Origin of the sequence: Aureimonas sp. AU4 (assembly GCF_001463765.1) — a bacterium.
GTDB lineage: Bacteria > Pseudomonadota > Alphaproteobacteria > Rhizobiales > Rhizobiaceae > Aureimonas.
In genome coordinates this window covers 1-56,329 of record NZ_BBWK01000038.1, presented here as the reverse complement: position 1 = coordinate 56,329, position 56,329 = coordinate 1, and the positions used below count along the sequence as shown (strand labels likewise).

Here is a 56,329-nt window from a genome sequence, read left to right as displayed (position 1 = left end):
GCTTACCAACTCGATGATCGACCTCATCCCACCCTCGATCAAGGCGATGCAGGCGCCCTTCCACCGCGTCGTCACGGCCGAGGAGGCCGGCGCCTACAAGCCGCGCTGCCGAGCCTTCGAATACATGCTGGACACGCTCGGCGCGGTGCCGGAGGAGGTGATGCACTGCTCATCCTCGCACCGCTACGACCTGATGACGGCCTCGGACCTGCGCTTCGGCGCGCGCGTTCTCGTCGAGCGCGACCACGAGCCGGCGGCGAGCGGCTACGCCACGCACAAGGTGGACGGCATCGACGGCCTCGCCGAGCTTCTCGGCTTGGGCTGACCCGCGCGGGCGGGCGTCAGCTCTCGATGCGCTCGCCCGTGGCCGTGTCGAACAGGAGGATGCGCTCGCGCCGGAAGCGCAGCTGGATCCGATCGCCCGGCCGGGCGGCGACGCGGTCGCGGAAGACGCCCACCGCGTCCGCGCCGCCAAGACGGCAGAAGACCTGCGTCTCCGACCCGGTCGGCTCCACCACGGCGACCTCCGCCCCGGCATCCGCGGCGCCCTCCGTCAGCTCCATGTGCTCGGGACGGATGCCGTAGGTGACGCGCCGGCCCGGCTGGAGGCCGGCGGCACCCTCCGGAAGCGGCAGCCGCGTGCCGTCCGCCATGCGGAAGGCGGGTGCCCCGTCGCCGGAGGACACCTCGCCCTCGAAGAGATTCATGGCGGGCGAGCCGATGAAGCCGGCGACGAACAGGTTCGCCGGCCGGTCGTAGAGGTCGAGCGGGGCGCCGACCTGCTCGACCCGGCCCCCGTTCATGACGACGATCCGGTCGGCCATGGTCATGGCCTCGATCTGGTCGTGCGTGACGTAGACCATCGTGGTCTTGAGGCGCTGGTGCAGCGCCTTGATCTCGGTGCGCATCTGGACCCGCAGCTTGGCGTCGAGGTTCGACAGGGGCTCGTCGAACAGGAACACGGCCGGATCGCGCACGATGGCGCGGCCCATGGCGACGCGCTGGCGCTGGCCGCCCGAGAGTTCGCGCGGGTAGCGATGGAGGAGCTTGTCGAGGTCGAGGATCGCGGCGGCGCGCCGCACGGCCTCGTCCTTCTGCGCCTTCCCCGCGCCGGCGAGGCGCAGGGAGAAGGCCATGTTCTCGGCCACCGTCATGTGCGGATAGAGCGCGTAGTTCTGGAACACCATGGCGATGTCGCGCTCTTTCGGCGCGAGGTCGTTGACCACGCGCTCGCCGATGCGGATGTCGCCGTCGGTCACCTCCTCCAGCCCCGCGATCATGCGCAGCAGCGTCGACTTCCCGCAGCCGGACGGCCCGACCAGGATCACGAACTCGCCGTCGCGGATGTCGACGTTGACGTCGTGGAGGACGGGATGGTGGCCGTAGCTCTTGCCGACCTCCCGGAGCGCGATCGATGCCATGGCGGTCAACCCTTTACAGCACCGGCGGTGAGGCCGGCGACGATGTGCTTCTGGGCGGCGAAGAAGACGATCACGGTGGGGGCGATCGTCAGCGTGATGAAGGCGAGCACGAGCTGCCAGTCGGTCGAGAACTCGCCCTGGTAGATCATGATGCCGAGCGGCCAGGGGAACTTGTCCTGGCTGTTCAGCATGATGAGGGGCATGATGTAGTTGTTCCAGCTGTTCACGAAGCTCACGATCGCGACCGTCGCCAGGATCGGGCGCGAGAGCGGCAGCGTGACGAACCAGAAGAAGCGGATGTAGCCCGAGCCGTCCACGAAGGCGGCGTCGAAGAGCTCGCGCGGCACGTTGCGGAAGAAGTTGCGGAACAGAAGGATGCTCATGCCGAGGCCGAAGGCCACCTGCGGCAGCACGACGCCGAGATAGGTGTCGAGGAGGCCGAGGTCGCGGATGCGGATGAAGAGCGGCAGGATGGCGGTGGCGATCGGGAACATCAGCCCGACCAGGAAATAGTTCATCAGGAAGGCCGCGCCGAAGAAGCGGATATGGGCGAGCGCGAAGGCGGCCATGGCCGCGACCGAGACGGTGAGCACCACGGTGAGCGAGGCGATCAGGAACGAGTTGCCGAGCATGCGCCAGTAGCGGCCCGAGGACAGGATGTCCCAGTAGTTCGCCCATTGCCATTCGGCCGGCAGGCCGAACGGGTTGACGCGAAGGTCCCCCAAGCTCTTGAAGCCGCCGACCGCGGTGGTGAGCAGCGGCACCAGCACCACGGCCGCCATCAGGAACAGGCTGGCGTAGAGATAGAGACCGCTGACGAAGCCCGGCCGGCGCCGGCTCTCCTGGTAGGTCGGTTCGGAAAGCGCGGCGTCAGTCATGGCGCATGAAGATCCGTCGATAGCCGAAGGCGAGGGTGACGCAGATCACGAAGAGCACGACGCCCACCGCGCTGCCGAAGCCGACCTGCATGCGCGTGACGCCGTAGGTGTAGAGGAAGGTCACCATGGTCTGCGTCGAGTTGGACGGGCCGCCGCCGGTCAGCGGCATGATCATGTCGAAGAGCTGCAGCGAGCCGATCACCGAGAAGAAGACCGACAGGCGGATGGTCGGCGAGAGCAGCGGCAGCGTCACGAAGCGGAAGCGCTGCCACGGTGTCGCGCCGTCGAGGTCGGCCGCTTCGTAGAGCGACTTGTCGATCGACTGGAGCCCGGCGATGAAGAGCATCATGTGGAAGCCGAAATACTTCCACACGACCACCGCGAGGACGGCGTAGATCGCGTAGTCGCGGTCGGCGAGGACATATGGGGTAGCAAAGCCCAGGAGGCTCGCGACCGACGCGACGAGCCCGTAGTCGCCGTCGTAGATGAAGCGCCAGATGAGGCCGGCCGCCACGTCCGCCAGCACGTAAGGCAGGAAGAACACGAGGCGAAAGGCGGTCGCGCCGGGAATGCGATGCGACACGAGGGTCGCCAGCCACAGCGCCAGCGGCAGCTGGAGGGCGAGCGAGACGACGATGATGAGGACGTTGTTGGTGATCGCGGTGCGGAAGGCGCCGTTGCGCCAGAGCACGTCGAAGTTGCGGGTGCCCACGAAGTTCTCGGGGGAGCCGTAGCCGCTCCAGTTGAACAGCGAGTACCAGGCCGCCTCGCCCATCGGCAGGATCACGAAGAGCGTGAAGAGAAGCAGCGCCGGCGGCAGGAACAGGACCAGCACCGGCACGACGCCGCCGATGTTGCGGTAGCGCGCGCCCCTGGGACGCCGCTTGACGGGGCTCAACGGGTTGGCCGCACGCGGCAGCGCTCCGGTCACGTCGGTCATGGCGCCTCCTGGGGGGATCTGGGATCGAAGGCGGGGACGGTCATCAGCCCCTCCCCGCCGGACAGGCCGCTACTGCAGCTCGAAGGCGTCCTGGATCTCCTGCGCGGCCTGTTCGGGCTCCATCTGTCCCGATACGACCTCGACCGTCACGTCGTTGACGACGCGCCCGACCGAGGGGCCGAGGTCCTGGTCGAGGAAGAGCTGGTGGAAGGGCGAACGCTTCAGCTGCTCGGCGAAGCCCTTGACGATCGGGTCGGTCAGCGCGGCTTCGGCACCCGCGGCCGCCGGGATCAGCATGCCGTTCTCGGCCATGGTCCTCTCGGCCGTCTCGCTCGTGAACCAGCGGGCGAAGTCGAGGGCTTCCGGCTTGGCATTGCGCGAGACGGCCCAGCAGTTGACGCCGCCGAAGGTCGCCTCGGGCGCCCCGGCGCCCCCGTCCACGATCGGGAAGGCGAAGGTGCCGAGTTGGTCGCGCGGGATGCCCTTGCCGTCGGCGGCCGCCTTGGCCTGGCGGTTGGCGGAATCGTCGAAGGTCAGGAGCATCGCGGCGCGACCGTCGCCGAAGAGCGCCAGCGTGTCCTGCCAGCGCGTGCCGAGATAGCCTGCCTGGAAGGGCTCGGCCGCGCCGAGTTCCTTGAGTTTTGCGAAGGCCTCCACGAAGGGCGCGGCGGTGAAGCCGCCGTTCTCGCCGGCCTTGGCCGCCGCGAAGGCGGGCTCGCCGCCGAGGCGCAGCGCGAGATAGGACCAGTAGAAGTGGAGCGGCCACTTGTCGCCGCCCCCGCCCGCGATCGGCGTGATGCCGGCGGCCTTGAGCTTGCCGACCGCGCCCATGAAGTCGTCCCATGTGCGGATCGACGCGGCGTCGACGCCGGCCTTCTGGAACAGCGCCTTGTTGTAGAAGAAGCCGACCATCGACATCTTGAGCGGCACGCAGAGCGCCTGGTCGTCGATGGTGACGCCGTTCACCGCCGCCGGCAGATAGCTCTTGGCCCAGGCGCCCCCGTCGGCCTGCATGGGCGCGGTCAGGTCCTGCACCGCGCCGGCCTCGCGCTGCGCCTTCAGGACGCCGCCGGTCCAGCTGTAGAAGAGATCGGGCGCGTCGTTGCTCTGGAGAAGCGTCGGCAGCTTGGCCTTGAAGGCCTCGTTCTCGAGGAACTGCAGCTCTACCGTCACGCCGGGATGTTCGGCTTGGTACGTGTCGGCGAGCTGGCGCCAGATCGCCGCATAGGCGGGGTTGCTTTCCACGTGCATGAGACGGACCGTGGTCTGGGCCTCAGCGCTCGCGGCCAGGAGCAGCGTGGCTCCGGCCAGGCAGGTCGCGGTGAGACAGCGCGCCAAGCGCGTCCGGATGCCCTTCGTCATACCCATTCCTCCCGTCGCCGGCGCATCATTTTTTCGCCTCGCGGATTAAATAGGGCGCGTTGAGCTACGCATGTCAAGCCGGGTCGACACCGAGATGCGTTTACCTTCGCTGGATTGAGAGGAAACAAAGGCGTTGACAGGGCTGCCTCCCCACGCCTTATTTCCGCGATCCGAAATTAATCACGGTTCGGGCATGAAGACCGGCGATCCCGAACTGATGCGGGAGATCAACCGCTTTCGCATTCTCGACCTCGTGCGTCGGCACGGGATGATCTCGCGCGTCGAGATCGCGGCGCAAGCGGAATTGTCCTCCACCACGGTCTCGGCCATCACGGGCTCCCTGATCGAGGACGGCATCATCCAGCCGGTGGCGCTCGGCGGCATCCACGAGCCGGCGCGCGGGCGCCCCCGCGTCATGCTGCAGCTCAACCCCGATGCCGCGCGCGTGGTGGGCCTGGCGATCGGGCCGCAGGGCATCGTCGCGACCGCGACCAACTTCCGGGGCGACGTCATCGGAAGCCTGCAACTGCCGCTGCGCGTGCGGCGCCAGCCCGTGCCGGTCGTGGCGGACCTTGCCGAGGACGCGGTGCGCCGCGTCGTGGTGGAGGCCGGGCTGACGCTCAGTGAGATCAGCAGCGTCTGCGCCACCCTGCCCGGCATCGTCGAGACCAAGACCGGCCTCGTGCGGCGCACGCCCCTCTTCACGCAGGCCGACGTCCTGTTCGGAGAGGCGCTGTCGACGCGCCTCGGCGTGCCGGTCGCGGTCGAGAGCGATGCGGCGGCCCTCGCGCTCGCCGAGCATTGGTTCGGCAGCTGCCGCGACATCGACGACTTCGCCCTGATCCTCTTCGAGCAGGCGATCGGCCTCGGCATCCTCCACGACGGGCAGCTCTTTCGCGGCGCGCACGGCCTCAGCCACGATATCGGCGGCCTCGTCATCGGCACGGATCCGTGCGGGCGTCTCGTGCGCCTTCTCGACGTCGCATCCGAGGGAGCGGTCCTGGCCGAGCTCGAGCTCGACCCCTCCTCGCGCGACGCAGCCCGCGCGGGACTCGGGCTCCGGCATGTTCTCGACCGGATGCCGCCCGGCGAGGCGGGGGTCGTCGGCGCGGTGGAGCGGGCGGGCCGCGCGGTCGGCATCAGCGCCGCCGACATCGCGACGCTCTTCGCCCCGCCCCGCATCGTCCTGACCGGATCGCTCCTGCATCTGGGCGCAGCCCTCGAGCGGGAGGTCGCCCGCGCCTTCGCGGAGGCCGTCGCCGAGCCGCTGATGGGCGTCACCGAACTCGTCTTCCAGCCGCCCGGAGAGCCCGAGCGCCTCGGCCGGGGCGCCGCCGCCGTCGCGCTGCGCGACCTCTACGGCTCGCCCTTCAACACCACAGGACCCGCGCGCCCCGCAGCGCGCCCCTGACACACGCGAAACGATCTGGGGAGGATCATCCACCATGCGACCCGTCGGCATCGGCATCATCGGCTGCGGCAACATCAGCGCCGCCTATCTCAAGGCCGCGCGCGGCTTTCCCGTCCTCGCGATCCGGGCGCTGGCCGACCAGCGGCCGGAGGCGGCGCAGGCGCGAGGCGCCGAGTTCGGCATTCCCGCCAAAAGCGTCGAGGACCTCCTCGCCGATCCCGCCATCGAGATCGTCCTCAACCTCACCATCCCCGCCGCCCATGTCGAGGTGGGCCTGCGGATCCTCGAAGCCGGCAAGCACGCCTATGGCGAGAAGCCGCTCGGCATCGACTTCCGCGACGCCCGGCGCCTGACGGCGGAGGCCGAGCGCCGGGGCCTGCGGGTGGGGTCGGCGCCCGACACATTCCTCGGCGGCGCGCACCAGGCCGCCCGGCGCTTCGTGGACGAGGGCCATCTCGGCCAACCCGTGGGCGGCAGCGCGGTCTTCATGTGTCCCGGCCACGAGCGCTGGCACCCCGATCCCGACTTCTACTACAAGCGGGGCGGCGGGCCGATGCTGGATATGGGCCCTTACTACATCACCGACCTCGTGAACCTGCTGGGTCCCGTCTCGCGCGTCGTCGGCCTGTCGCCCGAGCCGCGCCGGCAGCGGCCGATCGGAAGCGAGCCGCGCCGCGGCCAGCTGATCGACGTCGAGGTTCCCACCCATGTCGCGGGCGCGCTGCAGTTCGCGAACGGCGCCGTCGTCACGATGGCGATGAGCTTCGACGTCGCCGGCCACAAGCATCTGCCGCTCGAAGTGTACGGGACCGAAGGCTCGCTCACCGTGCCCGATCCCAACCATTTCGGCGGCACGCCCCTCTTCCTGCGCAAGGGCGGGGAATGGGAGGAGGTCGCGGTCACCGAGCCCTTCGCGGACGGCAACTACCGCTCGATCGGCCTTGCCGACATGGCGAGCGCGATCCGCCAGGAGCGCCCGCACCGCGCGAGCGGCGCGCTGGCGCTCCACGTCCTCGAGGTCATGGAAGCCTTCGGGCGCTCCGCCGAGACGGGCGCCGCGATCGCGATCGAGACACGACCGGAGCGGCCGACGCCCTTGAGCGCCGACCCTTCGCTGACCGGCATTCTGGAGGAGGCAATCTGATGAAGCAGGCACTCATCGTCTGGGGCGGCTGGAGCGGGCACGAGCCCGAGCAGTGCGCCGCTGTCCTGAGCGACATGCTGCGCGAGGAGGGCTTCACGGTCTTCAGCGAGAACACGACCGAGGCCTTCGCCGATCCCTCGATCCACGACCTGTCGCTGATCGTCCCGCTGATCACCATGGCCAAGATCGAGAAGGAGGAGCTGACCAACCTGACCGCCGCCGTGCGGGGCGGGGTGGGTCTGGGCGGCTACCACGGGGGCATGGGCGACGCCTTCCGCGACCAGCCGGAATACCAGTTCATGGTGGGCGGCCAGTGGGTCGCCCATCCCGGCAACATCATCGACTATACGGTCGACGTGACGCGGCCCGACGACCCGGTGATGGAGGGGATCGCGAGCTTCCCCTACCGGTCCGAGCAGTACTACATGCATGTCGACCCCTCGAACGAGGTGCTGGCGACGACGCGATTCACGGGCGATCACGCCGAATGGATCGACGGCGTGGTGATGCCGGTGGTCTGGAAGCGGCGCTACGGACAGGGCCGCGTCTTCTACTCCTCGCTCGGCCACGTCGCCTCGGAGTTCGCCGTGCCGCAGATGCGCACCATCCTCCAGCGCGGGCTGGTCTGGGCGGCGCGCTGACCGCAGCCGGACGGGGCGGGCCCGACCTGTCCCCGTCCGGCTTCAGCCCCGCCATTCCCGGCGAAGTAGGGCGTATTGCATCGTGTTCTCGTAGATCGGCTGCCCTTGCGCATCGTCGACGAAGGACACGAACTCGCGGAACAGGCCCTCGCGCCGCATGCCCAGCCGCTCGCACAGGCGCTGCGAGGCGAGGTTGTGGTCCTCGACATAGGCGTAGAGGCGCCGCGCGCCGCGCTTTTCGAAAAGGTGCCGCACCAGGGCTCTGGCGGCTTCCGAGGCGTAGCCCGCGCCCGCATGGTCCGCGTTGAAGTTCCACCCGACGCTGAACGTATCGGGCGGCTCGGGCGTGGCGAAGAGGTCGCCGATCAGCTGGTCCGTGTCGCGCAGCGCGACGGCGATGGCCTCGTCCCCCGCCCCGCGCCGCGCCGCCTCCTCGCGCGCCGCGTCGAGGTCGGGCAGGCGCAGCGAGGCGAAGCAGGTCGATCTCGGCTCGCGGAGATAGGCGAGAAGCGCCGCGGCGTCCTCGGGCCGGAAGCGGCGCAGGATCAGGCGGTCCGTGTGGATGGGCTCCATGTCGTCTCGCTCTCGCATTGAGTCGGCCGGAGCCCTTGGAACAGGCTTGCGGCCCGTGAAAACGACGATCGCTTGATCGCCCCGCCCCCTACCACTTGCCCGAGACGCTGAACTCCAGACGCCCCTCGCGGCCCGCCGTGCCGGTGCGGCTGCGGTGCTCGATGCGGGCGGTCCAGTCCTTCGCGACGTCCACCAGAAGCGCGGGCGTGAAGCTGCGCGAGCGCTCCACGCCGCCCGCGCCCGGCAGGCGCCGGCGCTCGCCCTCCCAGCGGATCTGCGGCCGCACGCGCAGGCCGCCGAGATCCACCGTGCGCTCCAGACGCAGGCCCGAGACGAGGCGGCCATACGGGTCGCGGGGACCCTCGCGGGTGAATTCCGCGCGCCCGTAGGGATTGACCAGCCAGCCGGAAAAGCGGCGCTCGACGCCGAAGCGGGCCGTGGCGAAGGCGACCCCCTCACCGCCGCCCACCGGCGCCGCCGTGCCGGCGGTCAGATCGAGGAACGAGGAGGGAAGCAGCTGGAGCGAACCGTAGGCGGCGATGCCGGCGAGATCGGCCTCATGGTCGCCGAACCGCCGCTGGTCGAAGCTCGCGGCAACGCCCCCGATCCGGCTGCCCCGGCCGCTGCCGTCGAAGCCCGCCGTCAGCGACAGGTCGCTCTCTCCCACCCGGCCGCCGGGCGCGAGCGCGACGGAGCCCCGGCTCCAGCTGCCGTCGGCATCCGCCGGCAGGCCGGCGCTGCGCAGGTGCATCTCGCGCTGCGGCACCGGGCGGGCGCCCAGCGCGGTGCCGCCGAAGCGGTCGTCGGCGGGATCGGGGGTCAGCGCATCCAGGTCCTCGACGCGCCGCTCGTCCTCGCCCACCTCCAGGCGCAGATCGATGTCGAGGCGCGGCGGATCGACGTCGGGATCGCGGATGCGCTCCAGCCGCTCGCCCATGCGCTCGGCGGTGGCGCGCGCGGCGTCGGCCGCCGGCGAGGCGACGACGGGAGAGCCCCTGACCAGCGCGAGGGCCGGCAGGATGAACAGAAGCGAGCGGGACCACATGCGGCGCCTCCCGCGCCGGGCCCGTGCCGTTGGGTGGGACATCGGATCCCTCCATCCAGACAGAACAAGCGCCCTCTTCGCACCGCAACATGACCGGAAGCTGGCCTTACGGCGTTTTTTTCGCCTCGCGCCGCCGCGAGGTGGCCCGCTCGCCCATGCGATCCAGGGCATCGGCGTTTTCGCGCCCCCAGCTGTAGAGCATCTCCACCGGCTCCACGAAGCGTTCGCCCAGCGCCGTCAGGCGATACTCCACGGCCGGCGGCACGGTGCCCGCCACATGGCGCGTCAGAAGCCCGCTCGCCTCCATCTCGCGCAGCGTCTGCGTCAGCATCTTCTTGGAGATGCCCGGCAACGAGCGCTGGAGGACGCCGGTGCGCGCCGCTCCCGAATGGCGCGCATGCAGCGTATGGAGCACCATGCTGGTCCATTTGGTGGCGAAGAGTTCGAGAACGCGGCGCGGCGCGCAGTCCTCGCGCCACGCCTCGTCGGGCGTTCCGGGTCGCATGGGTGGTTACCTCCGGGTGCCTATGTCCCCATTCGGTTCCGTCTAGCCGCCGGGCGCGCGCCTGCCTAGCTCGGGCGGAACGTAAACGGATCGGAGACAGACAGCATGACGAAGACGGCCCTTGTGGTGGGTGCCAGCGGCATCGTGGGCAGCGCGACCGCGGCCCTTCTCCATCAGCGCGGCTGGCGGGTGATGGGCCTGGCCCGCCGCCCCGCGAGCCAGGACGGCGTTGAGCCGCTGGCGGCCGACCTGCAGGATGCCGCCGGCACAGCCGAGGCGTTGCGCGACGTGCGGCCGGATGCGGTGTTCGTCACGACCTGGGCCCGGCAGGACACGGAAGCCGAGAACATCCGGGTCAACGCCGGCATGGTGCGCAACCTTCTCGACGCCCTGCGGCTCGGCGGCACGACGCGCCACGTGGCGCTGGTGACCGGCCTCAAGCATTATCTCGGCCCCTTCGAGGCCTACGGGAAGGGCGAGCTGCCCGAGACGCCGTTCCGCGAGACGCAAGGTCGCCTGCCGGTCGACAACTTCTACTACGCGCAGGAGGACGAGGTCTTCGCGGCCGCCCAGCGCGACGGCTTCACGTGGAGCGTCCACCGGCCGCACACGGTGATCGGCAAGGCGGTCGGCAACGCCATGAACATGGGCACGACGCTGGCGGTCTATGCCACGCTCTGCCGCGAAACGGGCCGTCCCTTCCGCTTCCCGGGCTCGGAAGCGCAGTGGAAAAGCCTCACCGACATGACCGACGCGCGCCAGCTCGCCCGGCAGCTCCTCTGGGCGACGGAGACGCCGGCGGCCGCCGACGAGGCCTTCAACATCGTCAACGGCGACGTCTTCCGCTGGAACTGGATGTGGGGCCGCATCTCCCAGTGGTTCGGCGTCGAGCCCGCGCCGTTCGACGGCACGGTGCAGCCGCTCGAGGACCAGATGCGGGACGACGCGCCGGTCTGGCGGCGGATCGCCGAACGCGAGGGACTGGCCGAGCCGGACCTGTCGCGCCTCGCCTCGCCCTGGCACACGGATGCCGATCTCGGCCGCCCCTTCGAGGTCGTCACCGACATGGGCAAGAGCCGCCGGCTCGGCTTCCTCGACTACCAGCCCACCGACGACAGCTTCTTCGACCTCTTCGCCCAGCTGCGCGCCGACCGTCTCATCCCCTGACGGCGCGGCGCCTCACCAGACGACGGGATGGGTGCGCCCCGTCCCGACGTCGACGAAGCCCTCCGGGGCCAGCGGCGAGGGGGCGACGAGGACCCAGCGCCAGGGCGCGCAGGTCAGCGTCGCGAAGGCTAGGCGCTCCGGGAAGCCGGGGCTCCAGCGCGGCGAGAAGGTCGGCTCGTACATCCAGTCGATGTCTTCGGCGGCGCGGTAGAGCGCCTGCACCTCGCGGTCGAGCTCTTCCGGCGGGCGCGCCGTCATCAGCCCGCCGACCTCGTAGCGCACCCGCGCCAGGACCTCGCCGTCCCGCACCAGCGCCCAGCCGCCGCCCATCTCGCGCAACGTGTTGACGGCGAGCGCCATGGCCGCGTCGCAGGAGCCGACCGTCCAGATATTGTGCTTGTCGTGCCCCATCGAGCAGCTGAGCGCGGTGCCCGGCGTGCGCGGGCCGGTGCCGAGCCAGAACATCCTGGCCGTTCGCCCCTCGCCCGAGAAGCGGTCGACGATGGCGAACTTCGTGATGTTGCGCGTGGCGTCGCGCTGGACGAGCCCGTCCGCGACGGGAAGCTCGGCCGTGATGAACTCGTCCGACCAGTGAAAGGGCCGCAGGAGCGCCGCCTGCATCGTCGTGCGCCCCGGCTCGGCGGGAATCGCGAAGTCGGCCGCCGTGATCTCGCGGTCGATGCGCACGGTCCGGCGCGTCCAGTCCGGCCACGCGATCTCGGGAACGGGCACGGCCATGCGGCCGTCCCGCGCGACCTCGGCGCCGTCCGCCCAGACCGAGGCGATCGAAAGATGCTCGACGTCGGAGAGAAGCACCATGTCGGCATAGCGCCCCGGTGCGATCGAACCGACCCAAGGCGTCAGGCGCATGTGGCGCGCCGGGTTGATCGTGACGAGCTGGATGGCGATCTCGGGCGCGAGGCCGTTCCGGATGGCGAGGCGCACGTTGTGGTCGCTCGCCCCGATGCGCATCGTGTCGGAGGCCGAGCGGTCGTCGGTGCAGAGCGCGATCTGGCTCCAGTCGGCGAGGCCGTCGGCGACGAGCGCCTGGATGATCTCGGGCAACGAGTGGGGCCGCAGCTCCAGGAACAGGCCGCGCCGCAGCTTGTCGCGCACCTCGTCCGGCGTCCAGGCCTCGTGGTCGGAGGCCATGCCGGCGGCGGCGAACGCGTTGATCTCAGGCGCACCGCGCATGCCCGCGGCATGGCCTTCCACCACGCCCCGCGCCTCGAAGGTCGCCCGGATCATGCCCCAGAGCCGCTCGTGCGAGGGGTTACCCGCGTCCCATACCGCGGGCCAGTCCATCACCTCGTCGAGGCCCGGCACGAGGAGGGAGTCGCGCAGAAAGCCGCGCTGCTCCTCATAGCCGTAATGGCCGCCGCCCCACTCGTAGGCGGTGGGGGGCACGGCCGAGCCCGGCAACGGGAAGATCTTGGCGGGGCTCCCGGCGCGGCGCGCGGCGAGCCAGAAGTCGAGGTTGCGGGCGCCGTCGACGTTGGAGAACTCGTGGCTCGCCTCGCAGGTCCAGGTGCAGCCGAAGGGCAGGACGAGGGCCGCCTCGCGGTCCGGGGTCAGGTGGCTCGACTCGATGTGCTTGTGCACCTCGCCGAAGCCCGGCACCGCATGAAGGTCCGGCTCGTGGACGCGCTCAGCCGCCTCGCCGCGCCAGGAGCCGGCATCGCCGACAAAGGCGACGCGCCGGCCCCGGATCACGATCTCCTGGTCGGCGTGCCAGCGCCGGGTGTGGACGTCGAGCAGGCGTCCGACGCGCAGGACGCGGTCCGCCGGGCGCTTGCCCAGCGCCACCAGCGCGAGGTCCTGGCGGATGCGCACCTCGTCGGACGCCTGGATGAGGAGATCGTCGGGCAGTTCGGAAGGCTTTGTCATAGGACAGGCTTCTAAACGCCCGGGAATGCCGCGCACAATAACGCGACAGGCTTGTCCTTTGCGGAAAAAATACGCTAGTCCGTTCGCGACCCTGAGCGTCCCGCGCCTCGCCGCCCTCCCCGGAGACCCGCCATGATCCGCACGCCCCTTCGTCTGGCTCTCGCCGCATCCGCGATGCTGGCGCTCACCGCCGGCGCGGCGCAGGCGAAGACCCTGACGATCTCCTGGTGGGGTTTCAACGGCGAGAAGCTGGACCAGATCGTGATCCAGCCGTTCAAGCAGCAGTGCGGCTGCGACATCGTCTTCGAGACCGGCAACAACGCCGACCGCCTCGCCAAGATCCGAATTCGCGGCGGGGCGGGCGTCGACGTCGCCTACTTCTCCGACTCCTTCTCCCAGATCGGCGTCACGGAGGGGCTGTTCCGGGAGATCGACCGCGCGAAGGTGCCCAACATCGAGGGGCTCTATGATCTCGCCAAGGCGCCGCAGGGCCCCTTTGGCCCGGCCTACACGATCGGGCGCGTCGGCATCGTCTACGACACGGCGCGCGTGACCACGCCGATCACCTCGTGGAACGACCTATGGCGCGAGGACATGGCGGCGAGTCTCACGCTGCCCGGCATCACGACCACCGCAGGCCCGATGGTGGTGCTGAAGGCCGGCGACCATGCAGGCGAGGACGCGTTCGACAATCCCGACGCGGCGTTCGAGGCGGTGGACGCGCTGAAGCCCAACGTCGTGAAGACCTACAATACCGGCTCCGAGATGATCAATCTCTTCTCCACCGGCGAGGTGTCGGCGGCCGTCGCGCAGGACTTCACGCTCGGCCAGATCCAGGCCGCCGTCCCGACCGCCGCCTGGGCGGACCTGAAAGAAGGCGCGATCGCCACCGTCAACACGGTGAACATTCCCAAGGGCGCGGCCGAGCCGGAGCTGGCGCTCCAGTACATCAACTTCATCCTCTCGCCCGAGATCCAGCAGAAGCTCGCGGCGGAAGGCGTCGACGCGCCCGCCGCCAAGGCTGCCCAGCTGACGCCCGAGCAGGCGCGGCTCTGGACCTACGGCGCCGACGTCGTGTCGAAGCTTCAGGTGCTCGACTACGCCAAGCTGAACGCGGCCAAGAACGACTGGATCGACCGCTGGAACGAGATCTTCGGCGGCTGAGACGAACCCGATGAAGCGCTTCAGCGGCTGGCTCCTCGCCTCTCCCGGAACCCTGTTCCTGGTCGCGATCCTCGTCGTCCCGGTGCTCCTGACGCTCCTTGCGACGCTGACGGGGCCGGACGGGCCGCTGGCGCCCTACCTCGCCTTCTTCTCGAGCGGCTACCGGCGGCGGGTCGTGTGGCGCACGCTGCAGGTGGCCTGCATCACCACACTGATCTCGCTCGTGATCGGCTTCCTCGCCGCCTACGCCGTGTCGCGCTGTCCGCCCTGGCTGAAGTCGCTGCTCGTCGTGGCGGCGGTGTTTCCGCTTCTCACCGGCGTCGTCGTGCGCTCGTTCGCCTGGCTCATCATCCTCGGCAAGAACGGCATCCTGAACGACACGCTCCTGCGCCTCGGCCTTCTGGAGCGGCCGCTCAGCCTTCTCTACACGCAAGGGTCGGTGATCGCGGCGATGGTCTATCTCTTCGTGCCGCTGATGATCCTCACCATGGTCGGCGTCTTCGAGCAGATTCCCGACGACGTGGTGCAGGCCTCCGCCTCGCTGGGGGCCAAGCCGCTCTCGACCTTCTTCGGGGTCACGCTGCCGCTCGCCGTGCCGGGCCTCATCGTGGGGGCGGTCCTCGTCTTCACGGGATCCTTCACCGCCTATGCGACCCCGCAGCTTTTGGGCGGCGAGCAGCAGATGATGATGGGAACGCTGATGTACCAGCAGGCCATGGTGCGCTTCGACTGGACCGCGGCCTCGACCATCGCCGCGATCATGCTGGTGATCACGCTTCTTGTCGTCCTCCTGATGACGCGCCTCGCCCGGCGCCTCAATCCGGCGGCGGTGTGAGCCGATGACCCGCCGCATCCATCCGCTTCTCGCCGTCTTCACGGCGCTGGTCTTCCTGTTCCTGCTCGGCCCCCTCGTGATCGTGGTGGGCGCCTCGCTCAGCGATACCACCTACCTCACCTTCCCGCCGCAGGGCCTCTCCCTGCGCTGGTTCGAGAACATCTTCGCGATCGCGGCCTTCCGGCGCACGATCGTCACCAGCCTGCAGATCGCGTTTCTCGCGACCGCGCTGGCGCTCCTGATCGGCGTGCCGGCGGCCTATGCGATGAACCGCTACCGCATCGCCCTGCCCTCGTGGCTCTCGACGCTCTTCGTCCTGCCGGTACTGGTTCCCGAGCTCGTGCTCGGCTTCTCGCTCCTGCGCAGCCTCGCGGTCGGGCTGGAGGCGCCGATCTTCCTGTCGCTGCTTCTGGGACACACGCTCCTGGTGCTGCCCTATATCGTGCGGATCGTGGGGGCGAGCCTTGCCTCCTTCGACTTCGCGATCGAGGAGGCGGCGATCAGCCTCGGAACGCCGCCGCTGAAGGCCTTCGGAACGATCGTCCTGCCGAACGTCAGGCCCGCCGTGATGGCGGCCTTCATCCTCGCCTTCATCACCTCGATCAACGACGTGTCGATCTCGATCTTCCTGACGGGACCGGGCATCTCCACCCTGCCGATCCAGATCCTCGCCCATGTCGAGCAGTTCTTCGACCCGACGATCGCCTCGGTCTCGGTTCTCCTGATGGCGCTCACCGTCGCGGTCATGGCCGTCGTGGAGCGCACGCTCGGCCTCACCGTCCTCGCCAAGTAAGGGTTTTCATCTTGGCCCAGCCGCTGTCCATCCGGAACGTCTCGGCGCGCTACGGCGCGACCACCGTCCTCAAGGACCTCTCGCTGGAGGTGGCCGAGGGCGAGCTCGTCTCGCTGCTCGGCGCGTCGGGCTGCGGCAAGACCACGACGCTGCGCCTCGTCGCGGGCTTCCTCGAGCCGAGCGCCGGCGAGATCCGGCTGGGAAACCGCGACCTGACACGCCTGCCGGCCCACCGGCGCGACATCGGCCTCGTGTTCCAGAACTACGCCCTGTTTCCCCATCTCGATGTGGCCTCCAACGTCGCCTACGGCCTGAAGCAGCGCGGCGTCGATAAGGCGGAGCGCGAGCGGCGCACATCGGCCATGCTGGAGCGCGTCGGTCTGTCGGCCTTTGCCAGCCGCATGCCGGCCGCCTTGTCGGGCGGGCAGAAGCAGCGCGTCGCGCTCGCCCGCGCGCTGGTGATCGAGCCCCCGCTCCTGATGTTCGACGAGCCCCTGTCGAACCTCGATGCCAAACTGCGCGTCGACATGCGCGTCGAGATCCGCGCCCTCCAGCGCGCCAACGGCACGACGGCCCTCTACGTCACGCACGACCAGGAGGAGGCCTTCTCGATTTCGGATCGCGTGGCGATCATGCGCGACGGGCGCATCCTCCAGCTCGACCGGCCGGAGGTGCTCTACAGCCGGCCGGTGGACAGCTTCGTCGCCCGCTTCGTCGGCTTCGAGAACCTCATCCCCATGCAGGTCGCCGAGCGGCGCGAGCGCGAGGTCGTGGCGCGCACCGCCGACGGCGGCACGCTTCATCTCGATCCCGAGCGCCTCGGCGCGATCCCGGACCGCTTCGTGCTCGCCACCCGCCCGGAAGGGCTCGGCGTCGAGACCGGCGAGGGCGAGGGCCTGCCCGCCGATCTCGGGCTGCGCACCTATCTCGGGCGCGCCTACCAGTACCAGTGCGCGACGGCGGCCGGTCCGCTGCTCGCGAACGGCGCGCTCGACCGACCGCTGGAGCCCGGCACCCGCGCCCGCCTCGTGCCGCGTCTCGAGCAATGCGCCATCCTGCCGGCGAGCGCGTGAGCGCAACGCTTCTTCACGGCGCCCGCATCCTCACGATGGATGCGGCGGGCCGCGAGATCGAGCGCGGCTGGCTGCTGGTCGAAGGCGACACGATCCGCGCGCTCGGGTCCGGCGAGGCGCCGCCGGACACGGAGGCCGAGCGCGTCGACTGCGCGGGCGACCTCGTCATGCCGGGCTTCGTCAACGCGCACGCCCATCTTGCCATGACCTTGTTCCGGGGTCTGGCCGAGGACATCGACGACCGTCTCTACCGCTACATCCTGCCGCTGGAGCGCCGCTTCGTGACCGCCGAGGTCGTGCGCGCAGGAACGGCGCTGGCGGCAGCCGAGAGCATCCGGGGCGGCGTCACCACGCTGGCCGACATGTATTACTTCGAGGATGAAGTTGGCCGTGTCCTTGGCGGCGCCGGTTTGCGCGGCGTGGTCGGGCAGACCATCGCGGACTTCGCCGCCCCCGACCATGCCGACATGGAGGCGGGCTGGCGGCGCGTCGCGAAGCTCGTCGCCGAGTTCGAGGCGCATCCGCTCGTCACCCCCTCGCTCGCACCCCACGCGCCCTACTCCACAGGGCTCGCGACGCTGGAGCGCGTCGCGCGGTGGAGCGCCGACCATCCGGCACTGCCCGTGCAGATGCATCTGGCCGAAAGCGATCTGGAGGTGCGCTGGGCGCGCGAGAACCACGGCGCCTCGCCGGTCGAGGCGATCGCGCCGACCGGCGTGCTCCGGGCGAACCTCCTCGGCGCCCACGTCATCCACGTGAACGAGCGCGACATCGCGCTTCTCGCCGAGAATGGCGTGCGCGCGGCCACCAACCCGCGCTCCAACGGCAAGGCGGGGCGCGGCATCGCGCCGGTGGAGCGGCTGCGCGCGGCGGGCATCCCGGTCGGCATCGGCACGGACGGGCCGATGAGCGGCAACACGCTCGACCTCTTCGCGCAGCTTGCGCCCGTCTCGATGTTCGCCAAGCTGCTCGCCGGCTCACGCAGGCCCCTGCCCGCCCGCGAGGTCGTACGCATGGCAACCCTTGAGGGCGCCCGCGCGCTCGGGCTGGGGGAGCGCATCGGCTCGCTGGAGCCGGGCAAGCAGGCCGACCTCCTACGGGTCGACCTCTCGGCCGCGCGTCTTCAGCCGATTTACGACACGCACGCCGCCTTGGTCTTTGCGGCTCAGCCGGCCGACATCCGTGCGACCATGGTCGCGGGGCGCTGGCTGATGCGGGACCGCGTGCTGGAAACCGTGGACGAGGCGAAGGCCGTCGCGGACGCGCGACAGATCGCGCTCGCCTTCGGGGCCGAGATGCGGCGCATCGACGAGGGGGCCGCGTCGTGACGCGCCTTCCCGTTCTCGTCGACACCGATCCTGGCCTCGACGATGCGCTGGCGATCCTTCTCGTCCTCGCCCATCCCGGCTTCGCGCTGCGCGGCGTGACCACGCTGGCCGGCAATATCGGCCTGGAGCGCACCACGGCCAATGCCGGGGCGCTTCTGGCGCTCGCCGGACGGCACGACGTGCCGCTTCATGCCGGCGCCGGCGCGCCTCTGATGCGGGCGGGCGTCGACGAGGCGGCGATCCACGGCGCGGACGGGCTCGGGGGCGTCGCCTTGCCGGTCCCCGTTCCCGCGCGCACGGGATCGGCCGTCCATTTTCTTGCCGAGATGCTGCGCGCCGAGCCGGCGGGCTCGCTGACGCTTCTCTGCCTCGGACCGCTCACCAATCTCGCCCATCTGATCCGGACCGCGCCCGACGCCGCCCGCCGGATCGGGCGCGTCGTCGCCATGGGCGGGACGATCCGCGAACCCGGCAATGTCGGGCCGATGTCGGAGTTCAACCTTGCCTTCGACCCGGAAGCCGCCGACGCGGTGCTGCGCGCGGCGCTCGACCTGACGCTCGTGCCGCTCGACGCCACGCGCCGCGTGAGGGCGTCGCGCGACACCGTGGCGTCGCTTCTCGCCGTCGCCTCGCCGCTGGGTCAGAAGGCGGGCGAGATCATCCGGGCCTACTTCCTCGATGCCGCGACACGGGAGAGCCGGCCGCTGCACGACCCGTGCGTGCCGCTTCTTCTCCTGCGCCCCGACCTCTTTCCGGCGCAGACGCTCCGTCTCCGCGTGGATCTTTCAGAGGGACCGGACGCCGGACGCCTTCACGTCGATCCGGCCGGCCATCCGGTGCGGGTCGCGCTCGGTGCGGACGGCGAGGCGGCGCTGACGCTTCTCGTGGAGAGCCTTCGCTAGATCGGCAGCTCGCGCTTCACCAGCGCGGTCCAGAAGCGCGCACCGGTCGGGAGCGCCCCGTCGTTGAAGTCGTAGGCCGAGTTGTGGTGGAGCGCCCCGTCCACCGCGGGACCGTTGCCGAGCCAGACGTAGGCCGCGGGAACGCAGCCGAAGAAGGCGAAGTCGTCGCCGGCCGTTGACGGCGGGAACTCGGTGCGAACGCGCCCGCCGGTGGCGACGCGCGCAGCCTCCAGCGCCGATGCTGTCGCCTCGCGCTCGTTGACCACCGGCGGGATGCGGCGGATGAAGCGGTAGTCCGCCGCGATGCCGAAGGTGGTGGCGACCCCTTGCGCCAGTTGGCCGATCTCGGCTTCCAGCTGGTCGCGCACCCCGCGATCATAAGCGCGCGCCGTGCCGCCGATCCGCACCTCGTCCGGGATGACGTTGAGAGCATGGAAGTCCCCGCCCTCCAGCGCGCAGGCGCTGACGACGGCGGGCTGGAGCGGATCGATGCGCCGCGCGACGATCGTGTGAAGGGCCATGAGGAACTGCGCGGCGGCCGTCACCGCGTCGCGCCCGAGATGGGGCTTGGCGCCGTGCGTGCCGACGCCTCGGAAGGCGACGGTCCAGCTGTCGGACGAGGCAAGCTGCGGCCCGGCCACCACCGCCATCTCGTCCACATCCAGCCCCGGCATGTTGTGGAGACCGAAGGCGCGCGCCACGGGAAAGCGCTCGAACAAGCCGTCCTCGACCATCGCCTTCGCACCGCCCCGCCCCTCCTCGGCGGGCTGGAACACGAAATGCACGGTGCCCGAAAAGCCGCGCGTTCGGGCGAGATGCCGAGCGGCGGCGAGCAGCATCGCCGTGTGCCCGTCGTGGCCGCAGGCATGCATGCGGTTCTCGGCGGTGGAGCGCCAGGGCGGCGTCCCGATCTCCGGCATGGCGAGCGCGTCCATGTCGGCCCGCAGCATGACGGCGCGCGTTCCCTCGCCCGCCCGAAGGGTGCCGACGACGCCCGTTCGGCCGAGGCCGCGCGTGACCGCGATCCCCGCCGCCTCCAGCTGTTCCGCGACGATGGCGCTCGTACGGTGCTCCTCGAAGCCGAGCTCGGGATGGGCGTGGAGGTCGCGCCGGAGGGCCGTCATCGCCTCAATCTCGTAGCCGTCCCGGTCGCTGTCCGACATGACTGGTCCCCTCGCAATGGAATCGCTAATCCCTTGCAGCCAATCGACCGCCGGAGAGCAAGCCCTGTCCGCCCCCTTATCGAGCCGCGACGCTCCCGAACCGCACCAGTTCTGGCAGGATCTCCTTCCACCCGACGTCGACGGGGACGCCCCGGCAGGCGGCTATCGCGGCGCCTATCCCGCCTGCCTTCCCGACGGGCGACGGCTCCTGCTGCCGATCCGCGCCCTGCCCGGCGACGGCGCGCAGGCGGTCGCCTCGCTGATCGTGAACCAGGCGAGCTTCCGCGTGGAGGACGCGCTCGTCGAGGCGATGGCGCAGCTCGCCGCCCCCGTCTCGCCGGAGGTGGTGGTGGGCGTTCCGACGCTCGGCCTGCCGCTCGCGAACGGGGTCGCGCGCCGGCTCGGCCACGCGCGGATGGTGGCGCTCGGGACCTCGCGCAAGTTCTGGTACGACGAGGCTCTGAGCCAGCCGATGCGCTCGATCACCAGCCCCGCCGCCGGCAAGACGCTCTTTCTCGACCCTCGCATGCTGCCGCTCTTGAAGAACCGGCGCGTCCTCCTCGTGGACGACGTTCTGAGCACCGGCGCCTCGATCTGCGCGGCGCTGCGGCTTCTCGGCGCCGCCGGCTGCCGCCCGGTCGCGATCGCCGCCGCGATGCTGCAGGGCGAGCGCTGGCGCGAGCCCGTCGAAGCCCTTGCGCCCGGACTGCCGGTCATCGCCGCACTTCGCTCGCCGCGCCTCGCCCGCCGCACAGACGGCGGCTACGATCCCGCCGCCTGACAGAGGATACGCCCCGCATTTGACTTCGCCGGCGGAATCGGCAAGCTGAGGGGATGACCATGATCGACCTTCGCAAAGCGCTCAGCGCCCGGGTGACCCCGGCCGCACCGTTCTAGCCCCAGCGTTCGGTTGCCTCGTGCCCCGATGCTGGGGCCCTCGATCACGTCGCCTTCCTTCTTCATCGACGCCAACGCGCCATGCCGCCGTGGCGCGCCTGCATGCTCTCGCCCGCTGCGCCCGCCGCAGTGCGCGCGGCCGCGTGATCACCGGATCGTATCCATGCGACAGACCCTTGCCAGCCGCCTGCCCGCCATCACCCTGACCGAGCCCGAGTTCGAAAGCCTTTCGCGCATCGCCAGCGCCGCCCTCGACGCCCTGCCGGAGGTCGCCGAGGAACTGTTGCGCGAACTCGACCGGGCGCGCGTCGTCACGCAAACGGCGGCCAAGCCCCACGTGATCCGCATGAACTCGACTGTCCTGTACCGACAGGAGGACGGCACCGAGCGCCGCGTCACGCTGGTCTATCCGGCGGCCGCGGACATCTCGAAGGGGCGCGTGTCGATCATGACGCCCATCGGCACCGCGCTGATCGGACTGCGTCCGGGACAGTCCATCATCTGGGCGAACCGGGCAGGCAGGCGCCAGACGCTCACCGTCCTTGCCGTCGAGCCGCCCTCGGAGGCGACGGCGTAAGGCAATCGTCCAGTCCGGGCGCTCGCTCTGCGACACGCAGGGCGCGGAGCCTGGCCGCCGGGCGCAACCCGCAGGCCTGCCGTCCGTTGCGACGGATCGACAACGGCGGAGCACCGGGACGGATGATACCCTCGATCCTCATGGGAGTGGCGGCGGGCGCGCGGTCCATGACGCCGCTGGCCGTATCGGCCTGGCTCGCGCGGCGCGGCGAGCTGCCGAACCGGGGCCCCCTCGCGCGGCTTCTCGCGGGCGACGCCGTGGTGGCGGGCGCGACGCTGTTGGCCGTGGGCGAGATGCTCGGCGACAAGATGCGCTCGGCCCCCGACCGCACGGTCCTTCCCGGCATGGCGGCGCGGCTCGTGACGGGACTGGTGGCGGGCGCGGCGCTCGCGCCCCGGCGCGAGCAGGACCTCGGCGCGGTTCTCGGCGCGGCGACGGCCCTCATCGCCGCGCATCTTACCTTCCGGGCGCGGATGCGCGCCCTGCGCCATGCCGGCCAGGGGCCGAGCGGCGCGGCGGAGGATGCCCTCGTGCTGGCGGTGGCGCTCGGGGCCGCAGGGCTCGCGCGGCGCCGCTAGGCGCCGCCGCCGCTCAGACCTCCATGTCGTTGCGGCGCGAGGCGAAGCGCAGCGCCACCAGCGTGCAGATCGCGCCCGACAGGAGATAGGCGCCCGCCGACAGGAGGCCGAACTGCGAGGCCAGCACGAGGCCCGCCAGCGGGGCGAGGCCCGCGCCGAAGATCCAGGCGAGGTCCGAGGTCAGCGCCGATCCCGTGTAGCGGTAGTGCGGCTGGAAGTTCGAGGCGACCGCGCCCGAGGACTGGCCGAACGACAGCCCGAGCAGCACGAAGCCCGACAGCATGAAGAAGGTCTCGCCCGCCAAGCCCGCGTCGAGGAGCTGCGGCGCGAAGCCGCTGAACACCGCGATCGCGACCGCGCAGGCCTGAAGGAGACGGGCCCGCCCGAAGCGGTCCGACAGGCGGCCCGATACCATGATGGAGATCATGAAGACGACGGCGCCCACGCTCTCCAGGAGCAGGAAGCGCGACGGCGCCTCCCGCGTGTAGAGGAACACCCAGGACAGCGGGAACACGGTCACCATGTGGAACAGCGCGAAGCTGGCGAGCGGCGCGAAGGCGCCCGTCAGAACCGTGCGGCCCTGCGCGCGGAGCGTCTCGCGGATGCGCACGGGCTTCAGCTCGCGCTCGTCGTAGAGACGCGTGTATTCCGGCGTCACCACGATGCGCAGGCGCGCGAACAGCGCCACGACGTTGATCGCGAAGGCGACGAAGAAGGGGTAGCGCCAGCCCCAGTCGTAGAAGTCGGCCGCCGACAGGTTGCCGACGAAGAAGGCGAAGAGGAGACTTGCGACAAGAAGTCCGATCGCCGCGCCGAGCTGCGGGATCATGGCGTACCAGCCTCGCTTCTCCTTGGGCGCGTTAAGCGCGAGCAGCGGCGCGAGGCCGTCCCACGTGCCGGCCACCGCGATGCCCTGGAGGACGCGCAGCGCCGTGAGCACGGCGGCCGCCCACAGGCCGATGCGCTCGTAGCTCGGCAGGAAGCCGATCGCCACCGTCGAGGTGCCGAGCATGAAGAGCGCGAGCGAGAGCTTGGCGCTGCGCCCGTAGGTGCGGTCGATCGCGTTGAAGATCGAGGTGCCGAGCGGGCGGGCCGCGAAGGCCAGCGCGAAGATGGTGAAGGAGTAGAGCGTGCCGGTGACGGGGTCGACGAACGGGAAGACCAGGCGCGGGAACACGATCACCGACGCGATGGCATAGACGAAGAAGTCGAAGAACTCCGACGTTCGCCCTATGATCACGCCGATCGCGATGTCGCCGGAGCGCACGTCCCCGTGGTGCCGTGCGTTGATGAGCCGGGCGTCGCGCTCGGCGGAGGCTTCTGTGTGCGTCATATCATCCATCGCGGTCCGAGCCCGGACGTGCCGGGTCGCGAAAAACGGTATCTGTATCCAGATAGCTTATCACGCGGGTGGATCGACCCGTGGCATTGGGCAAATTGTCCAATGTCGCAGCGCAGCAAGGAGGTTTAGCGCGCCCTCATGACCCAAGCTCGCCACAGATCCGTCTTGAAGCGCCTCGGCGCTCCCCTCGCCGGCCTCCTGCTCCTGCCCCTGGCCGGCTGCAACATGGTCGTCATGGCGCCGGCCGGCGACGTCGCCGCCCAGCAGCGCGACCTGATCCTGATCTCGACCGGGCTGATGCTGCTCGTCATCATCCCGGTCATGGTGCTGACCGTCCTGTTCGCGTGGCGCTACCGCGCGGGCAACAAGGCCGCGCACTACGATCCCGACTGGGACCACTCGACGCGCCTCGAGCTCGTGATCTGGGCGATCCCGCTCCTGATCATCATCGCGCTCGGCGCCTTCACCTGGATGGGCACGCACCTCCTCGATCCCTACCGCCCGCTCGGGCGCGTGGCCGCCGACCGGCCGATCGAGGCGAACGTCGAGCCGCTCGACGTCGAGGTCGTGGCGCTCGACTGGAAGTGGCTCTTCATCATGCCGCAATACGGCATCGCGACGGTCAACGACCTCGCGGCGCCGGTGGACCGGCCGATCCGCTTCAAGCTGACCGCCTCCACGGTGATGAACGCCTTCTACGTGCCGACGCTGGCGGGCATGATCTACGCCATGCCCGGCATGGAGACGACGCTGCACGGCGTCATCAACCACGCCGGCACCTACGAGGGCTTCTCGTCGCACTACAGCGGGGCGGGCTTCTCCAAGATGCGCTTCAAGTTCCACGGCCTCGACCAGGCCGGCTTCGACAGCTGGGTGAACGAGGCGCGCGCGAGCGGCCAGGCGCTCGACCGCACCACCTATCTCCAGCTCGCCGAGCCGAGCGAGGGCGTCCCCGTCCAGCGCTACGCCTCGGTCGATCCCAAGCTCTTCGACGCGGTGGTCAACCTGTGCGCCGAGCCGGGCCGCATGTGCATGAGCGAGATGATGGCGATCGACGCGCGCGGCGGCCTGGGTCTCGCCGGCCTCAGCGCCACGCTGCCGGTCGTCGATGCCGCCGGCGTGCCCAAGGCGGCGACCGTGCTCGGTCCCGCGCCGCGCTTCGTCGCCTCGATCTGCACCGAGGAGGAGGCGCTCGCCGCCCTGCGCGAGCGCCCCGCCGACGAGGTTCGCGACCGCTTCAGCGCGATCCTCGGCCTCGGCCTTCCCAAACCGTTCTCCGCGCCGGGCAACGACCCCGTCATCAGCCGCGCCACCGCGCCGCTCGACCTCATCAGCTCGCTGTGATCCGATCCCATGGCCATTGAAACCCCCATCCCCGTCAGCCCGATCTTCGGGCGCCTGACGCTTCAGGCCTTCCCGCTCCAGGAGCCCATCGTGGTGGGCGCCTTCGTCGGCACCGCCCTGATCGGCGCCGCCGTCCTGTTCCTGATCACCAAGTACAAGCTCTGGGGCTACCTCTGGAAGGAGTGGTTCACGAGCGTCGACCACAAGAAGATCGGCATCATGTACATGGTGCTCGGCCTCGTGATGTTCCTGCGCGGCTTCTCCGACGCCATCATGATGCGCGCCCAGCAGGCGATCGCCTTCAACGGCTCGGAAGGCTATCTGAACGCCCATCACTACGACCAGATCTTCACTGCCCACGGCGTGATCATGATCTTCTTCGTGGCGATGCCCTTCGTCACGGGCCTGATGAACTACGTCGTGCCGCTGCAGATCGGCGCGCGCGACGTGTCGTTCCCCTTCCTCAACAACTTCTCGTTCTGGATGACCGCGGCGGGCGCCGTCGTGATCATGATGTCGCTCTTCATCGGCGAGTTCGCCCAGACCGGCTGGCTCGCCTTCCCGCCGCTCTCGGGGATCGGGTCCAGTCCCTATGTCGGGGTGGACTACTATCTCTGGTCGCTGCAGGTGGCGGGCGTCGGCACGACCCTGTCGGGCATCAACCTGATCTGCACGATCATCAAGATGCGCGCCCCCGGCATGACCATGATGAAGATGCCGATCTTCTGCTGGACGTCGCTGTGCACGAACATCCTGATCGTGGCGTCCTTCCCGGTCCTGACCGCCGTCCTGACCCTTCTGACGCTCGACCGCTACGTGGGAACGAACTTCTTCACGAGCGAGCTCGGCGGCAACTCGATGATGTACATCAACCTCATCTGGATCTGGGGCCATCCGGAGGTCTACATCCTGATCCTGCCCCTGTTCGGCGTCTTCTCGGAGGTCACCTCGACCTTCTCGTCCAAGCGCCTCTTCGGCTACACCTCGATGGTCTACGCGACCGTCGTGATCACGATCCTCGCCTACCTCGTGTGGCTCCACCACTTCTTCACGATGGGCTCGGGCGCGAGCGTGAACTCGTTCTTCGGCATCACGACGATGATCATCTCGATCCCGACGGGCGCCAAGATCTTCAACTGGCTCTTCACCATGTATCGCGGGCGCGTTCGCTTCGACCTGCCCATGATGTGGACGATCGCCTTCATGCTCACCTTCGTGGTGGGCGGCATGACGGGCGTGCTGCTCGCCGTGCCGCCGGCCGACTTCGTCCTGCACAACTCGCTGTTCCTGGTGGCGCACTTCCACAACGTCATCATCGGCGGCGTTTTGTTCGGCGTCTTCGCGGCGATCAACTACTGGTGGCCGAAGGCCTTCGGCTTCAAGCTCGACGCCTTCTGGGGCCATGTCTCCTTCTGGTGCTGGACGGTCGGCTTCTGGGTCGCCTTCATGCCGCTCTACGTGCTCGGCCTGATGGGCGTGACGCGCCGCATGCGGGTGTTCGACGACCCCTCGCTCCAGATCTGGTTCGTCATCGCGGCGCTCGGCGCGCTTCTGATCGCGGCGGGCATCGGGGCCCTTCTCGTCCAGATCGCGGTCTCGGTCTGGCGCCGCGACCAGCTGCGCGACTTCACGGGCGATCCGTGGGGCGGGCGCACGCTGGAATGGGCGACCTCCTCGCCGCCCCCGGACTACAACTTCGCCTTCACGCCCGTCGTCCATGACGGCGATGCCTGGGCCGACATGAAGGCGCGCGGCTACTACCGTCCGCTGGACGGCTACCGGCCGATCCACATGCCGTCCAGCACGGGCACGGGCGTCGTCCTGTCGGTTCTCAGCGTGGCCTTCGCCTTCGCCATGATCTGGTACATCTGGTGGCTGGCGGCTCTCAGCTTCGTCGCCATCGTGGGCACGGCGATCGCCCACACGTTCAACTACCACCGGGACTACCACATCCCGGCCGACGTGGTGACGCGCACCGAGCAGCACCGGACCGACCTCCTGGCGGTGGGAGCGCGCGCATGAGCTCGGCCGCCACCGTCGACGCCAAGGGAGACGTCGTCTACCACCTCCCCGAGGAGCCGCATCACGAGGAGGGCAGCTCCACGATGCTCGGCTTCTGGATCTACCTGATGAGCGATTGCCTCATCTTCGCGATCCTGTTCGCCACCTTCGGCGTGATCGGCGGCAACTACGCCGCCGGTCCCGGCCCCAAGGACCTGTTCGACCTCGAGCTCGTCGCCCTCAACACGGCGATGCTGCTCTTCTCCTCGATCACCTACGGCTTCGCGATGCTGGAGATGGCGAAGGGCCGCCGGAACGCGACGCTTCTCTGGCTGGGCGTCACGGGGCTCTTCGGCGCCGCCTTCCTCGGCATCGAGCTCTACGAGTTCCACCACCTCATCGAGATCGGCGCCACGCCCCAGCGATCGGGCTTCCTGTCGGCCTTCTTCGCGCTGGTCGGCACCCACGGCCTGCACGTGTTCTTCGGCTCGATCTGGCTCGTGACGCTGATGGTCCAGGTCTCCCGCAAGGGCCTGATCCAGGCCAACCAGCGCCGCCTCATGTGCCTGTCCATGTTCTGGCACTTCCTGGACGTCATCTGGATCGGCGTCTTCACCTTCGTCTACCTTCTGGGGATGCTGCGATGAGCGCTCCGGCCAACGACACCCAAATCGCCGACCAGCACCGCGCGGACCATCACGGCCACGACGAGGCGGCGCACGGCTCCTTCAAGGGCTACATGGCCGGCTTCGGCCTGTCGGTGCTGCTCACCGCCGTGCCCTTCTGGCTGGTCATGGAGCGCCCGCTCGAGAGCACGGCCTGGATCGGCTTCCTGGTGGTCGCCTTCGCGGCCGTCCAGGTCGTGGTCCACATGATCTTCTTCCTCCACATGAACGCACGCTCCGAGGGCGGCTGGACCTTCATGGCCCTGATGTTCACCGTGGTGGTGGTGGTGATCACGCTGAGCGGCACCCTGTGGGTCATGTACAACCTCAACGCCAACATGATGCCCGGCGACATGCACGACATGAGCCAGATGCCGTGAGGGATCGCGCGGCGGCGGGTGGCCGCGCCAAGCGGCTCGCGCTCGCCGCGCTGATGCTTCTCCTGGTCGCCGTCCTGACGGCGCTCGGGATCTGGCAGGTCGAGCGCCGCGCCTGGAAGCTCGACCTCATCGGGCGCGTCGAGGCGCGGGTGAATGCCGAGCCCGCCGCCCCGCCCTCGCCCGCCGACTGGGCCGCCCTCGCCCCCGGCGACGCCGAGTACCGGAACCTGCGTCTCGAGGGGCGCTTCGAGACGGCGCGCCCGGCGCTGGTGCAGGCCGTGACCGAGCGCGGCGGAGGGGACTGGGTCATGGCGCCCTTCCGCACGCGGCAGGGCTTCGCGGTGCTCGTCAATCGCGGCTTCGTGCCCGCCGGCACGCGGGTCGACGCGATCGCCCCGCCGCCCGCGGGCGACACCGCCGTGACGGGCCTCCTTCGCCTGACCGAGCCGAAGGGCGGCTTCCTCCAAAGCAACGACCCGGCCGCCGACCGGTGGTACTCGCGAGACGTCGAGGCGATCGGCGCCTCGCGCGGGACAATGGAGCTTGCGCCCTACTTCGTGGACGCGCGCAGCGGCGCCGAGGGCGTGCCATCGGGCCCCGCCGCCGTGCAGCCGGTCGGCGGCCTGACCGTGCTGCGCTTTCCCAACAACCACCTTGTCTACGCGCTGACCTGGTTCGGCATGGCGGCGCTGGCGCTTGCGGGTCTCGTGCTCGTGCTGCGCACGGGCCGGAAGGCGGCGGAGCCGGGCGCGTGAGCGCGGCGCACGGGCCCGCGCCCCGCGACGCGCCGGTGGTCGCCCCGATCCGCGAGAGCGCCAACCGGCAGAACCTCCTTCTTCTCACCCAGCTCCGCTGGATCGCGGCGCTCGGCCAGATCGCGACGATCCTCGTGGTGTGGCTGGTGCTCGGCATCCCGTTGCCGCTCCTCTCCATGGCGGCGGTGATCGCGACGCTTCTTCTCGTGAATGCGGCGAGCGTCTGGCGGGTGCGCAGCGGGCGTCCGGTCTCGAACGGCGAGCTCTTCCTGCAGCTTCTCCTCGACGTCGCGGCGCTCACGATCCAGCTGTCCTTGAGCGGGGGCGCCGACAATCCGTTCGTGATCCTGTTTCTCCTCCAGGTGATCCTGGGCGCGGTGCTTCTGGAAACCTGGTCGGCCTGGACGCTGGTGGCGACCACCGGCGCGGCCTTTCTCGGCCTGATGCACCAGAGGATCGCGCTTGCCGCGCCGCCCGACCTGTATTCGCAGGGCATCCTTCCCTTTCACGTGCAGGGCACGTTCATCGGCTTCCTGCTGGCGGCGGGGCTCCTCGTCTTCTTCGTCGACAAGATCAACCGCAACCTTCGCCTGCGCGACCGGCGGCTCGGCGATCTCGGGCGCCAGGCGGCGGAGGAGGAGCACATCGTGCGCATGGGCCTGCTCGCGTCCGGCGCCGCGCACGAGCTCGGCACCCCGCTCGCCACGCTCGCCGTGATCCTCAACGACTGGCGCCGTCTTCCCGTCTTCAGCCACGATCCCGGCATGGCCCAGGAGATGGAGGACATGCAGGCCCAGCTCGATCGCTGCAAGTCGATCGTGACCGGCATTCTCCTGTCGGCCGGCGAGGCGCGGGGCGAGCACATCGTCTCCACCAGCGCGAGCCGCTTCGTGGACGAACTCGTCGCCGAGTGGCGCGCCTTCCGCTCGCCGCGCCGCCTCGACTACATGAACCTCTTCCGGCCCGACGAGCGCATCCTGTCCGATCCCGCGCTGAAGCAGGTGATCGCGAGCCTCTTCGACAACGCCTTCGAAGCCTCGCCCGAATGGATGCGCGTCACCGTGCGGCGCGAGGAGGAACGGCTCGTGCTCGACGTCGAGGACGCGGGGCCGGGCTTCACCCAGACCATGCTGGAGGAGTTCGGCAAGCCCTACCGCTCCAGCAAGAACCGCGCGGGATCGGGCCTCGGCCTGTTTCTGGTGGTCAACGTCGTGCGCAAGCTCGGCGGCACGGTGGAAGCGGGCAACCGGCCGGACGGGGGTGCGAGGGTCACGCTCGCCCTCCCCCTCGAGCGGCTCCGCGCGGAGGAACCCGATGGACGACGCTAACACCTCGCTCCTGATCGTCGAGGACGACCCGACGTTCTCGCGCACGCTGAAGCGCTCCTTCGAGCGGCGCGACTACACGGTCCGCGTCTGCGCGGGCGTGGGCGAGATGCGCGCCGCGATCGAGAGCGAGACGCCGGACTACGCGGTGGTGGACCTGAAGCTGACCGACGGCTCGGGCCTCGAATGCGTGAAGATCCTCCATGAGCACGACGCCGACATGCGCATCGTGGTGCTCACCGGCTACGCCAGCATCGCGACCGCCGTCGAGGCGGTGAAGCTCGGCGCCTGCCACTACCTCGCCAAGCCCTCCAACACCGACGACATCGAGGCGGCCTTCGCGCGCGCCGAAGGTTCGACCGACATCCCGCTCGGCACGCGCGCGACCTCCATCAAGACGCTGGAATGGGAGCGCATCCACGAGGTCCTGGCCGAGGTCGACTTCAACATCTCGGAGGCCGCGCGCCGCCTCGGGATGCACCGCCGGACGCTGGCTCGAAAGCTCGGCAAGAGCCGCGTGTCCTGAAGGCGCCTCGCCGCTCGCGTCAGCGCTCGCGCAGCGACTCCTCGATGTTCCGCGTCACCGGCGCCAGGAGATACTGCAGCACCGTGCGCCCCTCGGTCGGGATCACGACCTGCGCGTCCATGCCGGCGACGAGGCGCGGACGAAGGTCGACCGGCAGGTTGGCTGCGTCCAGCGTCACCTCCACCGCATAGGCGGGCGGCTGGCTGGGGTCGCTTCCCGCCACCGTGTCGCGCGACACGAAGCTCAACGTTCCCGTCAGCTTCTCGGCGCGGTAGCGCGTGAGCGCCCCGGCATGGACCTCCACCGCCATGCCCTGGTGGATGCGGTCGATGTCGCCGGGCGTGACGCGGGCGCGGATGCGCATGTCCTCGCCCTCGGGCACGACGTCGAGAATGGGCTCGCCGCCGCGCACGACGCCGCCCACCGTGAAGACGCGGCTGCCCTGGACGGTGCCGGCCACCGGCGAACGGATCGCCGAGCGCGCCAGCATGTCGAGCGCGACCTGCCGTTCCTGTCGGAAGGCGGCGATCTGGCGCCCCACCTCGATCAGGGCGACGGACGCCTCCTGCCGGTAGTCCTTGCGCAGCGCCTCGCGCTTCAGCGCGATCTCGGCGAGCCGGTCCTCGCCCTTCACCTTGTCGTTGCGGCTCTTGCGCACGGTCGCGTCGAACTGCGCCTTCTGGCGCTCCAGCGTGGTGACGCGGCTGAGCGCGACCAGCCCCTTCTCGTAGAGGGGCCGCACGCTATTCAGTTCCTTGGCGAGGCTCGCCAGCTGCTCGCTCGCCCCTTGCGCATCGAGCTGCACCTGCGCGATCTCGTTGCGCACCTGCTTGGCCTGCGCGTCGAGAAGCTCGAGCGATCCCGCCAGCACCTGGCGGCGGCTCTCGAATTCGCGATGGTTGTCGTCGATCGCGCTGCCGTCGAGCCCGCGCATGAGCGTCGCGGCCTCCTCGGGCAGGACCATGTAGTCGGCCATGTCGCGCTGGGCGACGAGGCGCGCCTCGGTGGCGAGCGCGCCGGCCAGGCCCTTGGCGGCGGCCGCCGCCGCCGCTTCCGAGCGCGTCGTGTCGAGCCGCAGCAAGAGCTGGTCGGCCTCCACGCGGTCGCCGTCGTGGACGAGGATCTCCGAGACGATGCCCCCTTCCAGGTGCTGCACGGTCTGACGGTGCGATTCCACCGCGAAGGTTCCGTTGGTGACGACGGCCGCGTTGATGCGCGCGAACGCCGCCCAGCCGCCGCACAGGCCGACGGACAGCGCGAGCACGAGATAGCCGAACCGCAGCGAGCGCCGCCAGTCGGCGTTGGGCAGGGGCGCGGGCGCGAAGGCTCCGTGCGGGGCGGGCGCGAGCGCTGTGCTCATCCGCCGGTTCCCGTGCGCGGCAGGTCGAGCACCGGGGGCTGGGGCGCTGCGGTCTCGCGCAGGCGCGGCAGGCGGCTGAAGATGCGCTCGCGCGCGCCGATCGCCTGGACGACGCCCTCATTGAGGACGAGAAGGTCGTCGCAATAGCCGAGAAGGCTGATGCGGTGCGACACGACGATCACGGCCGAGCCGGCGTCGCGCATGCGCTGGAGCGTGCGGCCGAGCACCTGCTCGGCACCCGCGTCGAGGTTGGAGTTGGGCTCGTCGAGGACGAGAAGGCGCGGCGTGCCGTAGACCGCGCGGGCGAGCGCCACCCGCTGGCGCTGGCCGCCGGACAGGGTGTGTCCCCCCGGACCGCCGAGGCGCGTCGCGTATCCGTCGGGCAGGCCGCGCACGATGTCGTGGATACCCGCCATGTCGACGGCCGCGAGCACGGCGTCCGGAGTGGCGCCGGGGTCGAAGCGGCTGATGTTCTCGGCCAGCGTGCCGGGCAGGAACTCGACGTCCTGCGGCACGTAGCCGACATGGCGGCCGAGTTCGTCCGCGTCCCAGTGCGAAAGGTCCTGCTCGCCGAAGACGACGGTTCCGCGCCGGGGCCGCCAGATGCCGGTGAGAAGCCGCGACAGGCAGCTCTTGCCCGCCCCGCTCGGGCCGACGATGCCGAGGATCCGGCCGGGCGCGAGCGTGAAGGACACGTCGTTGATCACCGGCTGCGCGGTGCCGGGCGGGCCGCCGACGAGGCGCGTGACGGCGAGCGCGCCCGAAGGGGCGGGCAGCGACAGGGGCTTGGGCGCCGCCTCGATGCCGCGCAGGAGCGCGTCGAGCCGCCCCGCCGCCATGCGGAAGGACTGGATCTGGCTCCAGTTGCCGATAAGGTGCTGCAGCGGCCCCTGCGCGCGCATCATGATCATGAGGACCACGAACAGCACCGAAAGGTGGATCTGGTCGAGAAGGAAGAGCGTGCCGCCCAGGCCGTAGACGATGATCATCTGGCCGTTCTGGACCATGCGCGGCACGAGGCCGATGGCGCCCGCCCGCGACTGGGCGAGCCCGCGCCAGCCGAGCCCGTCGCGATGCAGCCGATACCAGCGCTCGGTCAGCGCCGGCAGCATGCCCATCGCTCGCACGGTCTCGGCATTGCGCGACACGGCGAGGCCGAACTCGTTGGCCTCGAGGTCGAGCCTGCCGGCCGCCGCCAGGTGCCCCGCGACCCAGTAGTGCGTGGCGACCGACATGGCGGCGGAAAAGGCGAGAAGGCCGAGGATCAGGAAGCCGAAGGCGGCATTCACGAAGAACATCGCCACCACGAAGAGAGGCGACCAGAAGGCGTCGATCGCCGCCGAAAGCGAGGGACCGCCCAGGAAGCGGCGCACGGTCTGGAGGTCCTGGAGCGCCTGGGCCGAGGAGCCGCCGTCGTGCGTGCGGCCCCGGTTGAAGGCGTCGAAGCAGGTGCGCGTCAGGCGCGCGTCGATCTCGGCGCCCATGCGCTCCAGAACCTGCGCGCGGATGGTCTCCATCAGCGTGTAGGTCGCCGTCACGATCACCGCGATCGCGACGAGTGTCAGGAGCGTCGAGGCGTTCCGGCTGGTGCCGACGCGCTCGATGATGCTCATGGGGATCAGCGACATCGCCATGAACAGGAACGGCAGGAAGAAGCCGAAGGCGAGAAGGTTGAGGTATCCGGCCGAGAGCGAGCGCAGGATGGCCAGAAGCGGCGAGGACAGGACGGGTTTCACGCGGCGCCCCCCGCCTTCCATGCGCGCGGCCGGGCGCGTCGCGGCCCTTCGGCCCCGCTCGCCCTGTTCCTCCCGGACCACCGGGGCTGCCGCATGCCCGCTCCTTTCCGGCGCCCGAACCGCAGGGCGCCGCGCACCGGGATCGATCGCCCCGTCCCCCTCGTTGAGGCACGGGCCGCCGCCGGTTGCAGCGGGTAAAATCACACGCGGGGAGTAAAGCTCTGTTTAAGCAGGCCGACACGAGCCGAACCGCCGTCGCGCCCCATGCCGCGCGCCGCAGCGTGGGCCGCACGATCGCGGGAGCGGCGCTTCTGGCCGGCGGCGGCGCGGGCGCGCAGGCCGGCGAGCCGGCGCTGCAGCTGACGGTCGAGCCGCAGGAAAGCGTCCTCTTCAGCCACCGGCGCGATGCCTGCGAGCCCTGGGACATTCCCGACACGCCGACGCGCGCCTTTCGCGACGCCGCCGGCACGATCCACGTCTTCCAGAGCCACCACCGGGCCCGCGCCTCGGTGGGCGAGAGCTTCGGCACGCTCCGGCACGCCTGCCGCATCGCCTTCCAGGGCGGTGGGCGCGACGATCCCGCCTCGTTCAGCAACCGCAGCTGGATCGCCGCCACCTTCACGCAGGACGGGCGGACGGTCCATGCCGTGGTGCACGACGAATATCACGGGCACGAGGCGGGCCGCTGCGACACCGCGCAGGCCGACGCCTGCTGGTACGACACGCTGACGGCGGCCGTCTCGCGGGACGGCGGCGAGAGCTTCGAGCCGGCCGAGCCGCGCCTCGTCGCCGCCCTGCCCCGGCGCGCCGAGGAAACGCGCGGCACGCGCGCGGGCTTCTTCGAGCCCACCAACATCGTGCCCGTCACGGGCGGCTTCGCGATGATGGCGAACGTGGTGGCGCCCGAGCCCCAGCGCTCCGGCAACTGCCTCCTTCGCACCGACGACCTCGGCGACGCCTCGCGCTGGCGTGCCTGGCACGACGGGGCGTATCGGACGAAGCTCGCCGACCCCTATCGCGAGGACGCGGACCCGGCGGCGCACCCGTGCGACCCGATCGATCCCGCCGCCCTGCCCTGGCCGGTCACCAGCCTCGTGCGCCACGCGCGCTCCGGCCAGTGGATCGCCACCATGAAAGGGCGACGGTCGGGGGCCGATGGACGCGAGCGGACCGGCGTCTTCGTCTCCACCAGCCCGGACCTTCTCCACTGGCAAGGTCCGGCCCTCGTCTTCGAGGCACCGCTCATGGGCAGCGGCCACCCCTGCGCGCCCGAGCGGCCGATCGGCTATCCCGCGCTGATCGACCCGGAAAGTCCGGACCCAAACTTCGCCACGGTCGGCGACCGCCCGGTGCTCACTTTCGTGCGCAGCCGCCTCGAGGGCTGCGAGCTCGGCACCGACCGCGACGTCATCATGCGGCCGGTGCGGATCGCGGCGCGGTAGGCGCTTCGACTGCCCACTCCGCCAAGAACTCGTATATACAGGCAATGGAGATCGTGTGGGACGAGCCCAAGCGTCGGAGCCATCTTGCCAAGCACGGTCTCGACTTCGCGGATCCCGACCTCGACTTCTTCCTCGGTGCCGTCCTGGTTCGAGCGCGTTCGGGACGAAGCCGAGCGATAGGCCGCCTGAATGGAATGCTTGTCGTGTCGGTGGTCTTCCAGCCGCTGGGACGCGAGGCGATCTCGATCGTCAGCCCGCGCCCCGCCCCGAAGAAGGAGACCGTGGATCATGAGCAGGGAATTGAATCCCGAGCACGCCGCCGCAAACGGTTACACGCGATCGGATTGGGACGAGGTCGGCGACAACCCGGAGTGGACGGCTTCCGATCTCGCAAGCGCGAAGCCTCTCGCGCAAGCGATGCCGGAAATCCATGCGGCCATCGCCGAGGCAATCCGTCGACGCGGCCCCGTGCGGCGTAAGACGCCCGTTTCGATCCGCCTGGACGACGATCTTCTGGACAAGCTGCGCGCCTCTGGCCCCGGCTGGCAGAGCCGGGTCAACGAGGTGCTGCGGCATTGGGTCGAAGACGCCGCCTGAGCGCCTTACATCCGCGTCTGGACGCCGTTGCGCTCGATGAAGCCCTTCATGCGGTCGTAGCGCTCGGAAAAGAGCGACTGGAAGCGTCCGAAGCGCTCCGGCGCCAGCGCGTCGGCGAGCGTCTGGCGCTCGAACTCGGCGGGCGAGTAGATCGGCAGGTCGAAGGTCTCGGCGAGCTCGCGCGAGCGCGTGTCGTAGGAGAACAGGACGCCCGGCACGCCGGTCGCGACCGCCGGCAGGACGGCGTGGACGCGGTAGCCCAGAGCCGCGTCGAACTGCGGGGCGTAGACGTCGTAGTCGCCCGGCGCGCCGACATAGTAGAGGCGGCTCTCGTAGAGCGCCTTGAGGCGCGCGCCGGTCACCTCGTCGAACCAGTTCTCGGCGACGAGCTTGGCGGTGGCACGCTCCATGTGGCGGGGCGAGCGGAAGAAGAAGGCCTTCTCCTCCGGCTCGCCGTGGCACGAAAGGTAGAGATCGCTGGAGAGGTCGAGCTTGGCGATGATGCGCTTCTGGGTGGCGATGAACGCGGCCGGGTCGACCGCATAGGTCGAGCCGACCTCGCGGCGCAGCGAGAAGGTGACGCGGCGCGGGCCGCCGGGCACATGGCGCAGCGTCATCGCGCGGTCGCGGGCGCGGAAGATCGAGGGGCAGCCGACGATCTCGAGATTGTGGATGCCGTTGCGGTGCAGCGTCTCGGCCGAGAAGGCGCCGCGCACGCCGATCTGCGTGCGCTCGGCGATCATCTGCCAGAGGCGGCGCCCCTCGGGCGGCAGCGCGATCGGTCGCTCGGTCTCGGCCTGCGCGCCGACCCCGATGCACAGGACCGGCAGATCCAGCGCCTCGACCCAAGCCGGGAAATGGCCCCAGTCCATCGCCTCGTGGATGTAGTTGGAGCCGCGCAGGAGCACGAAGTCGCATCGCTCCTTGACCCGCCGGACGCCCTCCTCGGTCACCGGCTCGTCGATGTTGAGCGAAAGCCCTTCGGAATAGTCCACGAGGCGCAGCGTGGAATCGTACACGCAGATGTCGCCGGTGTTGTAGTAGTCCTCGAGCGTGCGGCTGAACGGCGTGTCGAACCAGACCGCCTCGTGGTTGTTCAGCCGCCGGCCGGAGTACTTCACCAGGGCTGCGCGCATGGACGGCGACCTTCTTTGCGTGTCACGGACGCGCGATCATCGCGCGCAATGATTAAGAACCGGGGATGGATCGGGGGATCGTCTCAGGCGACGCTCCAGAGACCGGGCTCGGGCGCCGGCCGACGCGGGCGAAGGCGATCGGGCCCATGCAGGACGCGCATCGCCTCCGGCACGCAGACCGCCGCCATGTCGTAGCGCCGCAGCACGGTCTCGCGCGCGAGGCGCCCGCGCTCGGCATGGGCCGCCGGATCGGCGAGGACGTCGCAGACGCGGCGCGCCAGCTCGCCCCGGTCGTGGAAGGGCACGAGGATGCCGTTTCGCCCGTCGATCACCTCGCGCACCGGCGGCGTGTCGGAGGCGACCACCACGCAGCCCGCCGCCATGGCTTCGAGGCACGACCAGGACAGGACGAAGGGATAGGTCAGGTAGACGTGGGCGCGCGACACGCGCAGCACGTCGAGATAGCGCGCGAACGGCAGATGCCCGAGGAAGTGGACGCGCGACAGGTCGAGCTCGCCCGCCACCTCGCGCAGGAAGATCTGGTGCCAAGTCTCGCTTCCCGGCGGGCGCTGCCCGTAGGACACGCCGAAGCCGCCGACGACGAGGACGCGCGCGCCCGGCCGCCGGCGCAGGATCTCGGGCAGCGCCCGCATGAACACATGGTAGCCGCGCAGGGGCTCGAGGTTGCGCGCGACGAAGGTCACGGTTTCCTCGCCGGCCCGGATCGTGGTGCCGTCGTCGAGCCGCAGGACCGTCTTCGGATCGGGCGAGACGAGCCGCGTGTCGACGCCCTCGTGGACGGTCCGGATCTTGTCGCGCCATTCGCGCGGAAAGGTCGAGCGCTGCCAGTTCGTGGGCGAGATGGCGAGGTCGCAGTCGCTGAGCGCCAGGAGGCTCGCGGCGTTCCGCGCATGAAGCCCGACCAGGCCGTCGAGCCCGAGACCGGGAAACTCGGGGTCGAAGTTCACGTCGGAATCGTGGGGGCGGTAGAAATACTCGCCATAGGAGACGAGGCGCGCCTCGGGAAAGGCCGAGCGCAGCGGCAGGGCCTCGCCCCAGCCCGAATGGGCCAACACGACGTCGGGCCGGAAGCCCGAGGCGCGCAGCATGGTGCAGACATAGAGCGTCTGCTCGGCGCGGCGCGCCTCGCCATCGAAGCGGCGGGCGAAGGGATGGGTCGAGGCGAGCGAGGCGGCGGGCAGCGCGTAGCGGTGGAGCGTGACGCCGGGCAAGGGGCGCGAGCCTTCCGCGCCGATCGCGCGCACCTCGTTGGCGGGGTCCGCGCCCAGATGCGTCGCGACGTGGCGGAACTGGGCGGGGAAGTTGTTGTGGACGAAGAGATACTTCATGCCGCGGCCGCCGCCGGCGCGGCCTCCTCCTCGGCGGGCGGCGGGGGCGCGGCGAACTCGGTCCAGTCCGCGACCGAGGCGAGGTCGAACAGGTCGCTCCCGTCGAGCGCGAAGTTCATGGCGGCCAGATTCGACAGGACGATGTCGGCCGCCGAGCCCGGCGCGGCCGACGGTTCCGGCTGAGCGACGGCTCGTCCGGGCTCGGCCCGGGGCAGGCGCTCGGGCGCGAGGTGGCTGCGCGAGAAGAGGATCGCGCCCGCCAGGTCCAGCGGCAGGAAGGAGCGGCCGGCGAGCGCCGCCACGGCCCCCTCGTCCAGGGCCGCAAGGCGCGCGGCATCGACGACGAGGTCCGCAGCCGCGCGGTTCTCGGGGTCGCGCAGGGGCACGAGGACGTTCGAGATGCGCAGGAGGTCGAGGGCCGCCGAGAGCCTCACCGCGCCGTCGCGCGTCATCAGGAGCGTGTTGCGCACGGCCTCCATCTCGGGCGACAGCGCGCCGGACGCGGGATCGGCGCAGACCGGCATGCCCCAGGGTCCGACGAGGCCCGCCTCGGCGACGAAGTCGATCACGTCGATCGGTCGTGCGCCCTGCCGGTTCGACAGGACGAAGGGATAGGTGCGCAGCGCCAGAGGCCGGTAGCCGGCGCGCCAGCGCCCCTCCCCGTCCACGGCCGCGCGCGCGAGGAAGGCCGGATGCACCATGGCGCCGAGGCGCGGCATCCCGCCGAGCAGGCGGACGGTGAGCGGTAGGTGGTGGGCGGTCAGGTGGAATTCGGTGTCGTTGACCGGGATCCAGCTCAGCGTGGCGGCGAAGCCGAAATGCTCGGCCGGGCGGAAACGTGCCTCGGCCACCGAGGCGAGCGGCTGGAGCGTCATCATGCGCGCGCGCCCCCGCGCGCCACCGCCTCGCGGGCGGCGGCCAGGAGCATGGCTGCACGGAAGAGCGACAGGCGGTGGAGCGACAGAAGCCGTGCGGCCGCCATGCCGAAGCGGGCGAGAACCGGCTGGAGGCGCGGCGTGTCGAAGGCGCCGGCCCGCACCACGGCGAGCCCCTCGACGTCGCAGCGCCGCCCATGGCCGAGATCGAAGCGCAGCGGCCAAGGCTCGAGGAGCCCGAGTTCGCCCAGCATGCGCCCGATCGCGGATGTGCGGCCGAGGTCGCGCTCGAAGATCGAGAGCGCGCGAAGGCGCAGTTCGGCGGCGTTGGTGAGGCGCCCGTCGCTCGCCGTGATCGGCGCGCCGGCATCGCTCGGAAGGTCCGCGCCCGCGACATCCAGGAGGCGCGGATTGTCGCCCTCAACGGCGGGCGCGGCCGGCAGCACGAAGGGATAGGCCTGAAGAAGGAGCGGCAGCACGGCGAGGCGGTCCTGCGTGCCGGCCGCAAAGCCCGACCCGTCCTCCTGGAGGCTGCGCAGGCAGCTCAGGCGCGGCCCCTCCTCGCCGCTCTGCCAGACCAGCGGAAAGACCGGCGCCAGCCGATCGGCTTCGGCGAGGACGATGGGCACCAGCGCGGCGCGGCGCGGCAGCGGGTAGCTGAAGGGCGAGTAGATGCGCGCCGCCATGCGCTGCCCCGTCAGCGGCTCGGCGCGCTCCGAGATCACAGCCGCTCCTCCGGCCGGCAGGGCACGAAGGCGGTGAAGGGGGTGGGCGCGTCGCCGCCCCGGAACCCGATCGCGGCGTCGAGGTCGGCGAGGAGCAGCGTGCGTCCGCCGAAGGCGTATTCGACGCCCGCCCCCGCCTCGGCCTCGCCATCCGAGAGATGCGAGCCCTCCACGAGGTCGAGATGATGGGGACCCGGCGCCCAAAGGCCGATCACGGGTGGCGAGAAGGGAAAGCTCGCGCGCACCTCGCGGCGGATCGCGGTGAGATCGCCGGCGCGAACGTCCTCACGGATCTCGCAGTCGATCGCGGTGTGAAGGTGGAACTCGATGAGGTCGGCCGCCTCCAGCGCCACCTCGTCGCAGACCGAGGCCGCGTCGCGGCCGCGCCGCTCGATCTGCAACTGGAGGGGATGGGCGCCGAAGCGCGCGAGGCCGCGCAGCGCGTCGTGCCGGCGCTGGTCGAGCCAGCCGCGCGCGAGCATCCAGGACAGGGCGGCGGGATCGCGGCCCTGCCGGCGGCGGTCCGCGCCTGTCGCCTCGCGGGGGCTGAGCGCGCAGGCACCCTGCTTCAGGAGAAGCGTTCCGCCCTCCAGGCGCACGTCGAGGACGCGCGGGTCCTGGTCCGAGCGCAGCGCGACCGGAAAGCCGAAGCCGACGCAGCCGTCGCCGAGCCCCGCATCAGCGAGGTCCTGCCGGAAGACGTCGACCCGCCCGCCGCCGACGCAGGTCTCGTCGTGGAAGGCCAGCACCCGCGCGCCCGCGAGCGGCAGCTGGTCGCAGTGGATCCAGCCCTCGACGCGCGCGCGGGTCGCAAGGTCGATATGGCCCCGGATCACTCGGCGGCCTCGAGAAGGACGGGTCGGCGGGCGGGCGCCCGCGCGAAGGCCTCGCAGTACTGGCGCGCCATCTCGGCGGCCGAGATCACCGGCGGCAGGCCGGCGCGCAGGACGGCGGCGTTGCGCGGATCGGCGGCCAGGCGCATGGCGCGCAGGAGGTCGGCGGCGTCGCCGAGGCGGAAGTGAAGGCCCGACACGCCGTCCGGCACCTTCTCGGCCATGCCGCCGATGCCGGTGCAGATCACCGGCGCACCCGCGCCATAGGCCTCCTGGATGACGACCGGCGAATTCTCCCACCATTTCGACGGGATCACGACATAGTCGCACTCGCTCATCAGGCGGTGGACCGAGCGGTTGTCGTAGGCACCGGCATAGGTCAGGAAGGGGTGGCGCCTGAGGCTCGCCTCGAAGCGCTCGGTGAACTCGGGCGTCTGGCCGATGAGGTTGCCGTGGATGCGAAGGCGCAGGGTCGCGCTCAGCGCCTTGTCCTCGGCGATGAGGTCGGCCGCGTCGAGCAGGACGTCGACGCCCTTGAACGGGTTGATCTGACCGAAGAAGCCGAAGGTCCAGGTCTTGCCCTGCTTGGCGGGGCGGTCGGGCGCGCCGGGCGCCAGCAGCCCGTTCTCGATCACGCTCATGCGCGCCATGTCGAGGCCGAAGGCGCGGAAGCGCTCGGCCAGGAACCGGCTCGGCGAAACGAAGCCGTCGAAGTCGCCGAAGCTGTCGAGCATGGTCTCGCGGCGCATGGCGAACTGCGTGCGCATGAGTTCGGGAAAGCAGGTCCCGCAGCTCTCGTTGGAGGCGCCCTCGCACAGGATGCGGGCCTGGCGGGTGATCATCTGCCCGTGGTTGTGGCAGATCGCCAGGAACTCGTGGATCGTCAGGAAGGTGCGCATGCCGGGCATCGCCTTGACGGCCCGCAGGGCCCCCAGCCCCAGATGGTAGAAGTGGTGGAAGTTGGCGAGATCGACGCCCTCGCGCGCGAGGATCGCGACGAGCTGATCGGCCACCGTGCGCGGGGCAAGGTGGTAGAAGTGGTCGTAGCGCTCGGCGTCGTGGAAGACCGCGAACTCGTGCTCGTCGGCAAAGGCCAGGCGATGGCGCGTCGCGCTCGCGCAGGCGCCGACATAGATGGCATCGACCCCGATCTGGCGCAGCCCCCGGAACAGGGCATAGGCCGAGATCTCGGCCCCGCCCTTCGAGAGCGAGGGATGGCTGTGCGAGATCACGGCGACCTTGGGCGCACGGGGCGCGGTCATCCTGTTCCGTCGCTGACGCTCGGCGAAGATCACGGCTCCCCCCTCCCCCGCCCGGCCAGAAGGTCGGCGTCGATCATGTCGGCGAGGCGCGAGGCAGCGGGGCGCTCCAGGCGCAGGGCACAGCCCGGCAGGACACGGTCGCGCACGGGGTCGCGCGGCAGGCCGCCATCGGCGAAGAGGCCGCGCGTCAGGGCCGGCGCGCGGGCCGCGAAGGCGAGATAGCTGTCCGCGCTCCAGCCGAAGCACGCCGCTCCCAGCGCCCCGTCCACCCGGTCCGGCTGCCCTGAGTCGTCGAGGATCTCGAGGCGGTCGATGCCGTGGCCGCGACGGGCGAGGCTGGACACCGCCGCGCGCCAGCCGGCGGCGGTGAGGACGAGGCCGCGCCCCACATGGACGAAGCGCTCCGCGCCGAGCCGCGCCAGAAGAAACGGGAGTTCGGGCAGGATGTCGTGCCCATGGAGGACCGCGGCGAAGGAGAGCGGCTGCGGCAGTCCCTCGCGCATCTCCTCGAAGCGCTGGAGCGCCTCGGCGCGCGCGCGGCCCGCATCCGCGACGACGCAAACGCCGATCGCGGGGTCGAGATCGGGCAGGTGCCGCGCGAGGCGGTCGAAGGCGAGGTTGAGGTTTCCGGCCTCGCCTGGCAGGCGCAGGACGACGAGGCGCGGGCTCGGCCCCTCGGCGAGAAGCGCCGGCTCGCGCACGGCGGCGCGCAGGTTGCGGCGCTGGGCGGCGAGAAAGGCGTCCCAGAAGCCCTCGTGCCGGATCGAGGGAAAGAGACGCAGCACCTCGTCGCCGTCGGCGACCGGGTCGAGACGGCGCAGGAGCTTGGGTTCGACGCGCAGCACCGCGCCCGTGCCGTCCTCGTGGACGACGCGCAGGAGCGGCGCGCCGGCGGCGTCCGCCGGCAGCGCGCCGCAAAGCGCGGCCGAGAAGCCGGCGCGCGCCGTCACGCTGCCCGCGCCGAAGACCGACGCCAGATCGGGGCGCGGCCGGAAGCTCGACGACGCCTCGTCGGCGGTCAGCACGCAGTCGCCGACGCGCATCTGGAACGTCTCGACGCGCTTGGCCGGACTCACCGCCCAGCCTTCCGCCAGGCATCCGAAGCCCGGCACCATCAGGAGGCGGTCGACGCCGCCCTCGACCGCAAGGCCGCTGGCCGCCGCCGCCCCGCCGATCCAGTTCGCGCCGGAATGAAGGACGCTTGCCAGCGCCCCCGCCTCGCCGCCCGAAGCCAGCGGCTGGGCCTGAGCGAAGGCGGCGAGAAAGGCGTCGGCGCGAAGGACGCGCGTTCCGGCCGACAGGCGCAGGTGGAGCTGGCCGGACGGGCCGAGATACACGAAGCCGTCGCGCAGCACCGGCGGCGGCATCCATCCGGTGTCGAGCAGGCCCACGACGCCGACGCAGGTGGAGTTGAGGTCCGCCCGCTCGTAGTGGAACACGGCCCCGCCCGCCGGCAGCTTCTCGCGATCGACCACGATCGCCGAGAAGTCCGTTTCGGTGCGCCGCTTCATCCAGCCGACGAACCAGACCTGCCCCTCGCCGGCAGGATGGATCGCGTCGATCTGTCCGGCCTCGCCGTCCGACAGGGGCCGCAGCGGGCGCTCGCGAAGCGCGAGCGCCTCGGCGCGCAGGGCCGCCAGCCGGCGCAGGAGACGGTCGCCGCGCGAGCCCTCGCGCCCGTCCTCGCCGGGCCGGAGACCGCGAAGGGCCGTCTCGCGCCAAGCCGCCACCAGCTCGCCGACGGTCGGATCGCGCCCGGCGGGGGGCACGAGGCGGGTGTCCGTGCCGGCGATGCGGATGCCGACGCGCAGAAACTGGCGGCGGGCCGACAGGCGCGCGAGACGGGCGAAGACCTCGGGGGCGAAATGGAAGCCGGCGCGCGTCTCGAAGCCGAGCCGCCGGTCGAGAGCCGCGTGGGCGCCCGCGCTGCAGCCCAGAACGAGCGCGTCCTCGCCGACCGTCAGCTCGAGTTCCGTCGCCGCGCGCGGAGCCTCGGGCGACAGGACCCAGCCCCGGATGCCCTCGGAGGGGTCGATCGCCTCGATGCGGCCGCACCAGCGGCTGTCGCCGGCTTCGGCGAGCTCGCTGGGTGCGTAGGCGGACGGGGCGAGGACCTGGAGCATGGACGGGGGTTCGGCGTGCGGGAGAAGCGTGCCCCGGCGCGGGGCGCGGGACCGCGGACGATCAGGACAGGGCGGGCTCGGCCGACAGGATCTCGACCGTCGCTCCGGCCGTCATCTGGAGGTCCGCCTTGGCCCGCGCGTCGAGGATCAGGAGATGGTCGGGGGTCAGCGGATAGTCGGTGAAGGGCGCGTCCGCGACGTCCTCGACATGCGTGCCTTCGGCCACGCGCAGCGCGGCGCGCGTTTCGGTGTGAAGCGCCACGACCTTGAGGGCGGGACCGGCCGCGATCTCGGCGAGCACGGCTCCGAACTCGGCCGGCGAGCGCACCGTGCGCGACGACAGGCGCACGTCGGCGCCGGCATAGGATTCGAGAAGGGCGGCGGCGATCACGCCGCTCTTCTCGGCCACCACCGTCTCCTCGCCGGCGTTGCGGCGCAGGAGGCCGCGCTCGTAGACGCCGAAGGACCAGAGGATGCGCAGGAAGTCGAAGTCGCCCTGCCCGATGCGGCCGTGCTTGAGCGCCCATTTGAGGGCGGCGAGCCGCGCCCGCACCTCGGCGCGCGGCAGGCCGGCAGCGCCCGCCGTCTCGCCGGCGACGCGCGCGCCGGTCTGGAGCAGCATCGCGTCGCTCCCTTCCAGCTTCAGGACCACCTGGCCGACGCGCTCGGGCAAGACCGAGATCGGAAAGCTGAAGCCGAGATGGCCGTCGCCGATGCCGGCATCGGCGAGGTCGCCGCGAAACAGGGTCACCTTGCCGGCGCCCACGCATTGCTCGCCCTGGAAGGCGAGAAGCGTGTGCTCGCGGATGCGCCCGTCCGAGGTGTGGATCCAACCCTGGATCGTGTCGGGGGTGGCGAGCTCGATGCTTCCGCGGATCATCTTCCACAAACCTCTCGGACGACGTTTGCATCAAGATTACGCCCGATATCTTACACATCTGTAACTATGCGGTGCGATCTATCAGGACGACGGACGGATCGCCGCGCAGACGTAAGTCGGCGCGAAGCTGATCGGAAAACGATCCGTTATCTTTGACAATTTCATTCAACCTCGCGCCGCGCTTAAGCTGCCGTTTTCCTCGTCTCCATCGACATCTTCCATAAACTTGAAGATGTCCCCAGCCTCGTTTCTTCTGCATGAGACGAAATGGGGAGACCTGCGGGCGTGGACGCGACCGAGCGACGTGCGACCTTGAGAGTGGAGCGGGGCCTGTCCTCGCTGACCTATCGCGCCGATCCGGGCTCGGTCGGCGAGGCGCCGGTCGCGGAGGTTGTGGCGGCGTCGGAGGGCGTCAGCCTCGTTTCCGCGCCTGGCGAGCCGTCCGGCGTCCTCGGCGCGCCGGGGCGCGTTCTCGTGATCTCGGCCGACCGGGCGGGCACGATCGAGGTGGTGCTGCGCGCCGTCGGCTCGGCCGGCGCGCCGGCCGCGACGCTGGAACTCACGCGCATGGGCACGCAAGCCGAGCCCGAGCCCGCGCCCCGGCTGCGACCCGACCTGACCGAGGGCGGCGTCGAGTTCCTGCTTCGCGCCCACGTCTCCCTGCGCGGCGATCTCGCCGCGCCGCGCGGCCACTGGATCTGTGGCCCCGACGCGCCGGGCCGGATCGAGGGTCTGGAGATGCGGGGCGTGGGCGGCGATCTGCCGATCGAGTATCAGGTGGCGGTGGCGGGACGCGGCGCGGGCTGGTCGAACTGGACGCCGGCCGGCGCCTACGCCGGCACGCGCGGCAAGGCGCTGCCGCTGATCGGCCTTCGCGCGCGCCTGACGCAGGCGGCGGCCCCGGGCCTCGCCCTTCGCGCGGACGGCGCCTTTCTCGGTTCCTCGCTCGTCACGCGGCGCGGCCGCGAGATCGAGCTTCTCGGCCCCACGCCGCTCGACCCGCTCGTCGGCGTGCGGCTTGACTTCGCCCGGGCCGCCGAGCCGACCGCGCTTCCGGCCGCCATGCCCCCGGTTCGCCAGCCGAGCCGCCTGCGCATCTTCCGCCGGCCCCAGCCGGAGCGGGAGGCCGCCTGAGCGAGCCATCGCCCCACGACCGGCATCCGGCCCGCGGCCACGGCTTGTCCGGGGCCGTGAATGGCTGAGATCTATACCGCGTCGGAGGCCGCGAGCCTGGGGTCGCTGTCGCCCGAGGCGAGCGAGCACATCAACAGCGTGCTGGCCGACCTGGGGCTGGGCGGCAGCCACGCCGTCTCGGTGCAGACCGATCCGTCCGGCGTCTCCGCCAAGCCCGGCGACGCGGCGGTGGTGGCGATCCCGTCCGGCAGCGAGACGGGCGTCGTCTCGGTGGGCGACGAGCCGGTCGCGGTGATCCTCGCCGGTCCGGGCTCGGCGCGCATCGAGGGCACGGGCGACGTCAACGTCCATGCGAGCAACGACGGAAACGCGATCGAGGCGGGCGCGGGAAACGCGACGGTCTGGGGCGGGGCCGGCACCGACAGCCTGTCGGGCGGCACGGCGGGCGGAAGTCATTCCCTCTACGCCTTCGGCGCGGGCGACACTTTGGCCGGGGGCTCGGGCTCCGACACGCTCTGGGGCAGCGAGACCGGCGCTTCGCTGCTCGTCGGCGGGGCGAGCGGGGGAACGCAGATCCACGCCGGGGCGCAAGGAGGCGACACGATCCGCTCGGGCGGCGCGCAGGACACGATCTACGGCGGCCATGCCACGATCTACGCCTCGGGCCATTCCGCGCAGGTCCATGCCGACGGCGACACCGTGCATTCCGCGGGCGACGGCGCCTCGATCGACGGCTCGGCCTCGGCGCAGGCCCTGCATGTCGACAGCGTCGGACGCTTCGCCACGATCCTCGGCGGCGCGGGCAACGACACGATCATGCTGCACGACGCCCCGGGCGCCCATGTGGCGACGGGGGCCGGCGACGACCATCTCACCGCCTCGACCGCAGGCCACTCGACGATGGACGGCGGGGCGGGCGACGACAGCTTCCTTCTCTACGGCGCGTCCGACAGCGTGATCGGCGGCGACGGCTCGGATCATTTCGCGATCCTCGCGCACGGCACGGGCCACGACACGCTGGACGGCGGCGCGGGCGACGACACGGCGTGGTTCCAGGACCGCGACCACACGAGCGCCCAGGTCAGCCATTCCGGCCTGTCCACCTTCGTCTCCTTCGACGACGGCTACTCGGCCTCGCTGACGGGCATCGAGCACCTCCAGTTCCGCGACACCGTTCTGTCGTCCTGACCGGCGGCAGGCTCATGGCCTGTCCGGCCTTGGCGCGCGCTTAACCTTTGTTGCGCCATGATGGGCGAGCCCCGCCAGACCCGAGCCGCCATGTCCGCCCTGCCCGAGCCCGCCGGAAATCGCGACAGGCGCGCGGAAGCCCTGGCGGCCCACGCAAGCGGCGACCGCGCGACCGCGCTGGCGCTGTTTCGCGAGGCGGGAGACCCCTTGAGCCGCAACGACGGGGCGCTGGAACTCCTCGCGCTCGGCCGCACCGGCGAGGCGCGCGAGGAGGCCGAGGCGCTTCTGCGCGAAGCCGCCGACTTCCCCCCGGCGCACCGGACGCTCGGCCTCGTGGCGCGGCGGGAGGGCCGTCACGAAGAGGCGCTCGGGCATTTCCGGGCGGCGACGGCGCGCGCGCCGCAGGATCTCTGGAGCCGGCAGGACGCGGCGACCGAGCTACGCGCTCTCGGCCGCGCGGACGAGGCCGAGGCGGCGCTGCGCGGGCTCGCGGCGGGCACGCCCCTGCCCCACGCCGTGCGCGAGCTCGGCCGCGCGGCCCGCGCGCGGGGCGACGGCGAGGCGGCGCTCGCGGCCTTTCGCGTGGCCGCCGACCTCCTGCCCGCCGATCCCTGGTTCGAACTGGACCTCGCCGAGACGCTTCTGGAGCTCGGACGGACCGACGAGGCCCGCGAACGGCTCGCAAAGCTCTGCGAGCGCCATCCCGGCTTTGCGGGCGCGCCGCGCCTTCTCGCGCGCATCGCCCGAAGCGAGGGCGACGCGCCGGGCGAGATCGCGCACTGGCGGCGGGCCGCCGCGCTCGATCCCTCGACCCACGTCCTCGATCTCGCCGATGCGCTTCTGCGCGAGGGCGAGCGCGCGCAGGCCGAGACGCTGGCCGCACGACACCTCGTGCGCCGTCCCGGCGAGGCGCGCGCGCTCCAGCTCCTCGCCCGCGCGGCGCGCGGCGCCGGCGACCTCGACCTCGCGCTGGCCCACGGCCGCGCGGCCTTTGCGCAAGGCAAGGGGCCGACGCAGGCGGGAATGGACCTCGCCGCCACGTTGCGCGAGGCCGGGCGGCCGGCGGAGGCCGAGCGGCTCTACGGTCAGCTTTCCGAGCGCGACGACGCTCCTCCCGAGGCGTTGGTGGAACTCGCCCTCTTGGAGCGCCGCTCGCGCGGGATCGAGGCGGCTGAGGCGCGGCTGGAAGCAGCCTTGGCGGGCACGCCGGGCCATCCGCGCGCGCTCCTGTGCCTCGGCGATCTCCTGCGCGAAACCGGCGAGGCCGCGCGAGCCGACGAAGCCTATGCCGCGGCTATTCGAGCGCGCCCCGGCTTCGGCTGGGCGCTCGCGGGCCGGGCGCAGCTGGCGGAAGCGCGCGGCGATCGGGTTGCGGCCGACCGGCTCTGGCGGGAGGCGATCGAGGCCGAGCCTGCGGAGGGATGGTTCGCGGTGGCGTTCGCCGCGCGGCTGCGCGAGCGCGGCGCCTTCGACGAGGCCCTTGCCCTTCTCGCCACCGTTCCCGAAGGCTCGCCGCGCGCGCCGGAGGCCGCGCTGGGCCGGGCCCATGTCCTGCGCGCGAAGGGCGGCGGGCCGACAGCGCTTCCGGCCTTCGAGGCGGCGGCGCGGCGCTGGCCGCGTCTAGCCGAGGCGTGGATCGAAGCGAGCGAGGAGGCGCTTCGCCTCGGGCGGGACGGACAGGCCCTCGAACTCCTTGAGGACGGCGAGGCCGCCTGTTCCGATCATCCGGCCTTTGCCGAGACGCGCGCCCGCCACGCCCTCTCGCGCGACGATCTCGCAGTGGCGGCGGCTTTCCTGGAGCGGGCCGTGGCCCTCGATCGCGGGCGGATCTGGCCGCAGATCGCGCAAGCCCGCCTTTCGGCCCTCGCAGGCCGCCCATCCGAGGCGAGCGAGGGCTTCGCCGCGATCCGCCGCCGCTTCGGCCCTCGTGCGGAGACCGAGATCGCGCAGGCCGAGATCGAGCGGCAGTGCGGGCGGCCCGAGCGCGCGGCGGCACGGCTGCGGGCGGCCCGTCGCCGCTTTCCCGGTCACGCGCTCCTCCCGGTCCAGGCCGCGCTCGCGGCGGTGGACGCCGGACGCCTCGCCGAGGCCGAGGCGCTGATGCCGCTTCTGCCCGAGGCGACGCTCGCGGAGCGCGGCCGCCGTCACTTCGTGGCCGCGCAGCTCGCCGCCGCGCGCTGGGATTTCGAGCGGGCGATCCGCGAGGGCGAGGCGGCGGTGCGCCTGCTTCCCGCCGACGGCTGGGTGCGCAACCGGTTGGCCCATGCCGCCCTGCTCGCGCTCGACACGGACCGCACCGCCCAGGTCCTCGCCGATCTCGCCGTGCTGGAAGCGGGCGCCAACGCGCTGCGCGGCCAGTCGGCCAACCCCTCCCAGAGCCATTACGGGCAGCTTCTCGACGAGTTCCGCCTCGACGGGGAGGCGCTGGCGGCCCTGCGCGCGGCGCTCGTTCGGCCGGAAGACGAGCGCCTCGCCGCGATCGACGCCGCGGTGCGCGACTTCCCCGACAGCACGGCCCCCGCCATCCTGCGCTTCGTCGAGGCGCGCCGCTCCGGCGCCCTGCGGGCGAGGGTCGGGCCCGGCGACGGAGGCGTGCCGCGCATCATCCACCAGTTCTGGACCGACGCCGATCCCCCGGCGGACGTCGCGGCCTACATGGAGAGCTGGCGGCGCCGGAACCCCGGCTTCGAGCACCGGCTCTGGAGCGACGCCACGGCGCGGCGCTTCATCGCGGCGCACGCCGCGCCGGAGGTCGGACAAGCCTTCGACCGCGCGCGGGAGCCCGCCATGCGGGCCGACATCTTCCGCCTCGCGCTTCTCGCCCGCGAGGGCGGCGTCTGGGCGGATGCCGACGACCGCTGTCGCCGGGGCATCGCGCCGCTCCTCGGGCGGGGCGCGGGCCTCGTCACGTATCAGGAAGATCTCGGCTCGCTCGGCAACAACTGGCTGGCGGCCCGGCCCGGGCATTCGATCCTCGCGCACGCGCTTGCACAGGCCGTCGCGGCGGTGAATCGGGGCGACGGCGACATCCTGTGGCTGTCCACCGGGCCGGGCCTCCTGACGCGCGTCGCGGCGGCCGCCTGTGCGGCGGGAGACGCGGACCTTCTCGTCCTGGATCGCCCGGACTTCCTCAACCACGTCGCGATCCATTGCCTGGCCGCCTACAAGGCGAGCGAGCGCCACTGGAGCCGCACGGCCTTCGGCGGCCGCAGGCGCGCGCGGCGCTGAGCGCTCAGGCGGCGCGGCCGGGCCATTCATCCGGAAACAGGGCGCGGACCAGCGCGTCCAGGCGTCGGCGCGTGGCGAGCGGAACCTGCCGACGCGATTTGGCACGCGGCAGCGCCATCTCGGCGACCGGCGCGAAAGCCGCCCCCTCGCGCTCGGCGGCATTGTCGAAGGGCAGGTCCTGCAGGTTGTCCACGAAGCTCTCGGCCGGAAGTCCCTCGGCGAGGAGCAGCGCATGGCGGTCGAGCTCGACGTGGAGATACAGGATCTCGGGACCCGTGATCGGCTCGCGCAGGACCGCGATCCCGTCCACCAGCGCGCCGGCGTGGACGAGCACCCCGTCGAGGCCGATCGCATGGTCGGGGGAGACAAGAAGGTCGCGCTTCGGCAGACCGTCGCCCATCGCGCCCGCGCGAATGCGGATCGGCCGGGCTCGCAGGGGATCGATCCGGGACACGTCCAGCGTCTGGCGCCCGATCCATCGCACCGCTTCGTCCGTGCCGTCCACGGTCGCGACGAGATCTCCGGGCCGCAGGTCCTCCACCGCGCGCTCGCCCTCGGGCGTCGCGATCCGCGTGCCCGGCCGAAAGCAGACCGGCCCCGCGACGTCGATCGCGACGGGGCCGCCGGCCGGCGTGGCACCGAGGCCGCCTGCCGAAGACGCGCCTACGCCGGGCGCGCCGCCCGTGCCGCCCGCACTCGCGCCGCTCCCGCCGAGCGGTACCGACGACGAGGTCGCGGAGCTCGAACCCGTTGTGCCCTCGCCGGAGCCCGTGGCGCCGGCCATGGCGTCGCTCGTGGCGCTCGCCGACGACGAAGAGGCCGAGGACGAGCCGCCGGACGAGGAGGCCGCCCCGCCTCCTTCGCCGCCGCCGCTCGAAGCTTCGCCGGCGGACCCGGCATTGTCGTCCCCGGCGGCCTCCGCCGAGCCGCCCTCGCCGGCGGCGCCCGGGCCTTCGGCTCTCGCGCCTCCGCCCTCGGCAGCGCGAGGCGCCCCCGCGGCCGCGCCGCCACCCGCAGCCGAGGCTCCGCCGGACGACGAAAGCATCGCGCTGCCGCCCGGCATCGCGCCGCCCGCAGGTGCGGCCCCGCCCATTCCGGTCCCGCCCGCCCCATGCGCCGCGCCAGACCTTGCGCCGGACGCACCCTGTGCGCCGGGCGAGCCCGCATTCGCCGCGCCCGGTGCCGCTTCGCCGCCGGCCGCCTGCGAACCGCCCTCGCCCGCGGTCGTGCCCGTCGCCTCGCCCGTTCGGGCATCGGTTGCGCCGGAGCGCGCATCGCCGCCCGATCTCGCGGTCGCGGCGGAGGCGGCGGGCGTCGCGGCGCCCGCCGCGATGCTGCCCGACAGGGCGACCGTGGCCGCCGCCGAACCGGCGCCGGATGCGGAGGACGAGGAGGACGAACCGGACCGGTCACGCCCCTCGCCGCCGGAACCGTCGGTCTCGTTCGAGGCATCGTCTTCGTCGGGAAGGCTCATGACGGACTCGTGGCGTCTGGCGCGAAAGGTCTGGGGACGGAGCGTGCGTCGCCTCTCCCTCGCCCGCAAGCGGAAGCTCCGGACAGGGCAAGCAAAGCGTGAAGACGGACCGCACGCGGTCAGGCCCCGGCCAGCCGCCTATGCCATGGATCGAGCTTCCGCGCGGCCCTCGCGCGCGGCTCTCGAGAAGCGGGCGTTCGAAGCGGCGCGATGGATTGGACCGAACTGCTGCACGCCGACCCGATGCTGGCCGACCCCGCGCGCCAGGGCGAGGCGCTGATCCGCAACGCCTCGCGCCTTCTGCGCGAGAGCCGGCCGGAAGCGGCGGTCCGCCTCCTCGACCGTCGGCTCCAGGTGTCGCCGCCGGCCGCCCCCGCCGAGCGTGCCCTCGCAGCCCTTGCCGCGAACCTTTCGGGCCGCGAGGACGAAGTGGCCGAGGCGCTGGGCGGCGCGCTGGGCGCCGATCCGATCGATCCCGCCGTCTGCCTTGCGGCCCTGCGCCTCGCGCGCGGAGCGCCGGAGCGCCGCGAGGCGGCCCGCCGCCTTCTCGCCAGCCCCGTCGCGCCGGACGATGCGCGCCTTTCGGCGCTCGGCGCCCTGTTCGCCGCCGGCGCGGAGGCGGCCACGCGGCTCGAGCTTCGCGATGGGCAGCTTTCGGGTTGGGTGGCCTGGCGCGGCGAGCCGGCGTCCCGCCTCGTGCTGCTCCATCCGGAGGGTGAGGAGATTCACCACGCGCTCCATGTCGAGCGCGGCCCGACCTTCGCACCGGCCGGCGGCGCGGTGGCCTTCCTTGCGTTGCGCATCGGGCGCCCCGTGGCCGGCTTCGAGATCCGGCGCGGCGCGACCGTGCTCGACGCGGGCCCCCTCGCGGCGCGCAGCCGGGACGGCCCGGCGCTTCCCGCGCCCTGCGCCCCCCAGGCGGTGCCGGAGCCTCGCCCCGTGCGCATCGTCGTGCCGGTCTTCGGCGATCCCGACAGCGCGGCGGACGCGCTCTGCGCTGCGATCCGCGAAGCGCGGCGCCTGCCCGGCACCGAGATCGTCGTGGTGGACGACGCGTCCCCGAGCGAGGCCCTGCGCGACCTCGTCGACGCCCTGGCCGGGCGCGGGCTGATCGAGCTGCGACGCAACGCGGTCAATCTCGGCTTCACGGGAGCCGTGGCGCTTGGCCTGGAGGGGATCGAGGCACGCGACGCGCTGATCCTCAACAGCGACGCGATCCTGCCGCGCGGCGCGCTGGAGCGCCTGCGCGAGGCCGTCTACGCCGCGCCCGACATCGGAAGCGCGACGCCGCTCTCCAACAACGGCGAGTGGACCAGCGTGCCGCGCCTGGGGATGGCGGCGCCCTTTCCCGCACCCGGCGAGGCGCGACGGCTCGACGAGGCGGCGCAACGGGCAGCGGGTTCGCCGGTCGATCTGCCGAACGGCATCGGCTTCGCCCTTTATCTGCGCCACGACGCCCTTCAGGCCGCGGGCGGCTTCTCGGCCGTCTATGAGCGCGGCTATTTCGAGGATGCCGAGCTGACGCTGCGCCTGCGCGCGGCGGGCTTCCGCAACGTCGCGGCCGCGAGCCTCCTCGTTCCCCATCACGGCTCGCGATCCTTCGGCACCGAGAAGGCGGCGCTCGTGGCGCGCAACCTGCGGCGCTTGCGGCGGCGCTTCCCGGGTCTGCGCGATGAGTCGGCCGCCTTTCGCCGCGCCGATCCGCTGGCCCCCGCCCGCGCCGCCGTCGAGCGTGAGGCGGTGCCCGCCGGCTATCCGATCCTCGTCGTGGCGCCGACGGGAAGCGCGCTCGCCGCCGAGCGGCTCCTGCGCCATGAGGCGGCGGGGCGGGTCGCGGTCCTCCTGCGCTGGCGCCGCGTCGGCCCGTCGCTTCGGGCCGAACTTCGCGGTGCGGGCGCCACCGCCCCGCAATCCCTCGCCTTCGACCTTCCCGCCGAGGCGGCGCTGCTGCGCGACTGGCTGCGCCGGCTTGATCCCGAGCGCCTGGAACTGGCGGGCGGCCCGCCGCCCGAGCCGCTGGCGGAGACGATCTTGGCGGTGCCAGGCGCCATCACGCTCCTGGCCGGCGACCTGGCCGGCCGCGATCTCGAGGCATCCTCTCTTTTGGACAGCTTCGAGCGCTGGCGCGAGTGTCTCGGCGACCGTTGGCTGGCCGTCGCGGCCTGCGACCGCGCGACGCTCGCCGCGCTCCGGCAGCGTCTGGCGGGAAGCGCGGATGCGGCGCGGATCGAGGCGGACCTGCCCGACGCGCGTCGGCGCACGGCGGGGACAAGCGGATCGCCGCCCGTCCTCGCGCTCCTCCTCGGCGTCCCCGCGCCGCGCTCCCATGCGTTTGCCCTCCGGCTCCAGGCGGCGCTGCGCGCGCGGCTCGGGCCCTCAGCGCGCTGCACGACCTTCGGGCCGGGCCTCGACGATCTCGCCCTGATCCGCGCCGGGATCGATGCCCAGGGCACGGTTCCCCCGGACAGGTTCGAGGCGCGCCTGCGCGAAAGCGGGGCCCGCGCCCTTATCCTGCCGCCCGCCGACCCCTCGCTCGCCCTGTTCGACCGCCTCGCCGCCGAAACCGCGCTGCCCACGGCACGGCTCGATTGGAGCGAGGGAGCCGAGACCCCGTCCGCCCCCTCCCTTCTTCTGCCGAGGAGCCATGGTGAACCCGACATCGTCCGCGCCGTCGTCGATTGGTTCGCTGGTCGCCTCGCGCCGTAGGCGCAGGGCCGGCGCCGCGCCCGATCCCGAGCTGAGCCTGGCCGGAGACCTTCGCCTCGGCGTCGCTCGGACGGGCGAGTTCCTGATCGAGGGATTTGCGGCCGATCCGCTCGACCCCGAGCGACGCTTCGTCGTGGAGCTGCTTCTCGACGGCGTGCCGAGCGCGATCGCGCGGGCCGACCTCTTCGTGCCCTCGCTCGGCTCGGCCGGGCCGGACGGGCCGGCGGTGGGCGACGGCTGCCACGGCTTCGTCTTCGCGCTGGACGCCGCGCAGCTGCCCCATGTCGCCGTCGCCGATGTGCGCTTTGCCAACGGGGCGGCGCTGCCGGGCTCGCCGATCCGCCTCCACGAGGGCAAAGCCTTCACCGCTCCGGACCGGCGGTGGGGTGAGGCGCGGTGGCTGGGCGGGCTCGACCTGGAGGGCTGGGTCGCGCGCGAGGCCGCCGCCTTTCCCGCGCGCGTCGAGGCGCGGATCGACGACGAGGTGGTGGCGACCACGCGCGCCGACCGCTGGCGGACGGTCCGGCGCGGCGAGGAGCTGCGCGCCGAGCCGGGCTTCCGGCTGCGCCTGCCCGAAGAATGGGCCGACGGCCGGCTGCACGAGGTGGAAATCTGGGTCGCGGGCCGCGAACTGCCGGGCGGTCCGCTCGCCCTTCTCGCCCATCCCGATGGGCTCGCCGCCCTTCTGGACCGGCAGGCCGGGACCGAGGGCGAGCGGCCGCGCGCCGAGCGCTTCGACCGATGGTTCCCGCGCTGCGTGCCGCTCGGCGAGATCGACCGCTGGGAGGCGCGGTTTCCCCCGCCCGTGCCCGAACTCCCGGCGGACGTGCGGATCGCGGTCGCCGTGGTCGGCGAGGACGGGGCGGAAGATTCCTTGTCCGCGCCCCCTCTCCTGCCCCGGGCGGACTGGATCGGCGCCGTCCTGCCCGAGCGCGACGGGCGCTTCGAGCCGGGCGACCTCCTCCACTTCCTGCGCGACGAAGGGGCGGACTGCGAGATCCTTCTCGTCATGCGCGCGGGAACGCTCGCGCGGCCGGGCGGTGCGGAGCGCCTTGCGGCGGCCCTTCTGGCTGAACCGGACGCAGCGCTGGCCTATGGCGACGCGCTCGTGACGCTCGCGGACGCAAGCTTGGCGCCCCTTGCCCTCACCGCGCCGGACGCCGAGCGGATGCTGGAACAGGGCTCGGCGGGCAATGCCTTCGCCCTGCGCCGCGCGAGCGCCCTCCGGGCGTTGGAAAGGGGCGCGCCGAGCCTCGACGCCCTGTTCCTCGCGCCCGCAAGCAGCGCCCCGCTCGGCCGCAGCGGCCACCGGCACGTGCCGGGCTTCGGCTTCGCGCTGCCGCCCTTCGGCCCGGGCGCCGCCGATCGCCTGGCGGAAGCCGCGCGGCTGATGCTCGCCGCCCGCGACGTGGCGGCCGAGGTCGAGCCGCGCCCGAACACGACGCTGCCGGCCGTCCGCGTCCGCCGCGCCGACCTGATGGAGGCGAGCGTCGTTCTCGACCTCGGCCATGGCGACGCATCGCTCATAGAGCGCGCGATGGAGGCGCTGGAGGCGACGCGGCGGCGCACGCGCTTCTCGCTCACGGTCTCGGCCTGCGCGCTCGACGAGGCGAGCGCCCGCAGCCTTCGTCTCGGCGGGGTCGCGGTGGAACTGGCGCC

At 71.6% G+C, this 56,329-nt stretch carries 49 protein-coding genes and 1 pseudogene (1 of these 50 cut by a window edge); 29 read left to right on the top strand and 21 right to left on the bottom strand.

Annotated elements, in window-relative coordinates:
• A protein-coding gene (locus AUL35_RS11785) for a haloacid dehalogenase type II (RefSeq protein ID WP_062015004.1) crosses the window boundary here: on the top strand, nt 1-325 show its final stretch. Its footprint begins 347 nt before the window's first position; 325 of the gene's 672 nt are visible here — the last part of the coding sequence; its start codon lies off the left edge, out of view; it ends in the stop codon at nt 323-325.
• 16 nt (nt 326-341) lie between these two features.
• Here AUL35_RS11785 and AUL35_RS11780 read toward each other — a convergent pair whose 3' ends face one another.
• The 4 genes from AUL35_RS11780 to AUL35_RS11765 all read right to left on the bottom strand — a co-directional run bounded on the left by AUL35_RS11780 (nt 342) and on the right by AUL35_RS11765 (nt 4,601).
• A complete protein-coding gene (locus AUL35_RS11780; RefSeq protein ID WP_062015002.1) occupies nt 342-1,421 on the bottom strand; it encodes an ABC transporter ATP-binding protein in 1,080 nt (359 codons plus the stop codon).
• 5 nt (nt 1,422-1,426) lie between these two features.
• Entirely contained in the window at nt 1,427-2,203 is a 777-nt protein-coding gene (locus AUL35_RS11775) for a carbohydrate ABC transporter permease (protein WP_244493754.1), read from the bottom strand.
• An 88-nt stretch (nt 2,204-2,291) separates the two neighbouring features.
• Nucleotides 2,292-3,239, bottom strand: coding sequence for a carbohydrate ABC transporter permease (locus tag AUL35_RS11770; protein WP_082666283.1), 948 nt, complete (start codon nt 3,237-3,239; stop codon nt 2,292-2,294).
• Between the two features lie 69 nt (nt 3,240-3,308).
• On the bottom strand, nt 3,309-4,601 hold the full coding sequence (locus tag AUL35_RS11765) for an extracellular solute-binding protein (protein WP_244493752.1): 1,293 nt from the start codon (nt 4,599-4,601) through the stop codon (nt 3,309-3,311).
• A 193-nt stretch (nt 4,602-4,794) separates the two neighbouring features.
• Between AUL35_RS11765 and AUL35_RS11760 the strand changes: the two genes are divergently transcribed.
• The 3 genes from AUL35_RS11760 to AUL35_RS11750 are packed head-to-tail and all read left to right on the top strand — an operon-like array spanning nt 4,795 to nt 7,797.
• Complete coding sequence (locus tag AUL35_RS11760) at nt 4,795-6,012, top strand: ROK family transcriptional regulator (RefSeq protein ID WP_062014997.1); 1,218 nt, start codon at nt 4,795-4,797, stop codon at nt 6,010-6,012.
• A 34-nt stretch (nt 6,013-6,046) separates the two neighbouring features.
• A complete protein-coding gene (locus tag AUL35_RS11755) occupies nt 6,047-7,156 on the top strand; it encodes a Gfo/Idh/MocA family protein (RefSeq protein WP_062014995.1) in 1,110 nt (369 codons plus the stop codon).
• Nucleotides 7,156-7,797: a ThuA domain-containing protein gene (locus AUL35_RS11750; RefSeq protein WP_062014993.1), complete on the top strand. Its 642-nt coding sequence runs from the start codon at nt 7,156-7,158 to the stop codon at nt 7,795-7,797. Before AUL35_RS11755 ends, AUL35_RS11750 begins: the two co-directional genes overlap by 1 nt.
• Before the next feature lie 42 nt (nt 7,798-7,839).
• Here AUL35_RS11750 and AUL35_RS11745 read toward each other — a convergent pair whose 3' ends face one another.
• The 3 genes from AUL35_RS11745 to AUL35_RS11735 form a co-directional block, all read right to left on the bottom strand.
• Entirely contained in the window at nt 7,840-8,370 is a 531-nt protein-coding gene (locus AUL35_RS11745) for a GNAT family N-acetyltransferase (RefSeq protein ID WP_062014992.1), read from the bottom strand.
• 88 nt (nt 8,371-8,458) lie between these two features.
• Entirely contained in the window at nt 8,459-9,415 is a 957-nt protein-coding gene (locus tag AUL35_RS11740) for a hypothetical protein (protein WP_062014990.1), read from the bottom strand.
• A 106-nt stretch (nt 9,416-9,521) separates the two neighbouring features.
• Nucleotides 9,522-9,920, bottom strand: a complete 399-nt coding sequence (locus tag AUL35_RS11735; protein WP_062014989.1) for a helix-turn-helix domain-containing protein — start codon at nt 9,918-9,920, stop codon at nt 9,522-9,524.
• Between the two features lie 105 nt (nt 9,921-10,025).
• Between AUL35_RS11735 and AUL35_RS11730 the strand changes: the two genes are divergently transcribed.
• On the top strand, nt 10,026-11,087 hold the full coding sequence (locus AUL35_RS11730; RefSeq protein ID WP_062014987.1) for an SDR family oxidoreductase: 1,062 nt from the start codon (nt 10,026-10,028) through the stop codon (nt 11,085-11,087).
• Nucleotides 11,088-11,099: 12 nt separating this feature from the next.
• Here AUL35_RS11730 and AUL35_RS11725 read toward each other — a convergent pair whose 3' ends face one another.
• The gene (locus AUL35_RS11725; protein WP_062014985.1) at nt 11,100-12,974 is read right to left on the bottom strand and encodes an adenine deaminase; all 1,875 of its coding nucleotides are present in this window, start codon (nt 12,972-12,974) and stop codon (nt 11,100-11,102) included.
• A gap of 132 nt (nt 12,975-13,106) precedes the next feature.
• On the opposite strand from AUL35_RS11725, the gene AUL35_RS11720 reads away from it, so the two are divergent.
• The 6 genes from AUL35_RS11720 to AUL35_RS11695 are packed head-to-tail and all read left to right on the top strand — an operon-like array spanning nt 13,107 to nt 19,069.
• Nucleotides 13,107-14,138, top strand: coding sequence for a PotD/PotF family extracellular solute-binding protein (locus AUL35_RS11720; RefSeq protein ID WP_062014983.1), 1,032 nt, complete (start codon nt 13,107-13,109; stop codon nt 14,136-14,138).
• A 10-nt stretch (nt 14,139-14,148) separates the two neighbouring features.
• The gene (locus AUL35_RS11715) at nt 14,149-14,973 is read left to right on the top strand and encodes an ABC transporter permease (protein ID WP_062014981.1); all 825 of its coding nucleotides are present in this window, start codon (nt 14,149-14,151) and stop codon (nt 14,971-14,973) included.
• A gap of 4 nt (nt 14,974-14,977) precedes the next feature.
• Nucleotides 14,978-15,766, top strand: coding sequence for an ABC transporter permease (locus AUL35_RS11710; RefSeq protein ID WP_062014979.1), 789 nt, complete (start codon nt 14,978-14,980; stop codon nt 15,764-15,766).
• An 11-nt stretch (nt 15,767-15,777) separates the two neighbouring features.
• Nucleotides 15,778-16,839 (top strand): ABC transporter ATP-binding protein, encoded by a 1,062-nt coding sequence (locus AUL35_RS11705; protein ID WP_062014977.1) that lies wholly within the window; start codon nt 15,778-15,780, stop codon nt 16,837-16,839.
• Entirely contained in the window at nt 16,836-18,167 is a 1,332-nt protein-coding gene (locus AUL35_RS11700) for an amidohydrolase family protein (RefSeq protein ID WP_244493751.1), read from the top strand. The genes AUL35_RS11705 and AUL35_RS11700 overlap by 4 nt, the downstream gene beginning before the upstream one ends.
• On the top strand, nt 18,164-19,069 hold the full coding sequence (locus AUL35_RS11695) for a nucleoside hydrolase (RefSeq protein ID WP_062014975.1): 906 nt from the start codon (nt 18,164-18,166) through the stop codon (nt 19,067-19,069). Before AUL35_RS11700 ends, AUL35_RS11695 begins: the two co-directional genes overlap by 4 nt.
• Here the strand turns inward: AUL35_RS11695 and AUL35_RS11690 are convergent.
• A complete protein-coding gene (locus AUL35_RS11690) occupies nt 19,066-20,232 on the bottom strand; it encodes a M20 aminoacylase family protein (protein WP_062014973.1) in 1,167 nt (388 codons plus the stop codon). The two genes, AUL35_RS11695 and AUL35_RS11690, sit on opposite strands and share 4 nt — an antisense overlap.
• Nucleotides 20,233-20,248: 16 nt before the next feature.
• Here AUL35_RS11690 and AUL35_RS11685 point away from each other — a divergent pair, with 16 nt between their 5' ends.
• The 3 genes from AUL35_RS11685 (at nt 20,249) to AUL35_RS11675 (ending at nt 22,284) form a co-directional block, all read left to right on the top strand.
• Nucleotides 20,249-21,013 (top strand): phosphoribosyltransferase, encoded by a 765-nt coding sequence (locus AUL35_RS11685; RefSeq protein ID WP_082666281.1) that lies wholly within the window; start codon nt 20,249-20,251, stop codon nt 21,011-21,013.
• 279 nt (nt 21,014-21,292) lie between these two features.
• Nucleotides 21,293-21,706 (top strand): nucleoside diphosphate kinase regulator, encoded by a 414-nt coding sequence (gene rnk, locus AUL35_RS11680; protein ID WP_062014971.1) that lies wholly within the window; start codon nt 21,293-21,295, stop codon nt 21,704-21,706.
• A gap of 122 nt (nt 21,707-21,828) precedes the next feature.
• The gene (locus AUL35_RS11675; protein ID WP_062014969.1) at nt 21,829-22,284 is read left to right on the top strand and encodes a hypothetical protein; all 456 of its coding nucleotides are present in this window, start codon (nt 21,829-21,831) and stop codon (nt 22,282-22,284) included.
• Between the two features lie 13 nt (nt 22,285-22,297).
• Here AUL35_RS11675 and AUL35_RS11670 read toward each other — a convergent pair whose 3' ends face one another.
• A complete protein-coding gene (locus AUL35_RS11670; protein ID WP_062014967.1) occupies nt 22,298-23,617 on the bottom strand; it encodes an MFS transporter in 1,320 nt (439 codons plus the stop codon).
• Between the two features lie 147 nt (nt 23,618-23,764).
• Here AUL35_RS11670 and cyoA point away from each other — a divergent pair, with 147 nt between their 5' ends.
• From cyoA to AUL35_RS11635, 7 genes are read left to right on the top strand one after another with little or no spacing between them, the layout of a single operon-like run.
• A complete protein-coding gene (cyoA, locus tag AUL35_RS11665) occupies nt 23,765-24,970 on the top strand; it encodes a ubiquinol oxidase subunit II (protein WP_062014965.1) in 1,206 nt (401 codons plus the stop codon).
• Between the two features lie 9 nt (nt 24,971-24,979).
• Nucleotides 24,980-26,992: a cytochrome o ubiquinol oxidase subunit I gene (gene cyoB, locus AUL35_RS11660; RefSeq protein WP_062014963.1), complete on the top strand. Its 2,013-nt coding sequence runs from the start codon at nt 24,980-24,982 to the stop codon at nt 26,990-26,992.
• A complete protein-coding gene (gene cyoC, locus AUL35_RS11655) occupies nt 26,989-27,618 on the top strand; it encodes a cytochrome o ubiquinol oxidase subunit III (protein ID WP_062014961.1) in 630 nt (209 codons plus the stop codon). The genes cyoB and cyoC overlap by 4 nt, the downstream gene beginning before the upstream one ends.
• Nucleotides 27,615-28,016 (top strand): cytochrome o ubiquinol oxidase subunit IV, encoded by a 402-nt coding sequence (gene cyoD / locus AUL35_RS11650; RefSeq protein WP_062014959.1) that lies wholly within the window; start codon nt 27,615-27,617, stop codon nt 28,014-28,016. Before cyoC ends, cyoD begins: the two co-directional genes overlap by 4 nt.
• Nucleotides 28,017-28,069: 53 nt before the next feature.
• Nucleotides 28,070-28,771 carry an SURF1 family protein gene (locus tag AUL35_RS11645; RefSeq protein ID WP_062015015.1) on the top strand — a complete coding sequence of 234 codons (702 nt, stop codon included), beginning with the start codon at nt 28,070-28,072 and terminating at the stop codon, nt 28,769-28,771.
• The gene (locus tag AUL35_RS11640) at nt 28,768-30,099 is read left to right on the top strand and encodes an ATP-binding protein (protein WP_244493750.1); all 1,332 of its coding nucleotides are present in this window, start codon (nt 28,768-28,770) and stop codon (nt 30,097-30,099) included. The genes AUL35_RS11645 and AUL35_RS11640 overlap by 4 nt, the downstream gene beginning before the upstream one ends.
• Nucleotides 30,086-30,622, top strand: coding sequence for a response regulator transcription factor (locus tag AUL35_RS11635; protein ID WP_062014958.1), 537 nt, complete (start codon nt 30,086-30,088; stop codon nt 30,620-30,622). The genes AUL35_RS11640 and AUL35_RS11635 overlap by 14 nt, the downstream gene beginning before the upstream one ends.
• A gap of 19 nt (nt 30,623-30,641) precedes the next feature.
• On the opposite strand, the gene AUL35_RS11630 is transcribed toward AUL35_RS11635, so the two are convergent.
• Together AUL35_RS11630 and AUL35_RS11625 are read right to left on the bottom strand one after the other, a co-directional pair.
• Nucleotides 30,642-31,982, bottom strand: coding sequence for an HlyD family type I secretion periplasmic adaptor subunit (locus tag AUL35_RS11630; protein WP_062014956.1), 1,341 nt, complete (start codon nt 31,980-31,982; stop codon nt 30,642-30,644).
• Nucleotides 31,979-33,718 (bottom strand): type I secretion system permease/ATPase, encoded by a 1,740-nt coding sequence (locus AUL35_RS11625; protein WP_192847083.1) that lies wholly within the window; start codon nt 33,716-33,718, stop codon nt 31,979-31,981. The genes AUL35_RS11630 and AUL35_RS11625 overlap by 4 nt, the downstream gene beginning before the upstream one ends.
• A gap of 281 nt (nt 33,719-33,999) precedes the next feature.
• Between AUL35_RS11625 and AUL35_RS11620 the strand changes: the two genes are divergently transcribed.
• The 3 genes and pseudogenes from AUL35_RS11620 to AUL35_RS11615 all read left to right on the top strand — a co-directional run bounded on the left by AUL35_RS11620 (nt 34,000) and on the right by AUL35_RS11615 (nt 35,757).
• Nucleotides 34,000-35,160, top strand: a complete 1,161-nt coding sequence (locus tag AUL35_RS11620; RefSeq protein WP_062014952.1) for a hypothetical protein — start codon at nt 34,000-34,002, stop codon at nt 35,158-35,160.
• Nucleotides 35,161-35,204: 44 nt separating this feature from the next.
• Nucleotides 35,205-35,426 (top strand): annotated as a pseudogene (locus AUL35_RS23190) (BrnT family toxin); the annotation flags it as partial.
• Nucleotides 35,427-35,448: 22 nt separating this feature from the next.
• Complete coding sequence (locus AUL35_RS11615) at nt 35,449-35,757, top strand: BrnA antitoxin family protein (RefSeq protein ID WP_062014950.1); 309 nt, start codon at nt 35,449-35,451, stop codon at nt 35,755-35,757.
• A gap of 5 nt (nt 35,758-35,762) precedes the next feature.
• Here AUL35_RS11615 and AUL35_RS11610 read toward each other — a convergent pair whose 3' ends face one another.
• From AUL35_RS11610 to AUL35_RS11575, 8 genes are all read right to left on the bottom strand, one after another.
• Entirely contained in the window at nt 35,763-36,893 is a 1,131-nt protein-coding gene (locus tag AUL35_RS11610) for a polysaccharide pyruvyl transferase family protein (RefSeq protein ID WP_062014949.1), read from the bottom strand.
• Between the two features lie 83 nt (nt 36,894-36,976).
• Nucleotides 36,977-38,242 (bottom strand): glycosyltransferase, encoded by a 1,266-nt coding sequence (locus tag AUL35_RS11605; RefSeq protein ID WP_082666280.1) that lies wholly within the window; start codon nt 38,240-38,242, stop codon nt 36,977-36,979.
• Complete coding sequence (locus tag AUL35_RS11600; protein ID WP_062014947.1) at nt 38,239-39,120, bottom strand: SapC family protein; 882 nt, start codon at nt 39,118-39,120, stop codon at nt 38,239-38,241. The genes AUL35_RS11605 and AUL35_RS11600 overlap by 4 nt, the downstream gene beginning before the upstream one ends.
• A complete protein-coding gene (locus AUL35_RS11595; protein WP_062014946.1) occupies nt 39,117-39,842 on the bottom strand; it encodes a SapC family protein in 726 nt (241 codons plus the stop codon). Before AUL35_RS11595 ends, AUL35_RS11600 begins: the two co-directional genes overlap by 4 nt.
• Complete coding sequence (locus AUL35_RS11590) at nt 39,839-40,678, bottom strand: hypothetical protein (protein WP_062014944.1); 840 nt, start codon at nt 40,676-40,678, stop codon at nt 39,839-39,841. The genes AUL35_RS11595 and AUL35_RS11590 overlap by 4 nt, the downstream gene beginning before the upstream one ends.
• Nucleotides 40,675-41,937: a glycosyltransferase family 4 protein gene (locus tag AUL35_RS11585; protein WP_062015013.1), complete on the bottom strand. Its 1,263-nt coding sequence runs from the start codon at nt 41,935-41,937 to the stop codon at nt 40,675-40,677. The genes AUL35_RS11590 and AUL35_RS11585 overlap by 4 nt, the downstream gene beginning before the upstream one ends.
• A 29-nt stretch (nt 41,938-41,966) precedes the next feature.
• A complete protein-coding gene (locus tag AUL35_RS11580; RefSeq protein WP_062014941.1) occupies nt 41,967-44,060 on the bottom strand; it encodes a hypothetical protein in 2,094 nt (697 codons plus the stop codon).
• 61 nt (nt 44,061-44,121) lie between these two features.
• Complete coding sequence (locus AUL35_RS11575) at nt 44,122-44,940, bottom strand: hypothetical protein (RefSeq protein ID WP_156417956.1); 819 nt, start codon at nt 44,938-44,940, stop codon at nt 44,122-44,124.
• Nucleotides 44,941-45,225: 285 nt separating this feature from the next.
• Here AUL35_RS11575 and AUL35_RS11570 point away from each other — a divergent pair, with 285 nt between their 5' ends.
• From AUL35_RS11570 to AUL35_RS11560, 3 genes are all read left to right on the top strand, one after another.
• Nucleotides 45,226-46,074 carry a hypothetical protein gene (locus AUL35_RS11570; protein WP_156417955.1) on the top strand — a complete coding sequence of 283 codons (849 nt, stop codon included), beginning with the start codon at nt 45,226-45,228 and terminating at the stop codon, nt 46,072-46,074.
• 60 nt (nt 46,075-46,134) lie between these two features.
• On the top strand, nt 46,135-47,262 hold the full coding sequence (locus AUL35_RS11565) for a calcium-binding protein (RefSeq protein ID WP_062014932.1): 1,128 nt from the start codon (nt 46,135-46,137) through the stop codon (nt 47,260-47,262).
• A 90-nt stretch (nt 47,263-47,352) separates the two neighbouring features.
• Entirely contained in the window at nt 47,353-50,490 is a 3,138-nt protein-coding gene (locus tag AUL35_RS11560; RefSeq protein ID WP_062014930.1) for a tetratricopeptide repeat protein, read from the top strand.
• Nucleotides 50,491-50,494: 4 nt separating this feature from the next.
• Here AUL35_RS11560 and AUL35_RS11555 read toward each other — a convergent pair whose 3' ends face one another.
• A complete protein-coding gene (locus AUL35_RS11555; protein ID WP_062014929.1) occupies nt 50,495-51,964 on the bottom strand; it encodes a Hint domain-containing protein in 1,470 nt (489 codons plus the stop codon).
• A 210-nt stretch (nt 51,965-52,174) separates the two neighbouring features.
• Between AUL35_RS11555 and AUL35_RS11550 the strand changes: the two genes are divergently transcribed.
• Nucleotides 52,175-54,670, top strand: coding sequence for a glycosyltransferase (locus AUL35_RS11550; protein WP_062014927.1), 2,496 nt, complete (start codon nt 52,175-52,177; stop codon nt 54,668-54,670).
• Nucleotides 54,612-56,329, top strand: a 1,718-nt coding sequence (locus AUL35_RS11545) for a hypothetical protein (protein WP_202814275.1), incomplete at its 3' end; no start/stop codon positions are given. The genes AUL35_RS11550 and AUL35_RS11545, both read left to right, overlap by 59 nt.

Excerpts from the sequence above, each read along its gene's own strand:
- AUL35_RS11780 (WP_062015002.1), bottom strand. The coding sequence starts at position 1,421 with ATGGCATCGATCGCGCTCCGGGAGGTCGGCAAGAGCTACGGCCACCAT.
- AUL35_RS11775 (WP_244493754.1), bottom strand. The coding sequence starts at position 2,203 with ATGGCGGCCGTGGTGCTGGTGCCGCTGCTCACCACCGCGGTCGGCGGC.
- AUL35_RS11770 (WP_082666283.1), bottom strand. The coding sequence starts at position 3,239 with ATGACCGACGTGACCGGAGCGCTGCCGCGTGCGGCCAACCCGTTGAGC.
- AUL35_RS11765 (WP_244493752.1), bottom strand. The coding sequence starts at position 4,601 with ATGACGAAGGGCATCCGGACGCGCTTGGCGCGCTGTCTCACCGCGACC.
- AUL35_RS11760 (WP_062014997.1), top strand. The coding sequence starts at position 4,795 with ATGAAGACCGGCGATCCCGAACTGATGCGGGAGATCAACCGCTTTCGC.
- AUL35_RS11755 (WP_062014995.1), top strand. The coding sequence starts at position 6,047 with ATGCGACCCGTCGGCATCGGCATCATCGGCTGCGGCAACATCAGCGCC.
- AUL35_RS11750 (WP_062014993.1), top strand. The coding sequence starts at position 7,156 with ATGAAGCAGGCACTCATCGTCTGGGGCGGCTGGAGCGGGCACGAGCCC.
- AUL35_RS11745 (WP_062014992.1), bottom strand. The coding sequence starts at position 8,370 with ATGGAGCCCATCCACACGGACCGCCTGATCCTGCGCCGCTTCCGGCCC.
- AUL35_RS11740 (WP_062014990.1), bottom strand. The coding sequence starts at position 9,415 with ATGTGGTCCCGCTCGCTTCTGTTCATCCTGCCGGCCCTCGCGCTGGTC.
- AUL35_RS11735 (WP_062014989.1), bottom strand. The coding sequence starts at position 9,920 with ATGCGACCCGGAACGCCCGACGAGGCGTGGCGCGAGGACTGCGCGCCG.
- AUL35_RS11730 (WP_062014987.1), top strand. The coding sequence starts at position 10,026 with ATGACGAAGACGGCCCTTGTGGTGGGTGCCAGCGGCATCGTGGGCAGC.
- AUL35_RS11725 (WP_062014985.1), bottom strand. The coding sequence starts at position 12,974 with ATGACAAAGCCTTCCGAACTGCCCGACGATCTCCTCATCCAGGCGTCC.
- AUL35_RS11720 (WP_062014983.1), top strand. The coding sequence starts at position 13,107 with ATGATCCGCACGCCCCTTCGTCTGGCTCTCGCCGCATCCGCGATGCTG.
- AUL35_RS11715 (WP_062014981.1), top strand. The coding sequence starts at position 14,149 with ATGAAGCGCTTCAGCGGCTGGCTCCTCGCCTCTCCCGGAACCCTGTTC.
- AUL35_RS11710 (WP_062014979.1), top strand. The coding sequence starts at position 14,978 with ATGACCCGCCGCATCCATCCGCTTCTCGCCGTCTTCACGGCGCTGGTC.
- AUL35_RS11690 (WP_062014973.1), bottom strand. The coding sequence starts at position 20,232 with ATGTCGGACAGCGACCGGGACGGCTACGAGATTGAGGCGATGACGGCC.
- AUL35_RS11685 (WP_082666281.1), top strand. The coding sequence starts at position 20,249 with ATGGAATCGCTAATCCCTTGCAGCCAATCGACCGCCGGAGAGCAAGCC.
- rnk (WP_062014971.1), top strand. The coding sequence starts at position 21,293 with ATGCGACAGACCCTTGCCAGCCGCCTGCCCGCCATCACCCTGACCGAG.
- AUL35_RS11675 (WP_062014969.1), top strand. The coding sequence starts at position 21,829 with ATGATACCCTCGATCCTCATGGGAGTGGCGGCGGGCGCGCGGTCCATG.
- AUL35_RS11670 (WP_062014967.1), bottom strand. The coding sequence starts at position 23,617 with ATGACGCACACAGAAGCCTCCGCCGAGCGCGACGCCCGGCTCATCAAC.
- cyoA (WP_062014965.1), top strand. The coding sequence starts at position 23,765 with ATGACCCAAGCTCGCCACAGATCCGTCTTGAAGCGCCTCGGCGCTCCC.
- cyoB (WP_062014963.1), top strand. The coding sequence starts at position 24,980 with ATGGCCATTGAAACCCCCATCCCCGTCAGCCCGATCTTCGGGCGCCTG.
- cyoC (WP_062014961.1), top strand. The coding sequence starts at position 26,989 with ATGAGCTCGGCCGCCACCGTCGACGCCAAGGGAGACGTCGTCTACCAC.
- cyoD (WP_062014959.1), top strand. The coding sequence starts at position 27,615 with ATGAGCGCTCCGGCCAACGACACCCAAATCGCCGACCAGCACCGCGCG.
- AUL35_RS11645 (WP_062015015.1), top strand. The coding sequence starts at position 28,070 with ATGCTTCTCCTGGTCGCCGTCCTGACGGCGCTCGGGATCTGGCAGGTC.
- AUL35_RS11635 (WP_062014958.1), top strand. The coding sequence starts at position 30,086 with ATGGACGACGCTAACACCTCGCTCCTGATCGTCGAGGACGACCCGACG.
- AUL35_RS11630 (WP_062014956.1), bottom strand. The coding sequence starts at position 31,982 with ATGAGCACAGCGCTCGCGCCCGCCCCGCACGGAGCCTTCGCGCCCGCG.
- AUL35_RS11615 (WP_062014950.1), top strand. The coding sequence starts at position 35,449 with ATGAGCAGGGAATTGAATCCCGAGCACGCCGCCGCAAACGGTTACACG.
- AUL35_RS11610 (WP_062014949.1), bottom strand. The coding sequence starts at position 36,893 with ATGCGCGCAGCCCTGGTGAAGTACTCCGGCCGGCGGCTGAACAACCAC.
- AUL35_RS11605 (WP_082666280.1), bottom strand. The coding sequence starts at position 38,242 with ATGAAGTATCTCTTCGTCCACAACAACTTCCCCGCCCAGTTCCGCCAC.
- AUL35_RS11600 (WP_062014947.1), bottom strand. The coding sequence starts at position 39,120 with ATGATGACGCTCCAGCCGCTCGCCTCGGTGGCCGAGGCACGTTTCCGC.
- AUL35_RS11585 (WP_062015013.1), bottom strand. The coding sequence starts at position 41,937 with ATGACCGCGCCCCGTGCGCCCAAGGTCGCCGTGATCTCGCACAGCCAT.
- AUL35_RS11580 (WP_062014941.1), bottom strand. The coding sequence starts at position 44,060 with ATGCTCCAGGTCCTCGCCCCGTCCGCCTACGCACCCAGCGAGCTCGCC.
- AUL35_RS11575 (WP_156417956.1), bottom strand. The coding sequence starts at position 44,940 with ATGATCCGCGGAAGCATCGAGCTCGCCACCCCCGACACGATCCAGGGT.
- AUL35_RS11565 (WP_062014932.1), top strand. The coding sequence starts at position 46,135 with ATGGCTGAGATCTATACCGCGTCGGAGGCCGCGAGCCTGGGGTCGCTG.
- AUL35_RS11560 (WP_062014930.1), top strand. The coding sequence starts at position 47,353 with ATGTCCGCCCTGCCCGAGCCCGCCGGAAATCGCGACAGGCGCGCGGAA.
- AUL35_RS11555 (WP_062014929.1), bottom strand. The coding sequence starts at position 51,964 with ATGAGCCTTCCCGACGAAGACGATGCCTCGAACGAGACCGACGGTTCC.
- AUL35_RS11550 (WP_062014927.1), top strand. The coding sequence starts at position 52,175 with ATGGATTGGACCGAACTGCTGCACGCCGACCCGATGCTGGCCGACCCC.